The following is a 56606-nucleotide window of genomic DNA, read 5'->3' as shown; positions in this document are numbered from 1 at the left end:
GCGATTCATAAATTTCCTGTTCACTGCACCCTTGATCCAAGCAGCCTTTCACATGATAAAGGATGCAATATTCATCTTGTGAATAGACGCTAATGCCGAGAGCAATCAGCTGCTTTTCTTTTTGGCCGATTTCTCCCTCCTTAAAACACTCTGCCGTAAATGCATTAAAATGACCAGCGAGCCCAGGCATTTTTTTTGTAAATGTGCCAAGCCCCTCTTTATATTCTAATAACGCTGCTTCTGTTGATGTTAAAACTTCTCTGTCCATAGGATAGCCTCCTCTGTTTTTATCTTTTTTAATATGCAGCAAGTAAAAAAGCTTTATTCAAATAAAGAATAAGAAAAGATTTTTCAGCCAAACAGAGAACTGGCCTTTACGATGAAAGATAAAAACACCTGCAAGGGACTCCTTGCAGGTGTTTTTATCTTTATTTGTTAACCGGTACGACTGCTCCGCCCCACTCTTTCAAAATAAAATCCTGAATTTCTTTTGAATGAAGGACTTCTACCAGCGCTTTGATTTTTTCTTTGTCTTCATCGCCCTTGCGGACAGCAATAACGTTTACGTATGGTGAATCTTTGTCTTCAATAGCGATTGAATCCTTTAACGGATTTAAACCAGCATCGATTGCATAGTTAGAGTTAATGAGAACTGCATCGCCTTCTCCGTTGTTATAGGCCTGTGGAAGAAGAGCGGCTTCATAATTATAATCAAACTTCAAATCTTTTTTGTTCTCCGCGATATCTTCAACTGTCGCTTCCTCTTTCTTTACGCCGTCTTTTAATTTAATGAGTCCTTCTTTTTCAAGCATGGTTAAAATACGTCCGTGGTCTGCAACCGAGCTGCTCATTAAAATAGTTGCCCCTTTTGGAAGTTCCTCAAGGGTTTTATATTTCTTAGAATATACACCGATCGGTTCAATATGAATGCCGCCAGCATTTACAAAATCATAGCCATGCTCTTTCTTTTGAGACTCAAGATAAGGGATATGCTGGAAATAGTTAGCATCCAAATCTCCCTCTTCTAAAGACTTGTTCGGTAATACATAATCTTGGAATGTTTCAACCTTCAGATCATAACCTTTTTTCTCAAGCAACGGCTTAGCTTCTTCTAAGATCACCGCGTGTGGTACGTTCGAAGCACCAACAACGATTTCCTTATCTTCTTTGCCGCCTTCTTTTGCTTTCTCATCTTTCTTATCATCTGAGCCGCCACAGGCAGCCAACGCAAACACAACTACTGCAGTTAACAAAGTAAGCAACCACTTTTTCATCTTTCTTCCCCTCCTAAAATTTATCTTTTATCTAACTTATTAGTAATAAGATCACCAATCAATTGAATCACAAACACAATGATTAAAATAATAATCGTAGCAACCAAAGTGACATCATTCCGGCTGCGCTGGAATCCATCCAGATAAGCAAGATTCCCCAGACCGCCAGCTCCAATCACACCTGCCATGGCCGTGTAGCCAACCAGAGCGATCGCTGTAACAGTAATCCCAGAAACAAGCGCTGGCATTGATTCAGGAAGCAGTACTTTAAAGATAATCGTACTCGTTTTTGCTCCCATTGCTCGCGCTGCCTCAATGACTCCTTTGTCAATTTCACGCAGGCCGATTTCAACCATGCGCGCATAGAAAGGAGCTGCCCCGATGATAAGGGCTGGCAGTGCCGCATTTTCACCGATCATTGTACCGATAAGCGCTTTTGTAAATGGAATTAATAAAACAATCAATATAATGAAAGGAATGGAACGAAAAATATTAACAAAAGCAGAGACAATGCTGTAAATTACTTTATTGCTCCATATATTTCCTTTAGCTGTCAAAAATAACAGCAGACCAAGGAGTATGCCCAAAATAAAGGTAGCCACCACGGATATACCCGTCATATAAAGGGTTTCATTTGTCGCTTCCCACATTTTTTCCCAATCAACATTAGGGAACCATTGTTCAAGCATGATGGATCACCTCCGAGCTGACTTCTTGCTTGTCGAGATAGGCCACTGCTTGTGCCACTTCCTCTGGTTCACCCGTTAAATGAACGAATAGTGAACCATACGCACCGTTTTGCGTCTGCGACACTTTCCCTTGGACGATATTTACCGCTATGTTAAATTGACGGATTAAATTCGTAATGATTGGCTGCTCTGCACTTTCACCAATAAAAGTAAGCTTGACTACCTTGCCATTTGGAAACTGTTCAAGCAAGTGCTCTATGGTTTCTTTTGATTCTTCTGGCTCGGTCACTTGTTGAACGAACCGCTTTGTAATTGGCTGCTCGGGCGATTTGAAAACGTTGAGCACCGAACCAAGTTCTACGACACGGCCTGCTTCCATTACTGCCACCCGATGGCAAATTTTCCGAATGACATGCATTTCATGAGTGATGAGCACAATTGTTAATCCAAGACGTTTATTAATATCAACAAGCAGATCTAAAATAGCATCCGTTGTTTGCGGATCAAGTGCTGAGGTAGCCTCGTCACACAACAGAACTTTCGGGTCATTTGCGAGCGCCCGGGCAATACCGACGCGTTGCTTCTGTCCGCCGCTCAATTGTGAAGGATAAGCGTCTTCTCTTCCTTCCAAACCAACTAATTTAATCAACTCATCCACTTTCTTAAGGCGCTCTTCTTTCGACACACCCGCAATTTCTAGCGGAAAGGCAATGTTATCTCGCACCGTTCTTGACCAAAGAAGATTAAAGTGCTGGAAAATCATGCCGATCTCCTGGCGCGCCTGACGCAGCTCGCTTCCCCGGATTTTTGATATCTCCCGGTCCGCAACAACAACAGAGCCCGAAGACGGATTTTCAAGACCGTTCAGCATCCGGATAAGTGTGCTTTTCCCAGCTCCACTGTAACCAATTACACCAAAAATCTCGCCTTTATCTATCGTTAAGTCAATATTATCTACTGCTGTCACTTTTCCATTTTTTGTGGAAAAGACTTTTTTTACATTTTTTATTGAAATCATGCGGCGGTTTTCCTCCATTCCACCCGAAAAAATAAAAAACCTTTCTGCAAAATGAGCAGAAAGGTGTTCTTTAGTAGATTCCTTTCTCTCATCTCCCAAAGCAAAACGCTTTGTGTGAATTGGCACCTTTTCAACAAGCGCTCGCTGTTGACGGTTGCCGGGCTTCATCGGGCACATCCCTCCACCTCTCTTGATAAGAGCTGTATGCAATATGTTGTTCTTAATGGATTTGATTTTATCATTATTCTACGAAAATTGTCAATTATTCTTTAAAAAAATGTTTTTATGCTGTATCAAACTTTTCATAATAAGGGCGGCATAACCAAAGGAACGATTCAAACCAAAGCTTAACCCGGTAAAATCCTGACACCTCGACTGCCCCCATCGCTTCATACAAGCGCAGCTGACCCTGCCCCTCTAAGAGCGGTTCAAGCCCACCCCTCAACCGTAAATGCCAATGATCCGTGCTGCTATTTGAAAGCTGCATTCCCTGATGGCTGATCACGAGCAGCCAGCTCTCACTTTCTCCTACCAGCAGCACGTGTACAGGTTCGAGCGGGAGCAATGGCCAGATATGCGTTCTACCATGGCAAGCTGCCTGTACAGCTAACAATTTCTCTTTCATTTTATTTCCCCCTCTGTTCGCTTTAGCTTTACTTAATAACTTCCAAGCAGAGGAGGAAATCTCCTTTATTAATTACTCGACAAAGTGCGCACTCATTCGCATATTTCGTCAAACATGCCTATATAAAAAACTGCCTCCCTGTAGGAAGCAGCAATCATATATATTGACTTAACTTCTCATATATATGAGGAACCGACTGAAAGGCATAAATCTTTTCCTTTAATTCCCCTTCTTTAAATATAAGCAGACATGGGACACTTTCAATCGCATGATGAATCGCAAAGCTCTCATGATAATTCACATCCATGCGGGCCCATATAAAGCCGTTGTCTACCTTCTCGACAACGTCGACCATCTTTCCAGCTAATTGGCACGTTCCGCACAGCGGTGTATACGCATAGATGGCTACTAAGTGATTCGTCCTGATTAATTCGTTTATATTTTGTTCCTTTTGCATTTCATCCATCCTTTTGTAAAAACTCCCCATGTACATCAATGTTGGCACTTAATAATACAGAAGCCAGATGGCGGTAAGGAGCAGTAGCGACTTCTTTATAGACACGGTCAATGTATAAATGGTGAGCTTCGGGAAATTCACGGATAAATTGCTGACGCAGCTTTTCCCCGGCGCGGTCTGCATCAACAAGGATATATACATCTTGTCCTTCCAAGCTTTCAATTAACTCATCCAGCCGGCTCAGCCCGATTGTTCCATTCGTACAAATGATGTCCACCGGCTCATTTACAATTTCTTGTACTTTCTTCCGATCCGAAGCCCCTTCTACAACGATTGTTTTTTCTGTACGCATGAATATCCCTCCACCGTCTGAATATCTTGCCTCACAGTTTAATTGTCCTTTATTTAGTAAGAAATTGCAAAAGAACACTCCCTAAACCGGAAGTGTCCTTTTCTCATTTCATTAATCTTCTTGTGTCATTTCATCATACTGTTCAGCTGTCATTAAGTTATCCAGCTGCGCAGTATCAGATAATTCGACAACGATCATCCATGCTTTTTCATATGGTGATTCATTAACGAATTCAGGATTATCATCAAGCTCTTCATTTACTTCAACAACTTTTCCGCTGACAGGAGCATATAGCTCGGAAACTGTTTTTACAGATTCAACACTACCAAATGGTTCGTCAGCTGTGATTTCATCTCCTACAGATGGAAGCTCAACGAACACGATGTCGCCAAGTTCTGATTGCGCAAAATGCGTAATGCCGATACGGACGGTATCCCCTTCTGTTTTTACCCATTCATGCTCTTCTGAATAACGTAATTCTTTCGGTGTGCTCATATAAATCCCTCCATTACCTGATTTCAATTAAAACTTTACTTATTATAAAGGCATAAAGCAAGAAAAATAAGCTTTACGCACACTTTACAACCATTGTTTTTCAAATTCTTCCTCTTTAAACCCAACAGTCACTTTGTCACCATCAGTAGTAAGAGGGCGCTTAATAAGCATGCCATCGGAAGCGAGCAATTCCAGTAATTCCTCGTCGGAAGCGGTGCTTACTTTGTCCTTTAATCCAAGCTCGCGATACTTTTTGCCGCTCGTATTAAAAAACTTTTTCAATTCAAGTCCACTTTTTTTATATAAGTCTTTCAATTCTTCCTTGGAAGGCGGATGTTCCACAATATGTATTTCCCGAAAATCAACATTATGTTCTTCCAGCCATTTTTTTGCATTGCGGCATGTTCCGCACTTCGGATACCAGTAAAATGTTAATGTCACTCTTCAATCAGCCTCCTATTTACACAGTGCTCGGCTTTAAAATGTTTTCGCCACCGTTTTCAATTCTCCTGCTCTATTAATTAAAATATACCTGCTTTTTTAATAAAAGACAAAGTTTCAGCTATTCTTCCCCTCCATAACCAATATCCAAAATTACTCAAAAATGGTTTTTAAATTCCTTTATAGGGAATAGCGTTGATGACGGAGGTGTTGATCATGAAAAAAATACAAGACGATACACTGTTCGTTATCGAAAAGCTGAAAGCAGAAAAATATCAAGAGATCAATGACATGTTCACGAGCAAGAAACCTTATGACTTAGCCGCTATTTTTCAAAACCTTCCCGAAAAGCATCGAGCTTCCATGCTAGAACATCTTAATGAAGCTTCTATCGCCAGTATGATACAAAAGTTTAATCAGCTGAAACAACTTGAGTTGCTGGGAAAAATCGGTCCTGCCAAAGCAAATAAAGTTCTCTCCCTTCTGGACACCGATGTATTGTCTTCTCTTTTACTTCACTTCCCAAAAGCCGATCTTGATAGTTTCTTATCAGAGATAAATGATAGTGAAGCCAAATATTTAAAACGAATGATGAGCTATGAGCGAAACACGGCAGGCAGTATGATGACAAATCGGTACCTCGCTGTGCATCTAGAGGATACCGTTGCCGATGCAGTAGAAAAAGCACGTGTTCATGCTATGTACTCTGAAACGCTTTTCATTATTTACGTGCTTGATGAAAAAGAAAAGCTGGCTGGTACAGTCTCTTATCGGGATCTTGTCATTGCTCAGCCGGATGATTTGGTAAAAGACATTATGTTGAAGCAGATTATTTCCGTTCCCTACACAGCGAAGAGAGCAGAGATCAACAAGCTACTCAAGCGATATGATTTCAGCGCAATTCCTGTAGTGGACGAGAAAGAGAGACTGCTTGGGGTTATTACCTTTGATGATATGATGCAGATTGTTATTCAGGAAACGAACGAAGATATTGGTAAATTATCAGCTGTGGATAAAGAAATTGACTTTGACACAAAGCCGCTGACAGCTGCCAAACGCCGATTGCCCTGGCTGATTGCTCTTTTATTTATCGGTCTTGTCTCGGGAAGCATCATTTCGAAATTTGAAGGAACGCTTGAAAAAGTAGTAGCGCTTGCTTTTTTTATGCCGCTTATTGCTGGGATGACCGGCAATACTGGCACCCAGTCTCTAGCAGTAGTCGTACGCGGTCTGACAGAGCAGGAAATCAACGTGAAGGTAGTCACCCGTCTAATCCTTCGAGAATTTCGCGTCAGCTTAATCATCGGCATAACATGCGGTCTGCTCATTTCTCTTATTGCATTTATTTGGCAGGGAAATATATACTTAGGAATCGTCGTTGGAAGCTCGCTTCTACTCACCCTTATTCTCGGAACGCTTGCTGGAACGATCGTTCCACTCATACTCTACAAGTGCAACCTTGACCCTGCTGTTGCTTCAGGTCCGCTTATTACTACGGTCAATGACATCTTCTCGCTCGTGGTCTATTTCTCTATTGCTTCTTTTTTCTTAAGTCAATTAGTTTAGCTGTCTTTCAACAATCTTTATATTCAAACAAAAAGTGCCTGGAAAGTTATATTTCCGGGCACTTTCTCTTAATTAAACCGTATACTTTTCCACTTCAATCAAGCGATCAGCTGCTTCACGTTTCTTAGCGATTACATTAATGGGAGTGTATCTCGTTAACTTTCTTAAAATAGAGGTCATCATGCGCAGCGTGTCGCCCTCTTCTACAGCAACAAGTGTTTCTTTAGCATCAGCTTCAATTTGATTGAAGGCTTCTTGACAAAAGATTTGGGTATATAACAGTTTTTGCTTTGCTTTTTCCTCTCCAGCTTTGGCAATTGCTTTTTCTGTGCGAAGAACGACGGACTCCATCGCGTAAATATTGTTAACAATGTCAGCAATATTGGCGAGCACTTCCTGTTCTTTTTCAAGCACTTTTCCATACTTTTGAACAGCTAGACCGGCTGCAAGCAAGCCTATCTTTTTTGCATTCTTCACTAAATACTTTTCTTGTTCAAGCGCTTCTGTACCGACTTCTTCCGGCATCAGCATCATGACTTCATTTTGCAGCTCCTGTGCTTTTTCAAACAATGGCAATTCACCCTTGAACGCCTTGCGCACGTATGTCCCCGGTACAAGCAGACGATTGATTTCATTTGTTCCCTCGAAAATACGGTTAATTCGGGAGTCGCGGTACATCCTCGCAATTTCATACTCTTCCATAAAGCCGTAGCCACCGTGAATTTGTACGCCTTCATCTACTACATAATCAAGCATTTCCGAGCCAAAAAATTTACCGAGTGAGCATTCAATGGCATATTCAGCGATAGAAGCAGCGACTGACAAGCCATCTTTTTGCTCTTCTTCCGAAAGCTGGCTCATTCGGTCTTCAAAGTAACCGACTGTACGGTAAATGGCACTTTCACTTGCATAAATTTTAGACGCCATATTAGCAAACTTTTCCTTAATCAAATTGAAAGAGGAAATCGGTGTTTTAAACTGCTGGCGCCCATTCGCATACTTTAATGAGATGTCCAATGCCCGTTTAGCACTACCCACTGCTCCAACACCTAGTTTGTAGCGGCCAATATTTAAAATGTTAAAGGCAATGACATGACCTCTTCCCACTTCTCCAAGCAGATTCTCTTTTGGTACCTCTGCATCCTGGAGGATAAGTGTGCGTGTGGAGGAACTTTTAATCCCCATCTTATCTTCTTCCGCTCCTGTGGATACACCAGGAAACTCCTTTTCTACAATGAAGGCAGAGAATTTATCTCCATCAATTTTTGCATAGACAACGAATACATCAGCAAAAGCCGAGTTCGTAATCCATTGCTTCTCTCCATTTAATATATAATGGGTGCCGGCTTCGTTTAATTTTGCTGTTGTTTTTGCTCCAAGCGCATCGGAACCCGAACCCGGCTCTGTCAATGCGTAAGCAGCAATTTTCTCTCCAGTAGCTAAAGTCGGCAAGTACTTTTGCTTTTGCTCTTCGTTGCCGAACAGCACAATCGGCAACGAACCAATGCCAACATGGGCTCCATGAGTAATGGAAAAACCTCCGGCAGCCGCCATTTTTTCAGCAATTAAAGCTGAACTGACTTTATCAAGATTCAATCCGCCGTACTCTTCAGGAACGTCAGCACTCAACAGTCCCAGTTCTCCAGCTTCCCGGAGTAACTTTACAGAACGATCAAATTCATGCTTCTCCAAATAAGGAACTTGCGGCATAACACTGTTATTTACATATTCTTCGGTTGTTTTGGCGATCATTTTTTGCTCATCAGAAAAGTCTTCGGGTGTAAATACTTGATCATATGTTACATCTTCAATTAAGAATGCTCCACCTTTAACTGCCTGTCTTTCTGTTTGTTTTGCCATCTATAATTCCTCCCATTCCCTTTTATTCGTTTTATTCACAATAGCTCAAATACGCCAGCTGCTCCCATTCCTCCGCCAATGCACATAGACACCATACCGAATTGTTCGCTGCGGCGTTTCATTTCATGCAGCAGCGTCAGCGTCAGTTTTGCCCCTGAGCAACCGAGAGGATGTCCGAGAGCAATCGCTCCACCGTTGACATTTACCTTGTCTTCATCAAGGCCAAGTTCCCTTATGACTTGGATGGATTGTGAAGCAAACGCTTCATTCAATTCAATTAACCCAATGTCAGACAGACTAAGACCAGCAAGCTTCAATGCTTTCGGAATAGCTACCACCGGGCCAACTCCCATGATTTCCGGAGGAACGCCCCCTACAGCAAATGATCGGAACTTCGCCATCGGCTTTAATCCAAGCGCTTCCGCTTTTTCTCTTTCCATGACCATTACTGCTGCTGCTCCGTCGCTTGTTTGCGAAGAGTTTCCAGCTGTTACTGTGCCACCTGCTGCAAATGCCGGCCGCAATTTGGAAAGCACCTCCATGTTCGTTCCCGGACGCACCCCTTCATCCTTTGTAAAATGGACCTTCTTTTCGACCGGTTTGTGATTCGGTCCGATTTCTCGAATTGTGACTTCCACGGGCACCGTTTCATCTGCAAATTTCCCGCCTGCAATGGCTTGTGCGGCCCGCTGATGGCTCCGAATGGCAAACGCATCCTGCTCCTCGCGTGTAATACCATATTTTTTGGCAACCTCTTCTGCTGTATGCCCCATGCTCATATAGTATTCCGGCATTTCTTCTGCAATGCGGAGATTCGGACGGACAACATGCCCCATGACTGGCACGAGACTCATTGATTCTGCTCCTCCAGCAATAATCGTTTCTGCCTGGCCAATCATGATCCGTTCCGCAGCATAAGCAATTGCCTGCAATCCGGAGGAGCAATAACGGTTAATAGTTACGGCTGGTACGTTATACGAAAGACCAGCAAGTGCGCCAATATTTCGCGCCATATTCAGTCCCTGCTCTGCTTCTGGCATGGAACACCCTATGATTAAGTCATCGATTTCCCCTTCGTAGTTCCCTGCGCGCTTCACTGTCTCTCTCACCGCAAGCGCTCCCAAATCATCTGGGCGGACTGTGGCGAGCGTGCCTTTTTTCGCACGCCCGACCGGTGTTCTAGCACCGGCAACGATTACCGCTTCTTTCATCAGCTTTCTCCTCCTCGCTTTTTTATCTATTGGAATAAGAATCTAGTTAATTGCGCAGCGGTTTGCCTTTAACGAGCATATGCTGCATGCGCTGTTGTGATTTTGGCTCAGCAATTAAACTGAGGAACGCCTCCCGTTCGAGGTCAAGCAAATATTCTTCATCCACTTCCGTTCCAAACGGCAGCTTTCCTCCGGCAATAACATACGCTAATTTTGAAGCGATTTTAAAATCATGCTCTGAAATAAAGCCTGATTTTAGCATGGATCGTGCACCTAAAAGTAAGGCTGCATACCCCGTTTCCCCTACAACAGGAACTTTCTTTCTCTTTGGCGCCCGATAGCCAGCTTCATAAAGGTACAAAGCCGCCTGTTTTGCATCATATAGCAGGTGGTCACTGTTGATACTGATTCCGTCTGCTTCCGATAAGAAATTATTCTCTCTTGCTTCTGCTGCCGAAGTCGACGTTTTAGCCATGGCAATCGTTTCAAATACCTTGTTAGCCACTGCCTGCAGGTCAATCTGTACACCATTCGCCATCTGCTCTAAATGCTTTAAATAGAGCTCCTTGTTTCCGCCGCCACCCGGGATAAGCCCGACACCGACTTCCACAAGACCTATATAAGTCTCCGAACTTGCTTGAATATGCGCAGCCGGCAAACAAACTTCTGCACCGCCGCCAAGTGTCATCGAGAATGGAGCAGCAACGACCGGTTTGCTCGAATATTTCACTTTCATCATTGCTTGCTGGAAGCCTTTTACGACCATATCTACTTCCCAGAGGTTATCATCCTGTACCTCCAGCAAAATCATAGCTAAATTAGCGCCGACGCAGAAATTTTTCCCTTGGTTTCCAATGACAAGCCCTTTGTAATTTCTTTCTGTTTCATCAACCGCGTAATTAATCATTTGAACAATATCCGCGCCAATCGCATTGTTCGGTGAATGAAACTCAAGCAAAACAATGCCGTCCCCAATATCAATCAAACTCGCCCCGCTGTTCTTTTTAAGAACTTTTCCTTGTTTCTTCAGCCTTTTTAAATCAATTACTTTCTCGCTGACAGAAACTTTTTGATACCCGCCGTTATGATAAAAATACACCTCTCCATTTTCCTCTCTATAGAAAGAAGAATGGCCGGCTTCCATCATGTCTTTCACCCAAAGCGGAATTTCGAAGCCCTCTGCCTCCATTTTTTCCAAAGAAGATGGCAGGCCAATCGCATCCCATATTTCAAACGGTCCTTGCTCCCAGCCGAATCCCCATTTCATTGCCTGATCGATCGAGACAATGTCATCGGCAATTTCGCCAGTGAGGCGAGCCGAATAAATCAGCACCGGTGCGATGATCTTCCATAAAAAATTTCCAGCTTTGTCATCACTGTAGATGAGCGTCTTCCATTTTGCCGATAATCCTTTTTGCTGCTTCGCCAATTCGATTGAAGCCGCTTTCATTTTCTTACGTTCACTGTATTCCATTGTTGTCGGATTAAGCTCCAGAATGGTTTTACCTTCCTTTTTAAAGAAGCCTTGGCCGCTCTTTGCGCCAATCCAACCGTTATCGCGCATCTTCTCCATAAATTTCGGCACATCAAATACTTGTTTTTCTTCTCCTTCTACTTGCTCGTAAACATTGTTGGCCACATGAATAAACGTATCAAGCCCCACTACATCAAGCGTGCGAAACGTGGCACTTTTCGGCCGGCCAATTAATGGCCCGGTAATGGAATCTACTTCACCGGCAGAAAGTCCGGAATTTGTCATTTCCTGAACCGTTTTCAGCAATCCGTATGTTCCAATACGATTGGCAATAAAGTTTGGCGTATCCTTGGCGACTACTACTCCTTTACCGAGAGTATCCTCACCAAACGTCTTCATATATTGGAGTACTTCTTGATCGGTATCTTTCGTTGGAATGATTTCGAGCAGCTTTAAGTAACGTGGCGGATTAAAAAAGTGGGTACCGAGAAAGTGACGACGGAATTCTTCTGAACGCCCTTCCGCCATCGCCTCGATGGATATTCCTGACGTATTCGAGCTGACAATGCTGCCGGGCTTTCTATATTTTTCTATCGTTTCAAACACTTGTTTTTTTACATTTAAGTTTTCTACCACCACTTCAATGATCCAATCAACATCTTTTAGTTGTTCTAAATCATCCTCTAGATTTCCCGCTGTAATATATTGAATGTTGTTCTTCGATGTGAGCGGAGCAGGCTTTTGCTTTAGCAGCTTTTTCAAAGCATTGGCAGCGAATTTATTTCTGATTTCTTTATCGTTAATTGTAAAACCTTTCGCTTCCTCTTCTTTTGTGAGCTCGCGCGGAATAATATCTAATAATAAAGTCGGGATACCGATATTCGCCAAATGAGCAGCAATTCCTGAACCCATTACGCCTGAACCTAAAACGGCAGCCTTTTGAATGTGCTGAACCAACATAATTCCCCCTTCACATCTTTGAATGAATGCTCATTCATTATTTCTATTACTAATATAACCCAACCTTTCATTTGGTGCAACGAATAAAGAAGAAAAAATTGAAATTTTCAAACTTCATTTGATTTCTTTCGCAAAATGGATACCTCTCTTCCTCCTTTAAAAACTAGATTATATAAATATTGACCTAAATTCCTACTATTTTTATGTTGTAAAATTGTTAAAGAACTCATATAAAATATCCTATCAGCTTACTTACATCGCCTTAAGGACATATGCTATTTTTTCTGCATTTAGCTGTATGGTTTTTCTTCATTTTAGTAAAAGGACGTAAACCTTTAACTGTGCTCCAATTCAATTTACTCCTTTAATTGAAAGCTGTTAGACAGAGCACTTTCTCAGAATACAAATAAAAGACTGCCTTCAGTCCACTACCTTGAAGACAATCTTCACTTCACACACTTTATTCCAATGTTCATTTATATACATGCTCAACCATCATAATTAATTAGCGAAGTACCTGATTATTTGGAACCCTCTGTCTCATCCCAACTAGCAAAAAGCGAGTATCTTCATCGTCCTTCCTCCATAATCGTTACATTAAAAATAGCAGGGTCAAGGTAGCGGCTCAATAATCGATTAGCCAGTCAAAAGATTCAAGGTTAGTGAGAAAATATTGCAAGGGGTTAGACTTCTATGAGCAAGGTGATTGGTTTAATACTATAAGGAAACGTATCTGCTAACAAGAATGATCCTAATCGCGCGCTCTCCACATAACTCCTCGCCCAAGTTTTTTTAGTCTCTCTGTTTATCCTGTCCCTTGCTGCTCAGAAGGGTGGTCCATTCTCATTGATTTTGAAAATCATTATCAATTATAGTTGACATTCATTCTCAATTAAAATATGATAAATACATGAACAGTTTACTTGTCCCGTTGCTGTTCTCTCATCAGAAAGAATAATATGCACAGCGGCTGTGCGAATGCCCACCCGCACAGCCCCCCTTAATGCATTCTTTACCTCTCTTTTTTATAAAAACGGCCGCGAGAATCTTCTCGCGGCCGTTCAATTTAATAATATAAAACATTCACTTTTTTACATTTGGCACAAGTTTCATAATACTGATTACCTCTATAATGATGGTCACAATTTTGCTGAATGAGCCTTAAACGATTTTGTAGAAGGACCAGCTTTGCTTTTAATTGATCAATTTCCCGTTCAATTTTATGGACAGTCATCTGCATTTCTCCTCCCGCTCACTGGTATATACTGCTGCCGGCTTGCTTGAACTCCTTCGCCTTTTGCTCCATCCCCTTTTCAAATGCTTCATCTGTATTTATTTCATTTTCCTTAGCATAATTGCGAATATCTTGAGAAATCCTCATGCTGCAAAACTTCGGGCCGCACATTGAACAGAAATGAGCAGTTTTTGCGCCCTCCGCCGGCAAGGTTTCATCGTGATATTCCAGCGCACGTTCCGGATCTAAGGACAGGTTAAACTGATCTCTCCAGCGAAATTCAAATCGTGCTTTTGACAGCGCGTTATCCCTCTTATGAGCTCCGGGGTGCCCTTTCGCCAAATCGGCAGCATGAGCAGCAATTTTGTAAGTCACTACCCCAGTGCGTACATCATCCCGATTGGGCAACCCTAAATGCTCTTTCGGTGTGACATAGCAAAGCATCGCTGTGCCGTACCAGCCGATCATCGCGGCTCCAATTGCAGAGGTAATATGGTCATAGCCTGGGGCAATGTCCGTTGTTAGCGGACCCAGTGTGTAGAAAGGGGCTTCCTGGCAAACTTCAAGCTGCTTATCCATATTCTCTTTAATAAGGTGCATAGGCACATGGCCGGGTCCTTCTATCATTACTTGCACATCGTGTTCCCATGCAATTTTAGTCAACTCCCCGAGTGTTTCCAACTCAGCAAATTGTGCCTCATCATTGGCATCAGCAATGGAGCCGGGACGCAGTCCATCTCCTAGAGAGAAAGAAATATCATAGGCTTTCATAATTTCACAGATTTCTTCAAAGTGAGTATATAAAAAATTTTCCTGATGATGATAGAGACACCATTGAGCCATGATTGAACCACCGCGTGAGACAATCCCAGTCATGCGCTTAGCTGTTAATGGCACATAGCGGAGAAGCACTCCAGCATGAATAGTAAAGTAATCTACCCCTTGTTCCGCCTGTTCAATCAATGTATCACGATACACTTCCCAAGTAAGAGCTTCTGCTACACCGTTCACTTTCTCAAGCGCCTGATAAATAGGGACAGTCCCCACTGGAACGGGTGAGTTACGGATAATCCATTCACGGGTCGTATGAATATTCTTTCCTGTCGACAAATCCATAATAGTATCCGCTCCCCAGCGTGTTGCCCATGTCATTTTTTCTACTTCCTCTTCGATTGACGAGGAAACAGCTGAATTACCGATGTTTGCATTAATCTTTACATGAAAATTGCGCCCAATAATCATCGGTTCAATTTCCGGATGATTGACATTAGCTGGAATAATTGCTCTTCCTCTCGCTACTTCCTCGCGGACAAACTCAGGTGACATGTTTTCTCTGATTGCAATGAATTCCATTTCGGGTGTAATGATTCCCTTTTTTGCATAATGAAGCTGCGTAATGTTCTTTCCCTTTTTTGCACGCAGTGGCTGGCGCTTTAACCTAGGGAATAGATGATGATTGGTTCGGGGATCGTTTTTCTCTTTATAGCCATTGTCTTCAGGTTTTATCTCTCTTCCTTCATACGCCTCTACATCATTGCGTTCATTAATCCACGGACTGCGAATAGTCGGCAATCCTTTTGTAATATCAAGCGTGTAATGAGGGTCTGTATAAGGACCGCTCGTATCATATACACGCACGGGCGGATTTTCTTCCTCACCAAACGTACCAGTTGTTGGAGTGAGGTTGATTTCACGCATGGGAACTTTTAAATCAGGACGAGAACCTTCAATATAAACTTTCTTACTACCCGAAAAACTGGACATAATGGAAATGTTTTTTTCACTTAATGAGGATGTGGACATAAAAAAATCTCTCCTTTTCAACGGATTAATCGTTTAAGGACGAGATGCAGGGCATAGCATGTGGAAAAGCTCACTCATGTACATAAAAAAGCCGGTGTCCAATCAATGGATGGACCCGGCTAATATGTATGCAGAAGTAATCATAATAAATAACTGTTTTAACTTCCCCACGCTGGTATGAACCAGATCAGGTCCCAAGAGTCAAGAAACTTCATCGCGTTCCTTTCTCAGCCCAGCTCATTGGACTCCCCTAGTTATAACTATTTAATTTGACTCCATTATACATAGAGCTGCTATAAAAGTAAATATGTTTATTCAGAAAATTCCACCGTTTTATCAACTAATTACAGTCTTCCGTCCTTCCAGAAATTCTGGGTTACATGGGCAGAGGGATTGTAAGCTTTCAGTTCATATCCTTCCTTCTTTAAATAAACTAGAATTTGCGGAAGCACTTCTGCAGTGATCTTCTTCTCATGCAGTAAAATGACAACATTCTGATCGCCCTTCTTCTTTTGCAATTTAATTCCCGCTTGAATATTTTGCAAAATACGCGCTTTCGAAGATGTGTTATATTTCCAGTCCTCACTGTCTATATCCCAATCCCACAACCGATAGCCTTTTTTAACTAAAGCATCACGGAATGGCTGTTTTAGATAAGGGGAACTTCCAAATGGAGCCCTAACCAAAACAGAGGACTGGCCAGTCACTTTCTTTAATGTCTGATTTGTTTTTTCCATTTCGTTTATAAAGTTTTGTGGCGACTTATAAAGCGGGTTCACTTTATGGGTTACGCTGTGAAGGGCAAGGTAATGCCCTTCTGCTGCAGCTTTTTTCGCCGCAGCCCCATACCTTGAAATATTGGGTTCAATATAGAAAAATGTTGCTTTCACTTGCTGAGAAGCAAGGGTTTTTAAAATGCTGGCTGATTGAGCACTTGGACCATCATCAAATGTTACATAAGCGACTGGCTTTTTAGCTGGCGGCGGACTTTTCAATCGATCAAAAAACGGTTGATTAGCCACTAAAAACTCTTCGTTGGACAACTTTGATCCATCCTTCGTATAGAGGCGTACTGTTTTATGCTCACTCAAGTAATCTGCCTGGAAACCAAATTGCTCTGCAATCCAGCGAATTCCAATATAAAACTTGCCATTTTCAGTGTAAGTAACTGCAGGGGCCACAGCTTTCCCGTCGAGCAAGGCTTCCTTCGTTTTGATGTTTACTTTCAGCTGCTGGCCGTTTTTTTCAAAGATATAAACTCCTTCTTTTTCCTTGATGGTTTCTTTTATATATAAATAGCGTGATAGTTTTTCTGATGGAGCAACTGCCTGACCATTGATGATAAAGGCTTCTCCTGTTGTAAACGGCAGCATTTTATCATGGAGCCCTATGTAAATGTTCTTCTTCTCGGCCGCATGAGTCGGCATTCCCCCTGCACAAATAAACAGCAGTAGGAAGCTGCACATGATTATTAATCTTCTCTTCATCTCTCTTACCCCTTTTTTCCCTCTAAATTTTATCTATTTATCTATTTTTCACCATTATAATACATATTTTTCACTTATGTTACAAAAATATTAAAAATATTACTTATTAAATTTTATGCAGGAGGGTATCCTTTATCACTCTTTTTCTGTATGTAGGAAGTGAAAGGAGGTGATCAGCATGGCACAAGCAATATTGATGAAGTCCACGTTAAGTCTCGTCTTTGATCACGGGTTAAATGATGAAGGAAAACCAATTCACAAAACAAAAACTTTTGCCAATGTGAATGAAATGGCAACGGCAACTGAATTAGAAACAGCTGGCACAGCGATTGCTACTTTAACTGATAAACCAGTTGTCACAATTGCAAGGAATGATTATTTTGAAATCAATTAACAGGAGGAAATAAAAAATGGCTAAAGTTCTTCAGTTGCAATTTGCTACCCAGTTAGATAAAACTGCGACATTGTCGATTGAAAACCCTAAAGAACCGATTGACCCATTGGCCGTAAAACAAGCCATGACCGCGATCATTCAGTCAAACGTATTTAACTCGACTTCCGGAGCTTTGACAGGCATCAAAGGGGCTCATGTTATCGACCGCAGCGTGACACCTATTCCCATTAACTAGCAAGCAGAAGGAAAGCCGGTTTCTCGGCTTTCCTCCTCTTCATAGGAGGATAAAAAATGGAGACACTCATGCCTTTTATTCAGGAAGTTGGCTTTCCGATTGCCGTCACCTTTTATTTACTTTATAGAATCGAAATAAAACTGGACGGTGTAATCCAATCTATTCAGAACTTGCCTGAAAGAATGCGTAACTAAAAATAAGAGAGGATCACTTGTATACACGTGATCCTCTCTTATGTGAGCTGTTCGCTTTTTTGCTTTTCCTTTCTTTTCATCATCACTTTTTTCAATTCATTTTTCTGCTCTTTCTTCACTAACACGTAAAGCACATCTTCAGGAAAAAGCTTCGTTGACCCTTCCGGAGTAATAAGCTGGTCGCCCCGTATAACAGCGGTAATTAACGTTTTAGGCGGCAAATCAACTTCATGAATGCGCTTATTGGCTGCAGCTGATTCTTCCAAAATGCGCACTTCTACCATCTCGCTGTTCGTCTTGCCAATGGATATAAGTTCCAAACTGTGAGGCGATTCAGTTTTTTTCCCTGCCCGGGTCACACCGAACAATTCAGCGGCTTTAGAAATGCTCGCTCCCTGAATCACTGTGGACAAAAGAACAACGAAAAAGACCACATTAAACATAAGCTGTCCATGTTCAAGTCCCTCCACGAGCGGATATGTCCCTAAAATAATCGGGACCGCTCCTTTTAAACCTGCCCATGAAATAAAAAGCTTTTCCCTGACGTTCATTTTCGAAAACAATAAGCTGACAAATACTCCAACTGGACGCGCAACAATCATCAAGAAAACAGCTAATATAATGCCCTGCCAAGCTACATCAAGCAGCTCACTCGGGAAAACAAGGAGGCCCAAAATCATAAACATCACCATTTGCATCATCCACGCCAACCCTTCATTAAAACCAAGAATAGAGTGGCGATAAGTTAAGTCGGCGTTTCCTATAACGATGGCCATCACATAGACTGCTAGAAATCCGCTTGCATTCATGATCGTAACGACACTGAAGGCAAAAATAGATAAGGCAATAGATAAAACCGGATAAAGACCCGATGAATCGAGGTTGATCTTATTAATAATCCAAACGGAAGCTATACCGAACAAAATACCGAAGAAAAGTCCAAGCCCCATTTGCCAAAAAAAGCTCAAAACGAGGGTAAGAGGATCGAATGAAGGAGATTGAATTACTTGAATAAGACTGATCGTTAAAAAGATGGCCATTGGATCATTGGAGGCCGACTCTGCTTCGAGCACAGTTGCCATTTTCCGTTTAACATTCTTGTTTCCAAGCACACTAAAAACAGCTGCCGCATCAGTCGAGCCAACGATCGCACCAACAAGAATGCCTTCTGCCCAAGTTAGATCAAGTACAAGCTTAGCAGCAATGCCGACAGTGAGAGTGGTAACAATTACCCCAATAGTGGCAAGTGACAAAGACGGCTTGTAAACTGGCTTTACACTTTCCCACTTTGTCTGCAGGCCACCTTCAAATAAAATAATGACCAATGCAACGGTTGCTAGTAATTGGGCAAGCCAGGCATTGTTGAAGAAGACAAATTGATTTAATACCATACCCGCAGCGATAAACAGGACGAGCGACGGCAAGCCAAGCCTTGTAGAAAACTTAGCGCTTATAACACCAACTAACCATAATATAGAAAACAATAAAACAATGTTTTCAATTGTAAAATTCATCGCACTCTCCTTTCTAGAAAATAATGTCTCTTCTATTCTATAACACGCGGAGAGCTTTTCCAAAATAAATGGTTTCCTCCTATTTAAAGCGCGACAGATCATTTCCTTCTTCTCTCTAACATCTTCTCATACAGTTAAAGGAAATAAATACTTTTATCTAAGAAAAAAGTTGGGGTTTTTACTTTTTATATAATTATATGGTTTTAAATACTTTAAAGCGGATATATAACAAGCGTACACCAAATATTCCATTTAAGGAGAGGATACAAAATGGCAGAAAACAAAGATAAAAAAATGACTGTAGAAGAAGCTGGCCGTAAAGGCGGAGAAGCTACTGCCCGCAATCACGACAAAGAATTTTATCAGGAAATTGGCCGCAAGGGCGGAGAAGCCACTGCCGAAAATCATGGAAAAGAATTCTATGAAGAAATTGGTGAAAAAGGCGGAAATGCTCGCGCTGAGCAAAGAGAATCTAACGAATAAAAATATAAAAATAAATGTTTAATAATCTTATAAAAAGGTAATAAAAACCATATGATTCATTAAATTAAAAGGAGATGTATAAAATGGCAAAAAACAACAATGAAAACAACGACAAAAAAATGACTGTGGAAGAAGCTGGCCGCAAAGGCGGAGAAGCCACTTCTGAAAACCATGACAAGGACTTCTACCAAGAAATCGGCCGTAAAGGCGGAGAAGCTACTGCTGAAAATCATGACAAAGAATTCTATCAAGAAATTGGCCGCAAAGGCGGAGAAGCTACTGCTGAAAATCATGACAAGGACTTCTACCAAGAAATCGGCCGCAAAGGCGGAGAAGCCACTTCTGAAAATCATGACAAAGACTTCTACCAAGAAATTGGCCGCAAAGGCGGAGAAGCCACTTCTGAAAACCATGATAAAGATTTCTACGAAGAAATCGGTGAAAAAGGCGGAAATGCTCGCGCAAAACAACGTGACAATGATTAATTAATTTCACTCAACAAAAAGGCCCTTTGATAAGGGCCTTTTTGTTGAGTGAAAAGAATGTCTAGATCATCAATGAGAGTCTTATTTTTCGCAGTCTGACGAGAAACACAGAAAGTGAATGTTTGCCAAAAGTCTTAATCCCATCCCTCTAGAGTGATGACATCACACCGCCTTCTCCTTCTGTTGCTGTTCTTCCTTCTCTAGTTTATCTTTCGTAAGCAAACTTACAAAGATAAAGACAATAGTAGATAATGGCAGTGCATAAAACAATGGATCAACATGTGTCATTGGATAAGCAAACAATGTATCTTTTCCAAATAAAGCTTTTGATAACCCAAGGACAGCAGCCTCCTTTTCGTGCAGGAACATAAACCCTAAGATGCTAACTGTAAATCCAACAATCATGCTGGCCTTAGCTCCTGCTCTCGTCGACCGCTTCCAGAAAAACGCCCCAATCATAACCGGGAGAAATCCAGCCGCACAAATGCCGAACCAAAAAGCTGTCGCCTGTGCGATGACCCCTTCGGGCAATACATAAGACAAAGCAACTGCCGCCACAATACCGATAAGCACACCGATACGGGAAGCATCCATTCCTAAAAACGATTGAATACCAAAGCTTTTCAAAATATCTTGCCCAAAAGCAGATCCCTGCAAATGAATAAGAGAACTGATAGTTGAAATAGCAGCCGACAATAAGGTAAGCGTGAATAAATAGACGAACCATTCCGGCATTAAATGATTAATTAACGCGGGAATCACGAGATCTACATTTCCCTTAGCTACCTCTATGGAAAGCTTTCCTACATGCTCCTGAAAATACAAATTACTGATCGGACCGAGCATAAAAGCAGCACCTGTCATAAAGAAAATGAAGACTCCACCAACGATCACCGAACGATACAGTGCCTGATTGTTTTTGACTGTCATAAATCGCATAACAAGCTGCGGCTGAGCTAGTACACCGATCCCGACTCCCATAACGATCGTGCTGACTAACGTCCACCAAATAGGAGAACCTAATTCCGGCATGGAGGTCCATCCACGATGCCCTTGCTCTACTAAAGACTGAGGAACAAGATTCTTCATTGCCGTTAATCCAGCATGTCCGTCAATCACACCTCCCACTGCTTTATAGCCCATAAACAGAAAGATAGCCATACCGACAAACATGACAACCGCTGCAAAGGCATCGGTATACATAACAGCTTTAATTCCACCGCTTAGTACATAAAAGCCGACAATGACAGCTAATACTAACAGTGCAACATTATAGTTCATTGAAAGAGTTTCCTGAAGAAAGCGTCCTCCGCCTACAAGGACAATACTCGTATAAGCAGGCATTAATACAAAAATTATGACTCCAGAAAATACAGTAATAAACTTCGATTGATAGCGCTTTCCTAAAAGCTCAGCAAATGTGTATGCTTCCAGCTTTTCCGAAAGTTTTCGAATGCGTGTCCCAAAAAAGACAAAAGAAATAAAAACCCCAAAAACAATGTTTAGAAAACAAAGCCATAATAGTCCAAATCCATATAATGAGGCCACACCGCCAAAACCAATAAGAGAAGAGGTGCTGATAAAGGTAGCTCCATAAGAAAGCGCCATGACTGTAGGATTGATTCCTCGTCCACCCACTAAATAATCAGCTTCTGACTTTGTTGTTTTATAACCATAATAGGCAAGTGCCGACATAATACCCAAGTAAAGTAAAAGGATAGGAATTAATATAGTAAAATTCATTTATTTCATTCTCCTTCCCCGCGATTCCACATGACTGCTCCAAACACAACACAGCCAATCATCGATAAAATGGTGCCAATCCAGGCAAAAGCAATTATTGGATCTTCCATGCCAAACATGATGAATTCCTCCTTTTATTTTTCTGTTTAAACAAAGAAAAGACTCATAACTAAAGTTTGTTATGGGACAAGCTTTAGTTATAAGCTAAAGGATAACCGTGCTATTAACCCTCTCAATGCAACTTTCATTTTCGTATTCTATTTTTCTGAGGTTGTTTTCTTATAACGGGCGTGTATATTGTTCTGCTTGTACGTGCCAGCCTCGCTAAATTCCACTAGCTCCATTGAGAGAGCTAAGTAACGTTTAGCAAAAAGATCAGCAAAGTGATCCTTCATAATAGCAAACAATTCATCGCAAACCGCTTTTTTCACCGATTCTGGGCGGCCAGCGCCGATTTTCAGTGCAGCATGGACAAATGCATCGTCCTCTGTGCCATCGGCAATGAAATAATCATGCAATTCAATCGCCCGGGAGCGAATCCCCCCGACTGGGAATACATCGTCATGAGAAATAAGCGATTGATTGATTTTTTTTAGCAAGGCTGGAATATCTGCCTCTGCTTTTATATTATCTGTATACTCGATAATAAAGTGTGGCATAGAAGTTCCCCCCTTTTTTACATCGTCTGTTTGGATGTTACTTTCGCAGAAGCGGTGCGAATGCCAAATGTCTCATCTCCTACAATAGTATTAACAAGGCGGCCAATGCCTTCTATTTCTGTAATGACCTCGTCGCCGACTTTCGTATCCACCGATCCTTTCGGTGTGCCTGTTAAAATGATATCTCCCTCGTTGAGCGTCATAAAGCTACTTAAATATTCGATCAAATAAGGAATATCGAAGACCATATCTTTCGTGTTACCTTCTTGAGTGAGCTCTCCATTGACATATGTTCTTAATGTTAGGTTCATCGGATCTGGAACAGCTTCTTTTTCAACGAACCAGGGGCCGATTGGTGTGCATGTATCCCTGTTTTTCACACGCAGATTGGGACGATAGTAATTCTCCAGGTAATCACGAATGGCGTAGTCATTAGCAACGGTATAGCCTGATACATAATCATACGCCTCTTCTCGTTTCACATTGCGTGCTGGACGGCCAATCACAACAGCCAACTCACATTCATAGTGCATATACTCTACATCTCCTGGACGTCGTGTCTGTCCACAGTGGCCAATGAATGTGTTTGGACCCTTCAAAAAAACAAGAGGTTCTTCCGGTGCTTTAAAGGACAACTCTGCAGCATGATCAGCATAATTGAGGCCAAGAGCAAAAACGGTCCGCGGTTCAACTGGCGGCAGCCATACGACATCTTCCTCCTTAACCATTCGACCGTCATTCAGCTGCAAACGGCCCTCATCTTTCTCTACAGCTTCGTGAATCGCTCCTGCATAAGCAACTTTTGCCCTCTTCATTTTAATCCCCCCTCTGCTAATTCTTGTTCAGGCACAATCGTATTTTCGAGCGCGCCCACTCCCTCTACCTCAATGCGAACAACATCGCCAGCTTTGGCAAGTGGTGCCTTTTCAGGAATGCCTACAAGCAGGATATCTCCAGCATGCAACGTCATAAAATCGGTTACGTCTGCCAATAACCTGGCTATTGGACGAATTAAATTTGCTGTTGTGTTTTCTTGGCGCAATTCTCCATTAATATATACACGGGTATGTATCCGATCAGGATTTGGCACATCTTCACGCTTGATGATCCAGGGACCGATCGGGCAAAACCCGTCACGTGCTTTTTGTCTAATAGCTGGACGATAAACACTTTCGTGTGGAATACTGACATCATTGACTACCGTATAGCCAGCTACATAATCGAATGCTGCTTCTTCACTCACTCGTGTAGCTGTACGGCCAATGACTAATCCCATTGAGGCTCCGATTTCAAGTGCTTCGATGCCTTCTGGAAGTGGAACCGGCCGTTTATGGCTATTGATCGTATTTGCCGGTTTAATATAAAGAATCGGGGCTTTAGGAGCCGCTTTGTAAGGGGCCTCACTGACCGCCTCTCCCAGCGCTTCCAAGGCTCCTTTGTAGTTTAAGAGCGTGCCATATACAGTACCGGAAACCGGTGCATCTACAACAAGCTGATCAAAGTTAAAAGACTGGCCTTCCTTCTCCACCACACCTTCCATCAGCTTCACATTGATTTCATCTGATTGCAGCGTGCCATGAAATTTCACCTTTGCTGTTACCATCTCTTTTCCACTCCTTTGACAATAGGTATAACTACTTTTATGCTCTTGTTCTCAAAGAAATCCAGACAGGGTGAAAGGGGAGACATTTGGCTGCTCCCCTTCTTTCCTTTTTATTTGTTAACAAATCAGCAGTTAAATGACCATGTCCTCTCTTTGAATATAATCATTCACTTCGGCTGTTTCTTTTTGTTTGCCAAACATATATTTTAGCCATTTGATGTTTACTTTTTTTCCATAGGTGTCTGCAAAACATTCTTTTAGCTGGATAAGCAAGAATGATTGGCGGCCTATAACGGTCATTTGGTGGCAAATGCCTTCATACGACCGGCCCTCGATTTCTGCTTCTACACGATAAACACCGAGCTTCGGCAGGCGGTAATCTTGATTAATATCCACTTTTATAAATTGATGGTTCTTGTAAAATAGAGAGTTTTGCTTCACTTTTCCTCTCACCTCATAAGACTGACCTAGCAAGTCAGAAGCCTTCTCTACTTTTCCAGCAGCCAACAATTCACGGACGGCAGTAGAGCTGATTTTTTCAGCTTGCTGCTCAATCTTTTGGACGGTTGTTACCTCGAATTTTCCGTATCCTGCCTCAGTGAGTGTCTTCATGTTGCCTTTCCCTTTATGGCCATAATGGTAATCGAATCCAGCGACCACATGTTTACAGTGAAGATTCACAATATAATGCTCAATAAAGTCTTCAGGGGACAGCTTTGCAAATTCAGGAGTAAACTTCACAATGAATAATTGATCCACACCAATCTCCTGGAAACGCTCTTCTTTTACTGGCAGTGGCGTCAAGTATGTCATTGGCTCCCGCTCAGGAAAGAGGATATCTTTCGGATGGGGATAAAAGGTCATAACATTGAATTGATAGCCTTTTTTTCTTGCCGCCGATCTTGCCGCTTCAAGAATGCCGCGATGTCCAATATGGACTCCGTCGAAAAAACCGAGCGCCAGCACACAAGGAGTTGATCCGGCTGTTGTTGGGATTTGGTTTGGATGCTCAATGTTAGTCGTTTCCATTAGTTGCACGTCCCCTTTCGTTTTACTTAAGCGAGCTGTCCTTCTGCAAGCTGGCCGTATTTTCCTTCAAAGAAAGTAAGCGGTGTTCCTTCACGTAAAACAATATCCTGCACTTCACCGATGAATAATGTATGGTCTCCAGCTACTTGCTTTGAATACACCTTACAGACAACATTGGCAAGCGCACCTTTAATTACTGGCACATCCTGAATGCGGTCGAATTCCGCTTCACGTTTTTCCTTGATTTGGCCGGCAAACAACATCGATACTTCTTGTTGCTCTGCTGCTAAAATGTTAACAGCAAATTTGCCGGATTCATTAATTTTCTCAAGCATTTTTGCTTTTTCACCAATCGAAATTAAGACGAGCTTCGGATTGAGTGACACGGACATGAAGGCATTTGCCGTCATTCCATGTGCTTCCCCATCCAACTCAGTTGTAATAACTGTTACACCTGTCGCAAATTTCCCCATTGCATTGCGGAATAACCGATCATCCATCATTGATTCCCCCATTACTTTGCATTAGATAATAAATTCAGGTTTCTTTTGTTCCAGCTTGGCAGCTTCTGTTTCTACGAATTCCCCTGTTTCAATATCAAGGAATGGAGACGTTTCATTGAACCAGCTGTCCGGTGCTTTCGCTCCCCAGAACGTTTGGCGGCGTGGATCATTTAAATCCCAGCGGATCGGTTCAAAGTCCGAATCACTTGTTAAGTAATCACCGTTATACAATTCAATTCGATGACCATCCGGATCTCTTAAATATAAGAAGAAGGCGTTGGATAAACCATGACGGCCTGGTCCGCGTTCAATGCTGTCCGCATAGCCGAGTGAAGCGAGTACATCACAGCAATGAATAAGAGCTAATGGATCTGGCAGCCAGTAAGCAAAGTGGTGAAGGCGCGGGCCTTCTCCATTCATGAATGCCTGATCATGAACGCTCGGCTTGCGATGCAGCCATGCCGCCCAAATACTGTCATCTTCTGTTGCCGTGTATTCAGAACAAGCAAATCCTAATTCGTTAATGAAAAAGTCATAGGCTTTCTGAACATCAGGCACCGCACAGTTTACATGGTCAATGCGCTGAATTCTTGCGCCTCTATATAAGTCATAACGTTGCAACAGACGCTCGGCTTTATCCATTTTACAGAAGAATTCAAGCGGCATCCCCGATACATCATGGACATGAAGCGCACGACCGAGCGCATGCTGTGTTCCCTCCTCAAGCCACTTTGTTTTCAGGCCTTTTGATTGGAAAAAGACTGCAAGCTTATCAAGGTCTTCATCTTTTTCTACTTTGTAGCCGAGTGCGTGGACACCCACTTTCTCGGATTTTTTCAATACTAAGCTATGATGAACATGCTCCTCTAATCCTCTTAAATAAATGCAATCATCCTTGCTTTCTGTTTCTATAAACCCTAGCGCATCGACATAAAATTTTCTTGAACGCTCAAGATCCTTTACATTTAATACGGTTCTTGCAATACGGATAATGTTAAAATCCATTGCCCCTGCCTCCCTTTTTCTTATGAAAATATCAAACTGTGCGGATTATTTTTGAATGAGCTGCTCTGAACGATCTAAGAATTCTTTTACACGGTCTACGTACTCCTGTTTGTCATAGCCGTTGTATAGTGCGCTTGCCATTCTGACTGGATCACCAAAGAAGAAGCGCTCATACAATGTTTGTCTCGTTCCAAAGGCACTCATGCATACATCCCATGCCAAGCGATATAATTTCACACGGTCGTAAGCGCTTCCAGTGGCAGACTGCAAATACTTGTCGAGATCCGGACGGATTTCTGAATTAAAGTCTGCTTCGTTTGGAATGGCCATTAAACCGCTAGCACCAAGCAATTGCATAATTTCACTGAAGCGAGGATAGATTTTCGGGTAGTAGTTACGAGCAATATTCAATGGCGTAAAGTCCGGTGTCATGATGCCCCATTTATCAACTTTAGCATTTGCTTCTGATGCCGCGACATAAGCTTTCACCGTTTCTAGTGCCATAATGATTTCAGATGCTTTTTCCTGAACGTGCTGATATTGTCCGATATTGATTGTTTCGATCATTAGTTGAACAAGGCCAAGAATAAACTCTGTTTTGGCAACATTTTTAGAAACGACTTGGTGCGTCATATGAACCACTGCATTACTTTCGTTATATGCCTGGTTACAGACTCCTACATCACCAAGAGCAAATACGCGATCCCAAGGAACAACGACATCGTCGAAAACAACGATCGTATCCATTTCTTCAAAACGAGAACCTAGCGGATGATCAAAATTGGACTTTCCATAATCAAATGATTCACGGCAAATAAACTTTAATCCAGGTGTGTTATTTGGAATAGAGAAAGCGTAAGCATAAGGATTTTCTTCTTCCGCTTGTTTTAATAAAGTAGAAGGGAATACCATAATTTCATCTGTAATGCCGCCTTGGGTAGCCAGCAATCTAGCGCCTTTAATCACAACGCCTTCTGATGTCTTTTCTTTAATGCGGGCTGCGATATATGGATCCGGCAGCTGAGCCGCATTCACACCCCGGTTTACTTGCGGCTGAATCAGCGTGTGAGTTAAAGATAAGTCATTTTCTCGACAGTATTCATAATATTTCGACATATTTTGAGCATAGAAAGGGTCTTGCTTGCCGAACATTTCCGATGCAGATCCGTAAGCCATCATTCCAACATTGATGTAATCCGGTGAGCGTCCCATCATTCCGTTGTTATGTCTCGCCCATTCCTGCATCATTTTACGGCGCATTTCCAAGTCTTCTTTCGTTCTTGGCTGGATAAAAGAAGTACCGACACGATCACCCGTCGTTGGCGATTCATATGTCATAAAATCTTTTTTCTTTGGATCATGCTGCATATCATATAACTCAGCCTGTGTTTTCATGACTCCTTTAAATGCAGGGTGCTCAGAGATTTTTCCCTTTACCTGCTCTCCATTAATCCAGACGTTCGCTTGAGCCTGGTCGACTCTCTCGATGTATTCCTTACCTGTTTTAGCTGGCATATAACTCTCTCCTTTTTAATAAAAGTGAAAGGCGCTTGATCAGCGGCAACTGGCATAAGACGAGCCGGCTAGAAGGTTGTTCTTTAACCTTCTGGACGGATTGGCTTATGCCAGTCGCCGCTAGTGCCTGTAACTACACAATCTTGAAAGTAGAAGGCGCTGGCTTAGCGCCCTCTCTTTTAAATGTTCCGTTTACTTACCGAACTGTGGAATATGATGGTCGCCAATAGCTACGTGAATGATTTTTGGTTCTGTATAGAATTCAAAGAGTGCATAACGACCGCCTTCTCGACCGACCCCACTGTCTTTCATTCCGCCGAATGGGATTCTTAAATCACGCACGTTTTGTGCATTGATCCAGATCATGCCGGCTTCGACTGCCTGGGCAACACGATGGCCGCGTTTAATGTCGTTCGTCCACACGTATCCTGCAAGGCCATAACGCACATCATTCGCTGCTTTAACCACTTCTGCTTCATCTTCAAATTCGATGACCGCCATCACCGGTCCGAAGATTTCTTCCTGACACACTCTCATTTCGTTTTTAGCATTTAATAACAGTGTGGGCGGCACAAAGTTGCCGGCTTTCACTTCTTCGGGCACTACTCCCTGAATCACTTCACAGCCTTCTTCTTTTGCTAATTCAATGTAACTTTTAACTTTATTAAAATGCTCTTTTTCAATTAGAGGTCCAAGCTGTGTTTTGGCATCCATTGGATCGCCGATCTTAATATTCATGACGCGTTTCTTTAATTTCTCCACGAACTCCTCTTTAATGTTTTTATGAAGGAACAGACGAGAGTTCGCTGTGCAGCGTTCACCATTAAAGGAGAAGATGCCCCATACCGCTGCATCCAGGGCGCGGTCAAGGTCCGCATCTTCAAACACGATTAGCGGGGACTTACCGCCCAGTTCCATGGAGGTTTTCTTTAACGTATCGGCCGAATTCTTAATAATGATTGAGCCTGTCGTTGTTTCTCCAGTAAAGGAAATGGCTTTTACATCTGGATGTGCCACAAGCGTCGCGCCTGCTGTTTCCCCGAAGCCATGCACAATGTTGAACACCCCTTCTGGAAGGCCGGCTTGATCGATGACTTCCGCTAACTTGTTCGCTGTCAAAGGAGATAGCTCCGCCGGTTTCAGGATCACGGTATTCCCCGTTGCCAAAGCCGGAGCAACTTTCCATGTTTCCAGCATAAATGGCGCATTCCATGGTGTAATCAGTCCAATGGGTCCAAGCGGCTTATAGACAGTGTAATTGATGAATTCATCATCCATTGGGTATGATTCTCCGTGCAATACGGATTGCACCATGCGGGAATAAAAACGAAAGTTCTCTGCGGCACGAGCTGCCTGTTTCTTCGTCTGGCTGATCGGAAGACCTGTATCAAGGGATTCCAGATAAGAAATTTCTTCCGCGTTTTCCTCGATCAGGTCAGCGATACGCTCAATATACTTCATGCGTTCGGCCACTTTCATCTTGCCCCATGGCCCTTCTTCGAACGCTTTCTTTGCCGCAGCTACGGCTTTGTTGATATCTTCTGCACGACCCTCGGCCACCACGTTATTTACCTTATTCGTAAATGGGTTCACATTTTCAAAGGTAGCGCCTGCTTCGGCATCGGTAAACTGACCATCAATATAGAGTTTTACATCTTCTACTCGTTTATGGGTTAACTCTTGTTGTCCAGCTGCTTGTACTTGCATTATGGTCACTCCTTTTTCATTTCCTCAACCATTTTTATAGAGACTCATTCGTTCTTTCGCTCAGTTCATTAGTTCGCTGAAATACCTTCCGGTAAGATATTGTATGATTTCAGTACGTCACGGATTTCATCCTGCAGTTCCTGTGTTGGCAACGCCATTGGCTTGCGCAGAACCGGCTCGATTTTGCCCATCATGCCGAGAGCGGCTTTGACCGGTGCTGGATTTGTATCTTTAAAGAGCACATCGTTTAATGGCATCAATTCATAGTGAAGCTCAAGCGCTCTTTCCGTATTTCCTTCCATCCAGGCGTTGTGCATTTCTGCCACTTGTGCTGGCGCGACGTTCGCTGTCGCACTGATGGAACCAGCACCGCCGATCGTCAGCATCGGATAGCAAAGCAACTCAATGCCAGAGAACAGCTTAAAGTCTCTTCCGCAATTTAACAGGACGCGGTTTACATGTTCAAAGTCTTTATTAGACTCTTTCGCCCCGATAATGTTCGGGCAGTCTTCCACTAAACGAGCCAGTGTTTTCACTTCCAGGTTCACGCCTGTGCGTCCTGGAATGTTATAGACAACGATTGGAATATCTACCGCATCGGCGATCGTTTTGTAATGAGTATAAAGCGCGTGCTGAGAAGGTTTATTGTAATAAGGAACGATGACCATTGCGGCGTCGGCGCCCATTTCCTGTGCCGCTTTCGTTAAGCGCAGCGCTTCGTTGAAGTTGACGGAACCTGTGCCTGGTGCGAATGGGACGCGTCCATTGATCGTTTGGATCGCTGTTTCCATCACAAGCTCTCTTTCTTCTACGGTTAGGGAACTTGGCTCTCCCGATGTGCCCGTCACGGAAACTCCGTGGCTTCCGCTTTCAATTTGCCAGTTGATTAAGCTTTTGAATGTATCGAGATCTAAACTCTCATCCTGTTTAAAAGGAGTAATGACCGGTGCAATCGACCCTTTTAACTTTTCTTTTGCTTCCTGAACTTTTGACATGTTTCCTTCGCTCCTTTTTATCATCAAAATAATGTTATAAAGAAGTAACAAGCTTTACTCCTTCATTCGTTCTAATAGATTCTTCACCAAATAAATTTTAAAAAGATTTTGAAAAAGTGGTGGAATCGTTTACATTTATAACTTATCATAGGAATTAAAATATTAAAAATATTAAAAATATTGGTTAACCATATTAAAAAAATATACATATATGTAAGGGGGTTCCAAATTTGGATATTCGGCAAATTCGCTATTTTGCTACCATTGCGGAAGAAGGACAGATTACAAAAGCGGCTAAAAAACTGCATATGGCTCAACCTCCTCTTAGCCAGCAACTAAAAGCATTAGAGGAAGAACTCGGTGTCTTGCTGTTGGAACGTAAAGGCAGAAGTCTTGAGTTAACAGAAGCAGGAGAAGTGCTGTATAAAAAAGCAAAATACTTGCTGGAGCAAATGGAAGAAACCGTTACTGAAGTAAAGGAAGTGGGAGACGGCTTAAAAGGTGTTTTATCCATCGGGTCTGTAAAAACATGCTTTTCTTATATACCTGAACGATTTCTTTATTTCAGGGAGAAATATCCCCGTGTTAAATTCCGATTAAAAGAAGGCGATTCCTCTCTATTAGCCAACTATGTGAAACAGCGCGAAGTAGAGCTTGCTATTGTTCGGCTTCCTCTCGAAATGGAGGAATTTTCTTACTTGCCGCTGCCAACTGATCCATTTGTTGCCGTTATCCCTGAAAAAAGCGAAGCCTCTTCTACTATCCGAATGAAGGAACTTAGCGGCATGCCTCTCATGCTGTTGCATAGGGTTAGCGGTGTCGGTCTCTATGAACTTGTCGTTAATGAATGTACAAGGCATAGCTTCGAGCCAAATATCATTTGCGAATGCCCTGATGCGGCGATGTTGCTCTCACTTGTTCGGACAGGCTTAGGGACAGCACTTTTGCCAAAATCTACACTGCTCTCTTTTCCAACGAATGGTTTAAAGGTAGTTGAAATTGAAGATTGCACCATCCAATCAGAATCCGCTATTATCTGGCTAAAAGACCGCTACTTATCTAAAAAAGCAGAGCGTTTTCTTGACACATTTCATTCGTCCAAAATGATTATCAATTAATAAAAAATGAGACCGCTATGTACGGTCTCGTTTCTTATTCTACTTATATTGTTCATCTCATGTAGCCATTCTGCTTAACCCCTCTTCTTCCACCGCTGCTAGAAATTCTTCCGGCTGGTCAAGACGCAAATAGATTCTCTTTGCTTTTTTAGTAAACCCGTATATATAGTGAACCGTCGCCGGCTGCCTTAATTCAATTACTACTTGTGGCTCGCCTTTTTCCATATCGGTATATACACCATGAAAAGCATCTTGATCCTTTTCGTTGTATTCTCCCTCCTCTGTGCGCCGGATCGAGAAAATATTTTCTTTTGTAGCAGTAATTCTTTTAACTAAGCCAATAGGGACAGTAATTTTGTCCGCTTCTACAACTATCGGGTTAAGACGGATCGCTTGGATTTCTCCGATAAAAAAGAGCACGGTGTATATATTTAAGACAACCATTACCCAAGCAATAACCGGATTCATCGAGTGGATCAGCCAGTGCACGCCGACCGTTTCCAATACAACAGCATGGATGAGCATCACATTGAAAGCGAGAACACTGGTCTGGCGGTGAGCCTTAAAATGACGGTCAGATTCAGGTGGTTTTTGCTTCCAGCTAGCAAGCGCAAATTTCCATATCATCCATTCAGAAATAATAATTTTTGCAAATCTATTTTCTGAGAAAGCAGTTTCTGCCTGCTGCCAGACAGCAAGTGTTGAGGTAACAGCTCCTCTAGTGGCCTGTACTTTTCGACGGATAGTATGGACTGTTTTAATAAGCCGAAAAATAATCCAGATTTCAGCAGCAAAAAGGGCTGCCTCCCCTGCAAACAATACCCATCCGATCCACTCCATACCGGCCAGGCGGCCATCAGGGATAATTGCTTTCCCGACAAAATAACCAAGTAATGCCACGCCAATTACGGGAGCCATTTGCCGTTTTTGGCGAAAAACAAAGAGGTACGCAAGAAGCGGGATGACAAGAACAAAATCTAATAGCGAACCAATTGTCACCATCTGCATTTCATTGGGAGGAAGAGGAAGAAGATGATGCGCAGCAAAATTGGAGAGAATAATGACTCCAGCTAAGGCTAAGAACCAATTCCATTTTGTTGGTGATACACGAACAGCATTCATAAGAAAAGCCTCCTTTACAAAAACTGTAATCGTTTCACCTCTATTTTATAAAAAAAGAAACGTCCGCCCATTGAAAAAAGTTACAATTTTCCTACGCTTTCGTTTTTAACCAGAAGGTTCGGCAACGTGTGTTAAAATATTTGTAAAGTTTTTACCTAAGTGGAGGGTATCAAATGACGTTTCTTCCCTATTTGCTTTTAGGAATTGCTATCGTCTCGGAAGTATTCGGCTCTACTATGCTGAAACTTTCCAATGGGTTCACCCGCTTGCTTCCGGTAGCGGGAGTGATTGTCGGATTTGGAGTGGCCTTTTATTCCTTATCTATAGCTTTGAAAACCTTGCCTCTAGGAGTGGTTTATGCTACGTGGAGCGGCTGCGGTACCATTTTGACTGTTATCGCGGGTGTGTTATTTTTCAAAGAAAAAGTAAACAAGCAAGGCATCTTAGGAATAGGACTGCTCATCGTTGGACTTGTCTTACTAAATAGTTAAGGAGAAATAAATATGAGAGGCGTTCTTTTTTTAACACTTGCTATACTGCTAGAAATATTCGGGTCCACCATGCTGAAATTATCCGACGGGTTTACCAATATAGGACCTTCCATAGGAGTGGCCATCGGTTTTCTATCGGCATTCACTTTATTCAGCTTTGCATTGAAAAGTCTCCCCCTCTCCTTCGCTTACGCTGTCTGGTCTGGTGCTGGAACAGCACTAACAGCTATTATTGGTGCATGGTTGTTCGGAGAAAGCTTTAGCGCCTTGAAAATCGGTGGACTATTTCTTATCATCTTTGGCATTGCCCTTCTTAATACTTCTTCAGAAAAATCCGTACAAAGTGAGAGCTAGCCTATAATGATTTTGTATGTCTAAAGTCAATTTCTACATAATAAAAAGCGGACTTTGAAAAGTCCGCTTTTTAACATTTATTCTAAAGAGCCTTTTGTTCAGAAATATCCTTTTGTTCTTTCAACTCTTTATTTTTTTTTACAGATGACTGGATATATTCATCGTTCAGACCTTTATACGTTGAATAACACATCACGAGCATTAAAACAGCAAGAGGTACAGCTGTTGCCACAAGCGCTGATTGCAAACCTTGCAAACCGCCGGTCATAATAAGCACGACCGAAACTGCTGCAATAACAACTCCCCATATAATCTTTGTCCGGTGTGCAGGATCTGGATTGCCATTTTCACTGATCATTCCTAATACGAATACAGCTGAATTGGCTGATGTAATAAAAAACACAAGGACAAGCACCATTGCCAGTACACTTAAAAACGCACTCATTGGGAAGTACTCAAAGAACTGGAATAACGCAGAAGTAACATCGGTTGATACGGCAGTCGCGAGCGCCTTTTCTCCCATATTTTGAATAAGGTGAATTGCTGATCCTCCCATTACTGCAAACCAGAAGAATGAACCGAGTACAGGAATAAAGACGGCGCCCATCATGAACTCTTTAATCGTTCTGCCCTTGGAAATTCTGGCGACAAAACTACCAACAAGCGGCGCCCAAGCAATCCACCAGCCAAAATAAAATAGTGTCCAGCTAGCGATCCAGGAACCATCGTTATATGGCTCTGTTCGGAACGACATGCCGATGAAGTTTTGAGCATAATCGCCAACACCCTGGAAGAAAATTTTAAAGATAGACTGGGTTGGCCCCAGGAAAAGAACGAAGCCTAATAAAGCAAAGGCGAGGAACATATTCAGATTGGATAAATGCTTCATTGCTCCTTGCAGGCCAGAAACAGTAGAACCTACATAAATAAAGGTAACTACAATGATGATGAGTGCCTGTGTAAAGATATCCACCGGTATTCCCCAAAGGAAATTCATGCCGCTGTTTACTTGCAGCGTACCAAAACCGAGCGATGTAGCAATTCCAATAACAATCGAAAGGATAACCATGACATCAATCGCTTTGCCAAAAGGGCCTCTGATTTTATCTCCAATCAAAGGATAAAAGACAGAGCTCAATGAAGACGGAAGTTTTTTTCTAAACTGAAAGAAAGCTAAAGAAACTCCTACGAGTGCATAACAAGCCCAGGCCGAAACGCCCCAATGCAAATAAACAAACTGCATAGCAAGCTTGCCTGATTCCTCAGAAGATCCTTTGCCGAATGGAGGGTCAATATAATAGGAGACAGGCTCTGCCACGCCCCAAAACACGAGGCTGATACCGATAGAAGCACTGAAAAGCATGCCAATCCAGGTGGCCGTTTTATATTCAGGCCGATCGTCATCATCCCCTAAACGAATATGCCCGAATTTTGACAGTCCGATATACATACAAAAAGCAAAGAAAATAAAAACACTGGCAAGAATAAACCATCCCAAGTTATTGTAAATAAAATTAAGTGACGAATTCGAAAACTTCTCCAGTTGCTTTGGTGCGAATACACCTACACTAATTAATAATAAGCTGATTGCCAAAGAGGAATAAAATACAGCTTTCTTGCTATTCACCTAACCACTCCTTTAAAGTTTGCCAATCAAAAGATGCTACTGCATCCTCCCACTCCCTTAAAAACTCTCCTAACATGCAAACGGTTTCTAAATTTAACACACTATCCATGATCCCCTTGAGCAAACCGCTGAGCACCTTCTACGTTCCTATAAAGTCCTAGGCAAAATAAGAAATTTCAAAAAAATATAGCGATACCGCCCGAGGAAAGTTTCCCCAGGCGATACTGTTTTATTTATCTAAAAATCATTTTGCTGGAACTAATGAAGCGATAATTTCTGTTATCCGGTCCCCTACTTCGGACGTAGAGGCTGTTCCGTTCATGTCAGGCGTTAACGCTTTATCTTCTAAAAGTAATTGTTCAACGGCAGCTAATACTGCTTGGCCGTATTGCTCATAGCCGAAAAAGTCAAGCATTTGACTCGCAGACCAAATAGATGCCAGTGGATTTGCGACACCTTGTCCTGCAATATCCGGAGCCGATCCATGAATCGGCTCAAACATGGACGGGAAGTTACGCTCAGGATTAATGTTGGCCCCTGCAGCAAGCCCGATACCGCCGGCAAGAGCGGCTCCCAGATCGGTTAAAATATCCCCAAATAAATTGGATGTAACGACTACTTCAAAACGCTTCGGATCCTTGATCATCAGCATGGCGGCTGCATCAACCAGGTAGGACGCCGTCTCCACTTCCGGATATTCCGCGCTTACCTCATCGAATACCTGATCCCAGAAAGCCATGGAATAATTCAAGGCATTCGCTTTGGAAATGCTTGTAAGAGACCTTCCTTCTCTCTTTGCTGTTTCAAATGCATAGCGGATAATCCTTTCTGTTCCTTTACGGGAAAACACGCTGTTCTGCAATACCACTTCATGTTCTTGCCCCTTAAATAGCCAGTCACCGGCACCCGAGTATTCTCCTTCACTGTTCTCACGAATGAACAGCATATCAATGTCCTCGCGTTTCACGTCAACAAGCGGCAAGTGTGCCCCTTTCAGCAGTCTAACGGGACGAATATTCACATACTGATCAAAACTTTTGCGGATTTTCAATAGTAAATCCCAGAGTGAAATGTGATCGGGAACTCCAGGAAAACCAACGGCTCCTAAATAAATTGCATCAAATTCTTTTAGCTGCTCAATTCCGTCATCATCCATCATTTTGCCATTTTCTGCGTAAAACTCGCATCCCCATGGAAAGTAAGTAAAATCAAACTGAAAACTTGAATCAAGTTCAGCTACTTTATTTAATACTTTAACCCCTTCGTTAATAACTTCCGGTCCAATGCCATCCCCGGCAATCACCGCTATTTTAAATGTTTTCACGATAATCTCCCTCGTTCTTTCAGCTTTGGTTCCAAACGACTAATTTCATTTCAGTCATTTCTTCCACTGCATACTTAATGCCTTCACGGCCTGTGCCGCTTTCTTTCACACCGCCGTACGGCATCTGGTCTACACGGTATGTCGGCACATCATTGATGATGACACCGCCAACATGCAGCTCCTGTGAAGCGTACAAAGCATTCTTAATATTATTTGTGTAAATTCCTGCCTGCAGTCCATAGCGGGAATCATTTACTAATTCCACCGCTTCTTCGATACTGCTTACTTTATTAACAACGACAACCGGAGCAAACGCTTCCTGGCAAGATACCTTCAACTTATGCTCCGCCCCTGTAATGATGGTTGGCCCTAAAATGCCGTTTTGCAGTTTACCTCCTGCTGCTATCTGGGCACTGCTTTCTTTTGTTTCTTCTATCCACTCTAGCACGCGCTCTGCTTCCCCTTTGGCGATCAAAGCGGAAATGTACGTATCGGGATCAAGCGGATCACCGACTTTCAATTTCTTTGCCGCCTCTGTAAATTTCGCAATAAACTCATCGTACACTTCTTCGTGGGCATAGACACGCTGCAGGGAAATACATACCTGGCCTTGATTGGAAAAAGCTCCCATGATACAGCGGTCAATGATGTCATTGATCTGAATATCTTTATCGATGATCAATGCTGAATTAGAGCCCAACTCAAGCGTTGTCTTCTTCAATCCTGCTTTACTGCGAATGCTAATACCCACACTTGGACTTCCTGTGAAAGTCACCATGCTAACACGATCATCTTCAACAATGGCATCTCCCACTGTTCCTCCCGGTCCCGTTACCACATTTAGCACGCCGGCTGGAAGACCAGCTTCCGCGAAGAGCTCTGCGATGAAAAGAGCAGAAAGTGGAGTTTGTGAAGCTGGCTTTAATACGACTGTGTTACCGGCTGCGATGGCAGGACCGACCTTGTGTGCAACTAAATTGAGTGGAAAATTAAACGGTGTAATAGCACCGATCACTCCAATCGGTTCTCTTACCGTATAGCCGATCCGGCCAACACCGCCCGCAGCCGCATCAAAAGGAATCGTTTCACCATGAATTCTTTTGGCTTCTTCCGCAGAAAACTTATAGGTTTCAATCGTTCTTGCTACTTCTGCTTTAGCGAAGACAATGGGCTTGGCTGATTCACGAGAAATAATTTCAGCTGCTTCATCCGCTCTTTCTTTTAAAAGAGTAACTACTCTCTCCAAGATCTCCGCCCGTTGATAAGCAGGCATTTTTCCAATCGCTTCACGTGCGTGATAAGCAGCTGTAATGGCTTGCTTTGTCAGCTCTCTGTCGGCCATAGCAATCTGGGCAATCTCCTCCCCGGAATAAGGAGAGCAAAGCGGGGTGTATACCGGCGCTTCCACTTTTTCACCATTGATCAAAAGAAACTGTTTAACAGAATTTTCTTTACTCGTTAATTTACTCATTGAGGGCCTCCAATACCATTTCATGAAATTGAACGATCGCTTTTTCCGAAGAAGAATATTTGCCCTTATTAAACGCGCGAGACCGGAAACCAATTTGTTCCAGCTCTACTAAGTCCACATCTTCCTGACGAACCTGTTCCGCAAAAGCAACTAAGTCTTTTTCTTCCTGAGTCAAGTTTTCATCGCGGAAGTAATACGTGTAAACAGCCAATGTGTTTTCATGGTCAATTGGCAGCATTTGAATCGTTGCCATATTTCCCGGTCCCGGATAAATCGTAACCATTAAATTTGGCCATAACCAGTAAAAGGTCCCACCCCGCATTTCCGCCTTGTTCAAATCCACTTCACCATAATTTTTATCAGGCTTTACAATGGACCCTTGGATAGAGTAGTTCTCACATGTAATAATTTGATAATCATCCATGTCCAGTGTTGCAACGAAGCTTGGATGAGCTACATGGCAATGGTCACATTCTAAATAGTTGTCAATGAATGCCTTCCAGTTAGCTTTAATGACACGTGTTTTTTGACCGGTTCTTTTCAGTTCGCTCAAGAAAGGAAACTTGCTCAATCTTTCAAAGAAATCCCCATAAGATTCACTGAGCGGCTTTGCTTGATCATCCAAGTTAACGAAAATTAAAGATTCCAAAATTTCCATGCGCACAGAACGCAAGCAAGCCTCCTGCACACAAGCAGCGTCTTGCCCTCTAAAGTTCGGCGCTTTATTTAACTTTCCATCCAACTTGAACGTCCATCCATGATAGCCGCACTGAAGGATTTTCTTCTTCCCCGCTTCCTTCTGTTCAAGCTTCGTCGCACGGTGTGGACAAACATTGTAAAAGGCGCGAATTACTTCATCCTGGCCACGAACAACGATGATTGGTTCTTTAGCTACTTCCGTCGTAAAGAAAGATCCTGGTTTTTCTAGTTGGCTGACATGCCCGACAAGCTGCCATGATTTTGAGAAAATAAGATCCATTTCCTTATCCAATACTTTTGGATCTGTATACAGATCATAAGTCATTGTTCTCTCAAATGTCCGGTTCGTCGCGTTTTCTACTTTATTATAAGCCATTATTCATTCTCCCCCGTAAAATAAATTGTGTTAATTGAATCAGCCTGGACTGTTTTTAAAGCGCTTTCGTTTTGGAGAAAGACGTTTGCCCTTCAGCTGACTTCTGCCTTTTTACACGCAAAAGGTTGTTCAGCCACTTTAATAGAGTCTGTCGGGCAGCCATCAAGCGCATCCTCTAAATCTTCTTCAAGGTCTTCTGGTACTTCCATTGCTCCTTCATTGTTATCAAGAACAGCAAAGGCAAGTCCTTCATAATCGTAATCGAACAGCTCCGGAGCCGTTGCCCCGCAGGCGCCGCAGGCAATGCACGTCTCCTGGTCTACTATCGTGTATTTAGCCAACACTACTCGTCTCCTTCCTGCTACTTGATTTCGTTATTACACAGAGTGGGTACTTTTGTTTTTTTCGCCCATCACACTCGTACTGTGGAGCGGCTGTACTTTTGCGCTCGGATCAATATATACTTTGGCGTTGCTGACAGCTGTGGGTGCTTCTCCAAAACCGCTGGCAATCAACTTGACCTTTCCTTCGTAGGTGCAAATATCTCCAGCGGCATAAATGCCTTCCAGGTTTGTCTCCATCCGAGAATTTACTACAATAGAATTTCCTTTGATTTCAAGTCCCCACTCTTTAATTGGTCCAAGGGACGAGACAAAACCATAGTTAACGAGTACATCATCTACTTCAATTTCAAGTGGTTCACCGCTCTTGGTTTCCGTCACAATGACTTTTTCAATCCTTTCTTCGCCAATAAGTTCCATCGGCACATACGGTGTTACAATGTCGACCTTTGACTGTTTTAACAGCTCTACACTATGTTCATGAGCACGGAACTTATCTCTACGATGGATGAGCGTTACTTTTTCTGCGATTGGCTCAAGCATCATCGCCCAGTCAACGGCTGAATCCCCTCCGCCGAATACCACTACCTTCTTTCCGGCAAACTGATTTAAATTCTGAACGGAATAATGAAGGTTAGCGCTTTCAAATTTTTCTTCGCCTTCAAGTTTCAGCTTACGTGGCTGAAAAGCTCCATTTCCAGCTGTGATAATAATTGCTTTTGAGTAATGGGTTTCTTCATTCGTTGTGATAGCGAGCACTTCATCTGTTGTTCGTACGATGCTTTCCACTGACTGTTCCAGACATACTGCCGTTTCGAATTGATTCATTTGCTCGATTAATTGATCAACAAGCTCCTGAGCACGTACTTTTGGAAAGCCAGCAATATCATAAATATATTTTTCAGGATATAAAGCGGATAACTGGCCGCCAAGCTGTGGTAGACTTTCAATAACCTTGACTGAAGCCTGACGCATTCCCGCATAGAAAGCAGTGAACAACCCAACCGGGCCGCCGCCAATAATTGTAATATCAAATATTTCCGGCTGTTGCTTCATCGTCATTCCCCCTCTACTACAAAAATAGTTCTCCTTGAGTCTGCCTCTTTGGAATAAACGGATATTTCAAGACAGTGTTGACTGCCTGTTGGTTGTATATATGCAATTCCAATGCCAACTTCTAAAATTAGCGAAAACGATAAAAAAATAACGAAAATTCTTTCAATTTTGATTTAAATTGAGTTATATTTAACTCAAAGTTAAGAATAGTTAGTCAAATATAACTCACTTGATTTACAAAAGGGGGAATGCCTGTGAAACATGCAGAAGAAAAAAACAGCGTTGAGATGACACTGGAGACGTTATTAAAAATACTCGATCATTCTTCCGATGAGATTTTTGTACTTGATGGTGAAATGCGGATTCTTTATGTTAATCAGGCGTGTGAACGTCATTATGGATTAAAGCCCACCGATGTAATCGGTAAATATAACATTGAATTGTTCGAAAAAGGGTATTGGAAACCTTCTATTGTTCCTGAGGTGTATAAAAGAAAGAAACCATGCTATATGAAACAGCAAACATATATTGGTGCAGAACTGCTCACATCTGCTATTCCGCTCTTAAATGAAGCAGGAGAGATTGAACTTGTTGTCATAACGTCAACAGAATCACAAACGTATAAAATGTTCAAAGCGAAAGAGGCAGCAAGTGAGTCAAATATAACTCACTTTGAAGAGGAAGCAGAGCGGATCGTTACAAACAGCGAAAAGATTAAACAAATCATCTCCTTCTGTGAAAAAGTAGCACCTACAGATTCAACGATTTTGATTGAGGGAGAATCAGGCACAGGAAAAGGAGTGCTTGCCCATTTTATTCATCGAATTAGCCAGCGGAAAAACGGGCCATTTTTAACAATCAATTGTGCTGCTATTCCAGAAGAGTTACTTGAATCCGAACTATTTGGCTATGCAAAAGGGGCATTTACCGGCGCCAGCAAATCTGGAAAGCCCGGCTTGATCGAGGCGGCGGACAACGGCACTGTGTTTCTCGATGAAATTGGCGAAATGCCTCTTGCTCTTCAGGCTAAACTGCTTCAGGTTATTCAGGATAAGCAATTTATCCCTGTTGGCGGCAGTGAAACAAAAAAAGTCGATATCCGCATTATTGCTGCCACCAATCAGAATCTAGTCCAAATGGTCAAGGACAAACAGTTTCGCGAAGATTTGTTTTATCGTCTAAATGTGATTGATGTCCATCTGCCACCGCTCCGCGAGCGAAAAGAAGATGTGATTCCACTGACATATAATTTTTTAAATAAGTTTAACGAAAAATACCATACGAACAAAGTCATTTCAGAAGAATGTCTCAATACTTTGATTCATTATCCATGGCCAGGCAACGTGAGACAATTGGAAAATCTCATTGAACGGCTAGTTGTGATTAGCGACTCTGTCATTCAAGTGTCTGACCTTCCTGATATGATTACGGAAAACGCCGGGCCTCTTACCCAGCTTTCCCTTCCCCACACTCTCGACCAGGCATTGAATGAGACAAAACGGATTCTCATCAGAAGATCTTACCAGATGTATAAATCATCACGAAAAGTCGCCAATGACCTCGGCATCAGTCAGACGAAAGCGTCGAAGCTGATCCGCGAATATTGCAGCGATTTGATGAGCTAGGCGCATAAACACGGTCACCAGGTCCGTGCACAAGCAGTCAGTAAATACCCCAGGTGGTGAGTAATCCTGGAAACATAAAAAAACCTTTTCCTAACAGGAAAAGGTTTTTTCTCTAGGAAGGCCGGTGAAATGAGCCAACAACTTCAACCGTCTGGGTAACATTAACAAAGGCCCCAGGATCAGCATCATGAATCATTTTCTTTACATCAGTAAGCTGATAACGCGTAATAACCGTCACGAGTATGGACCGTCCTTCACCCGTGTAGGCTCCTTCTCCGTTCATTAGCGTAACACCGCGATACAAGTTTGCCAGAAGCTTTCCTTTCACTTCTTCCCCTTTGGCAGTAATGATCATTAATGTTAGCTTGACATGGTTAGTATGAATCATGTCAACCACTTTTCCTGTCGCATAAATGGCAATCAGCGTATTGAGCGCAGCATCCCAGCTGAAGATAAATCCAGAAGCCAGGACGACTACAGCATTCATAGCTGTTAAAATCGAGCCAAGCGGAAAGTCTTTCTTCCTTGTCAAAAGCATGGCGATAATATCAAATCCACCTGATGAACCAGAAGCCCGGAAGATCAGCCCAATGCCGGCTCCCGTAATCACTCCGCCGAACAGTGCGGACAAGATAGGCTCTGTGGACACTTCAACAATCGGTATCACATAGAGACTGAATGAAATCGTGACTACTGATAAAATCGTGTAGCTGATAAAGCGCCTTCCAAGCTTGATTAACCCAATAATTAGAAGCGGCAAATTCAAAATCAGGTTTACCACGCCTGTATTTAAAGGAGTGATCAGACCAAACATAATTGCTACCCCACTAAGCCCACTGCTTAATATCTCGTGCGGGATGAGAAAAAAATTGTAAGCGACTCCTACTAAAAATGAGCCAAACAGAATGATTACAACATTTTTCATCTAACCTCTCCCTTCTCCCATCTACTGTTTAATTGTTATTATTATAGGGGAGAAACTGGAGATTTTAGAGATAATAGTTTTTTCTGAAAAACCAGACGCGCACAAAAAGATGTAGAACAAAAACGCGAAGAGACACTTAACTCTTCGCGTTTTTATTTATAAAGCTTTTTTCTGCTTGAAAGGAATGGCTCCGATCAATACCTCTACACCTGTCGCAAAAATAAATACGATCCACGCGTACTTCCAACTAATAAGAAAACCAATGAGAAGAAAGGTAGCAAAGGCAAAAATCCATAAAGCACCCGAGATACTCCCTCGTATCATTTGATATTCCGGATTATAATACTTGGCTGTATACTTCATCCACTCTTGGTCGTGTTTGCTGCGGTCCTTTTCTGTCAGTCCAAGAAACACGTAAAGGCAGATGGAAGGAATAGCAAATGGAAGCAACGTAGCAACCCACTCACCATTTTCTACACTCCCTTGAAAATAAACAATACCAGCGGTAAATAAGCCAAACAGTAAAACTCCCGTCGCTGCTGTATAGCCTGCTGCCCGGATCGGTCTCATTCCAAAATGATGTGGAGTTTCTTGAGTCAACCCTAAATAAACAAGCGCACTGATCGATACAAGGGCAAATGGAAACAAGGTGGAAATAGTAATGTAGTATTCTTCCATCCGCAAATGGACAAGCAGTGCCGTAATCATCCCGAACAGTAAAATTCCAATGCTAATGACATAGCCAAACACATGGACTTTAGGGAGCGGTTTTTTATTATACATATGATCAATAACTTCATAATGAGCTTTTATGCCGATGTCTTCAGCTACCTTCGTCACATCGCCAAGCTGGCTGATTGCTTTCTGAAACGCCTCTTCTTCGTTCATCCCCTGATTAGTAAATTCCTGAATCCTCTCCTGCAGATTAACCTCTACTTCCTCCTTTAATTCATTAAGCTGATTGGAGGGAGGAAAATCAGCAAATACTTGTTCAATATATTCCTTGATCCTGCTCTTCATTTTTTCACAGCCTTTCTACAATAATTTCTCGATGACTTCTTTGGTAAACTCCCAATCATCACAGTTTCGTTTATAAAGCGTTTCACCGGAAGCAGTAATACTGTAATATTTTCTTCTGCCTCCCTGTGTCTCGCTTCCCCAATAAGAAGTGACACAGCCCTCTTGTTCAAGCCTTCTAAAACTGGAATAAAGAGTTGCCTCTTTTAATTCGTACTGCCCTTCGCTTTTCTCAATAATTTTTTTATAAATTTCATATCCATAACTGTCCCCTTCTTTTAAAATTCCAAGGACGATCGTATCTGTATGGCCTCTGATTAAATCAGATGATATTTTCGCACTCATTAGGCGTCCCTCCTACAATTACAATATACTTCATATTACTTTGTCTGTCAAAGTAATATTACAGACATTTTCTATTAAAAAAAGACAAGTTTAGCCATCTTGGCTGTTCAAGAAATAAATAGCTCTTCTTACTTTCCATACGTTATGATAGAGACACTATTTAAATCTGAGGTTTTTAAAGGAGAAAGTGATGTTGTTTGCAAAGAAGGAAAATTACAAGTGGCTTATTCTTTTCATTGCTACTCTTGCTCAAGCCTGTGCCACATTTGTCACTTACGGGATAGGTCCGCTGGCAACTTTCTATCAAAGAGAATATGAGCTTTCACAATTGGAAGTTGGCCTGTTAGTATCCGCAGTAAACGCTGGTCCGATCTTCTCTATGCTATTCTTTGGAGATTTAATGGAGAAACACGGAGAGAAGTGGGTCGTTGGTTTAGGCGCTGTGTTTCTGGGCTGCAGTATTTTAGCTGCTTCTTTAACAGATCAGTATGTTTTACTGCTTATCATTTTGGCCATTGTCGGCTTATGGTACGGCACCGCCCAGCCCGGCGGAAGCAGTGCTATTATGAAATGGTTCCCTAAGCAGCACCGCGGACTGGCGATGGGCATCAGGCAAACGGGAATCCCTATCGGCGGGGCCGCCGCTTCAATGATTCTTCCTTTCTTGTTTTATTACAATGGGGCCACCGCCGTCATAACAGCACAATCAGCCGTTGCTATAACAGGTGGTTTAGTCTTTCTTTTATTCTACAAAGATATTAAGCATGGAAAGAATGGCAGCAAAAAACACCGCTTCATGGAAAAAATCAATACAATTAAAAGTAACACTAGTCTTTATCCTGTATTTTTCATTGGCATGATTATGGTTTCTTTGCAGATTATCCTTGTTGCCCACTTAATGAGCTACTTTACGAACACTTTGCATGTGAAGCTTAGCACAGCAGGGTCTTTCTTAAGTTTTGCGTTGGCTGGCGGAATGTTTGGCCGGATTATTTTGGCCTGGATCAGCGACCATGTATTTAAAGGAAATCGAAGCAAGCCCCTGCAACTAACGATGTGGGCCTCTGCTATGGCTGTATTGGGTCTTATTCTTCTGCCATCTTATCTCCCTTTATGGGCAATTAACCTTTTATGCTTTTGGATAGGATTCTTGGGAATTGGCTGGTTCAGCCTGTTCATCGTGCTCGTCTCGGAAAAATCAACCACTGAATTCTCCACCTTAACAGTGAGTTTTGCTTTAACGTTAAATCAAGTGTTTATTGTTGTTTCTCCCTCATTATTCGGATGGCTTGTAGACTATTCTTCCGGGTATACTATTCCACTGCTTATGCTTACTTTTTTTATCATGGCAGGCGCTGTATGGCTTGGATCATCTGAGAGGCACTATAATAAAAAAGCTTAGGATGACCATGAAAAGACTGGTCATCCTAAGCTTCTTTCAAAGATTGACTATAGTTAAATTTGAGCTTTCACCACTTTACTTTTGGGCAGACGAAGTAACGTACCCCTTTTTCCCGACAGATAAGCCAGTGACAAAAATAAGCACTGAAGCCGCAATCAGCATGGTTAAAGGAATCGTCCAGCTATGGGTAAGATCATGCAATCCGCCGAACAAAACCGGTCCAACAGAAGCCAGAAGATACCCGAATGACTGAGCCATTCCCGATAACTCTGCCGCTTCCTGTGTACTTTTCGTACGCAGACTGAAAAACATCATAGCGAGGCTAAATGCAGATCCTGCTCCAATACCGGTAAAAATCACCCATAGCAGCAAAAGGGCACTATCGTCAAACAGTATGCCAATCAGTCCGGCCGTAAATAAGACGGCCGTGGCAGCTGCAATCCCACGCTGGTTTTCCTGCCGGCCTGCCAGCACCGGCACAATAAATGTAAACGGCAAAACAGAAAATTGCATCATTGACAGCATCCAGCCGGCTGATCCGGCATCCATTCCTTTTTGCTGTAAGATATCCGGCAGCCAGGTAATTACTACATAAAAGATTAACGATTGTAATCCCATAAATAAAGTAACCTGCCAGGCAAGACGAGAATGCCATAACCGGCTGCCTGAGCGATTGCCTCCTGGCACTGCTGTTTGTTTTTTACGACGCAGCTGCGGCAACCAAAAGAAAACAGCAATGAATGCTAATACTGCCCATACCCTGAGAGCGCCTGACCAGCCAAAACCAGCGCTGGCAGCAAGCGGTACACTAAGGCCCGAGGCGATAGCGCCACAGAGATTCATGGAAACGGAATAAATGCCTGTCATCACACCAAGACGCTCAGAAAAATGTTGTTTGATAAAGCCAGGCAGCAACACATTGCCAAGAGCAATCGCTAATCCGAGTAAAATTGTCCCTGCAAATAAGGCTGCTACTCCCCCGGAGGAACGGAGCAATATTCCTGTTGCCAAAGCAATTAAAGCGACAAATAATGTCAGTTCGACTCCGAACAGCCGAGAGATTTTTGGCGCAAACGGCGATAGAAAAGCAAAGGCAAGCAGAGGAAGCGTCGTAATCGTGCCAGCAACAGCATTTGATATTCCAAGATTCTCCCGAATAGCTGGTACGAGGGGTCCGACAGAAGTTAAAGGTGCTCTAAGGTTGGCACCGATCAAAATGATCCCCACGATTAAAAAAACGACTTTCCATCTTCTTGATGCATGATTTTGTTCAATAGATTGGATTGCTTGTGGTTCTCCCATTCTTATTCCTCCAAACCGGCAGACAGCAAATCTTTTAAGTAAACCATATATTCATTAACAGCTTCTGCTGCCGCCTCTTCATTTTGTGTCGCGATGCCCTCAACGAGCTTTTCATGAATATGCTGATGAGTAGCTGTGCAAAAGGAAAGTTCAACAAGATTGCGCACAGATGAATGCAAGGCATCGATCATATGCTCATATAATTCAATCAGCAGGCGGTTATGAGCAGCTGCAGCAACAGCTTGATGAAGCTGAATATCTGCTTCTGCATAACCTTCCTGATCCCCGTCATTAATCGCCTGACGGCAGTTATCTAAATAAGACCTCAGCTTTCTGACATCTTCATCGCTTCGCCGAACAGCCGCCAGCCGGGCTGCTTCCCGTTCAAGTGCATGTCTGACCTCCAAGGTTTCCTGCAAATCCGACTTGCTTACCCGCCGTTCAATAGCCACGCCGAGGGCGCTCGTCGAACAGACATGAGTGCCGCTTCCTTGTCTTGTCTGCAAAAGACCGCTATGCACAAGTGCGCGTATGGCTTCACGAAGTGTATTGCGGCTCACTTCAAATCGTTCCATCAATTCCATTTCCGGAGGCAGCCTCGTGCCGACCGGCCAAGCACCGGACTCAATTAATTCCTCTATTTGTGCTGCGACTTGATCCACAAGTGAGATACGGTTCGCTTTTTCAATGTTCATGTCTACACCTCAAATTTGTAGGATGATTGGTTCATTGGCAAACTTATCATATCTATGAAAATAAGTAAACATCAAACGAAAAATTCCTAAAACAATTTTAATGAAGCTCTCCTGCCGACAAAATGCCTATACATAATAACTAAAAAAACAGCCCAAAAATCAGGCTGTTCCAAAAGCCAGAAGGATCACGGGCTTTTTAACTTTTCTTCCATCGTTTCAATAAACTTCCGCACCGCAAATCCTAGATACTTATCCGCCCTGTAAATAATCCCAATATCTCGTACAGGAGGGTCATCGCTCACCCTAATTAAGCACAAACTGGGATCATTTAGCGATTGGGAGAGCGGCAGTGGCTGGAGAGTCGCCCCGATATTTTCTTTAACAAAACGGAAAAGCGAAGGTCCCGTCGTTGTTTCTACCACTGTGTTTAGTTGAATGCCATGCTTTTGACAGTGATCCTCTAATAGTCGCCTTCCTAAAAATTGCTTAGCATACATCACCATCGGCATGTCTCTTAACTCTGCTAAACGGATAGAGTGACGGTTAGCTAACCTATGGTTTTTTGAAACGACTAACACATACTCTTCGCGATAAAGGGGGAGGCTGACTAAACGGCTGTCCTGTGATAAAAGCAGTGTAATCCCAATATCCACTTCGTTATCAAGTACTTGCTTAGTAATTTCAACAGTGGACGCAGAGAGATTTAAGCGAATGTTAGGAAATCTCTTGTAAAAATCGATGAATAAAGGAGTAAATCGGTAATCGAGCTCTGCCGGCAAAACGCCGACCGCGACAGTGCCTCCCTGGTATTCACGAAGTTCCTCTATCTCGTGAAGGGCATTTTCAAGGTTTCGAAACATTCCCTTGCAATTCTTGAGAAGAATGGCTCCAGCTTCTGTTAGAGCAATTCTCTTTCCAATACGGTCAAATAACGGAGTTCCCAGCTCCTGTTCTATCGCTCGTATTTGCAAACTAAGTGTTGGTTGAGAAATCCCAATTTTCTCTGATGCTCTTGTAAAATGAAGCTCTTCACAAAGAGTCATGAAATATTCTAACTGTCTAAGTTCCATGCCGGCCTTTCTCCTCATATCATTGATTTTTTCAATGATTATAATAGTTTTTATTGAATTGTCCAATCATTTATCTTCAGGTAACCTTGAGCTTAAATGAGTAAGAAAAGGTGTGAAGAAAATGAAAAGATTTAGGGCCACTCTGATGGCGCTCGCTCTCTTTATGGCTTCTTTAAACTTGCGCCCTGCAATCAACTCCATTTCCCCTTTGTTGGAGTCATTGCGAAACCACTTAGGAATTAGCGCTTCAACAGCAAGTTTACTAACTTCCATTCCTGTCCTTTGCATGGGAATCTTTTCGCCAGCAGCAGCCAAACTGGGAAATCGTATCGGCATGGAACGGGTTTTAGGAGGTGCTCTCCTCCTAGTTGGTCTCGGCACATTTTTACGCTTCTTTACGAACTCGGTTTTCTTTTTACTTTTTACCGCATTCGTAATCGGCATTGGCGCCGCTATTATGGGCCCTTTGCTTTCCGGGTTTATTAAACGCCATTTCCCTCACCAGGTACCGAAAATGATTAGTGTTTATTCCGTTGCTATGACGATGGGAGCCGCTCTTGCATCCGGCTTAGCCGCGCCGCTTCAAAGCGGACTGCATTCCTGGCGAGCTGCGCTTGGTATTTGGACTGTTTTGGCTTTAATCGCCATTCCACTCTGGTGGCTTTTGGTTTTACGGCAGGTTAATCATTCAAAAAACAATTCCGCCTTTCAGCCGTCCCCTGCCCTTCCCTGGAGAAATCCAAGGGCCTGGCTGCTGATATGGTCGTTTGGCCTGTCAGGAATGATCTTTTTTTCGATCACTGCCTGGCTTCCTCCGATTGTACAAGGCATGGGTTACAGTGAAAGCTATGCCGGCAATGCGCTAACTATTTTTGCGGTTGTACAAATTCCCGCAAATTTGCTACTTCCTTTTATTATTAAAAAGTATCCTTCCCGTCTCTTCTTATTGCTGTTTTTTTCTGGCGTAGAGTTCATTGGCTTTCTCATGGTGTACCTTGCAATATTCCCTTGGGTAGCCGCTATTTTTCTTGGAATTGGAGCAGCTTCCTTATTTTCGCTCAACTTGCTGCTGCCAATTGATGCAACTACAAGCGGACAAGAGGCTGCTGCTTGGTCAGCGCTGATTCAGTCAGCAGGCTATATTATTAGTGCAACAGGACCGATCTTGATCGGGTGGATTCATGATGCAACCGGAGGTTTTTTATTCTCTGTCATCGGATTGATTGCCATCAATCTCGCATGCATGATCGTTCAATTTTTTGTTGCGTCCCGCACTAAGAAAGAAAAAGTTCCCACAGCTGCATAGAGCTTGTTAAATATCAAAAGGAGAGCCCTGCTTAAGCGTTTGGGCTCCCCTTTTGAAAACCATTCTCTCATTCTTTACGGTAGATCGATTAGCATAAATCGCGAGTCAGATTCTGCGATTATTTGTAAAGTGCCCGTTTCTGTTATGCGGGCAGAATCACGCTGGTGTAAGACGGCTTCAGCGTTTATCATAACTTTTCCCTCAATCACAAACAAGAAGATCCGACGTCCTTCTTTTTGCGTAAATGTGAGTTCTTGACCTTTCTCTAAATCTGATAAATAAACTGTTAAGTCCTGGTGGATATACGCGGTCTGTTCGGAAATAGGCTCTTGACTTACTATAGGAAGCAACTGATTTTTCAACTGATCCACATCAAAATTTGTTTGCTCATAGGAAGGCGTTAAACCATTTTCTTTCGTTTCAAACCATAGCTGCAGAAAGTTTACATCTTCATCAGAAGAAGGATTAACTTCCGAATGAATCACCCCTGTTCCTGCTGACATCCGTTGGACGCCTCCAAAAGTTGTTGTCGCCGTATGTCCCGCACTGTATTCATGCTTTAAATATCCACTTAAAACAATTGACACGATTTCCATTTCACGATGCGGATGAGCCCCAAATCCTCGATGGGGTTTGACAATATCATCATTTAGCACTCGCATCGGTCCAAAGTTCATATTTTCGGGGTTATAATATTCCGCAAAGGAAAAACTGAAATGGCTCTTCAGCCATCCGTGATCTGCTGTATGGCGTGAGCCTGCTGGATAAATTGTTATCATTTGATCCCCCTCCTCTTATTACGTGTTTAGTTTAATTTCCTTGAAAAATAATGGCATCTAATGCATATTGGCCTGAACCGATTAAGGCAACACCAATCACTACTGCTATAATCATCAGATTATACTCATAGCCATTTTCAGTAGCCCAGTAACCATTTGGTCCGTGCACTTTTAGAATAGCGACGACCATCGTTCCAGCAATAATAACAGCTGCTAACGGTGTAAGCAGTCCTAAAACAAATAGTGCTCCGCCAATCAATTCTGCCAATCCAGCTAAAACAGCCATCGTTACTCCCGGCTTCATTCCTATAGACTCAAAGAAACCTCCCGTTCCTTTAATTCCATGGCCTCCAAACCACCCAAACAATTTTTGTGCCCCGTGTCCGGCAAAGCTTAGACCGATAGCTAAACGTATTATTAATAACCCTGCATTCATCATTTTATTTCCTCCTCTTTTATTATCATTTCATATATTATGAATTCGAGATATATAGTTAAAAAAAATTATTTAAAGTTCTTGCGCGTAAAAACCTAGTTTTTTTAATTGGGTGATCATTATTTCTTTTTCTTTAGCATCTAATCCACCGAATATTTCCTGAATGGCCTCTTTATGTTTAGGAAAAATAGTACTCATTAATTCCTGGCCCTCAGGGGTAATAGAAGCATACGTGACACGTCGATCTGTTGGACATGGTTTCCGCACGAGCAGTTGTTTTTTCTCTAATTTATCAACAACGTAAGTGATGCTGCTGCTTGCAAGCAATATTTTCTCGCCGATTTTCTGTATGGGCTGATCCCCTTTGCTGAACAGCAGTTCAAGTACTGCAAACTCAGTTGTATTCAGTCCATAATTTTTTATATCTTCTTCTACTCGTTTCGTTACGGATTGTACAGCCCGAGATAATACAACGAATAGTTTCAAAGATAAGTCTTGTTGGTCAGCTGAAGCCATAATTATCAATTCCTTTACAAATTATCTCGATTTCGAGATTTATTATATAACCGTTTTTCTTTGATGTCAAACGGATCTTTTTTCAAAATAAACTGTCCGCTGCTAGTAAGCAACGGACAGGAAGTATTATTCAGTATAAAATTCTGCTGGGATTGGTCCAAAGCAGCGGCGATGATACAGCATTGGATCTTTTCCTTTATCGAGATGAATGTCGGTTACATTGCCAATCAGGACAGTATGGTCGCCTGCTTCGACTGCCTGAAATGTTTCACATTCAAATACACCGAATGCTCCTTCAATAATCGGCAGCCCATTTTCGGACATTTTCCATTTGCATTGACTGAAGCGGTCCACACCTTTAGTGGCAAACGTTTTGCAAAGCTCCTGCTGCTCACCGGCAAGCACATGCACGGCAAATTTGCCTCCTTCAGTAAATGCTTTAATTGTTGATACACCATGATCGATTGACCACAGCACCATCAATGGATCAAGTGAAACAGATGCAAATGAATTCACAGTCAACCCAACAGGTGTTCCATCTTCGGTTACCCCTGTTACAATCGTTACACCCGTTGGGTAATTCCCCATTACCTCTTTAAATAATGTTTGTTTCTCTGCTTTTTCCATTCCTCATCTCTCCCTTGTTATGTATTCACTTCTACTGTATCAAAAAATGGACAAAAACTGGGCAAAAAAGTTTCATTCTTTTTTGTTTATTTTAATATTTAATTTTTTGAAACTATTTCATGATAAAATAATGGAGGTAGGGATATAACAATTAAGGGGGAGGAACCATGAAAAATTTAACGATTCGTGAACTGAAAGCTCATTATCAAAACAAAGAATTCTCACCAGTTGAAGTCACTAATTATTACTTGAGGCGGATCGATCATAATCAAGACTTGAACACTTATATCACAGTTTGTGCTGAACAGGCTTTAAAACAAGCGGAAATTTCAGAGAAAAAATTTTTAGCCAATGAATTAACAGGAATATTAGAAGGCATTCCCCTTTCTTATAAAGATAACTTATACACGAAAGGGATTCGTACAACAAGCGGATCGAAAATCGAAGAAAATTTTATTCCGGATACCAATGCTGGCGCTTTCCAGATTCTCCAGCGGGAAGGAGCCGTCAATCTGGGCAAAACCAATATGCATGAGTATGCATTCGGCATTACATCGAATAATCCATTTTACGGACCGGTAAGGAACCCGTGGAATCGAGAATACACACCAGGCGGGTCCAGCGGTGGGTCTGGAGCAGCAGTTGCCGCCTCCTTATGTGCTGCCTCCATCGGCACGGATACGGGTGGATCTGTCCGTATTCCAGCGGCTTCTTGCGGTGTGATCGGTTTGAAGCCTACATACCATCTCGTTGATGCGACTGGCGTGAAGAATATTTCATGGTCAATCGATCATGTCGGGCCATTGACCAAAAACGTGGATGATTTAGCCATTATGATGGAAGCCTTAACAGGTCTTTCTTATTCAGAAAATCTACAGGAGGACATTCGTGGCCTCCGTGTCGGCGTGCCGTCCAATTACTTTAACGAGTATATAGATAAAGAAAGCCTGTCTCTCTACAAACAGGCCCTTAATAATTTAGCAAGCCTCGGAGCTGTGCTGATTGACATTGAGGTGCCATTTACAGCTGAAGATCTTGCTTTAGTGTTCACTCTTGCCATTTCCGAAGCAGGATTCGTACATGAAAATAGTTTGCATCATGCGATTGACCAATTCGGCCCTGATGTTCGTGCAGCTCTGGAGGCAAGCCGATCCTTCTCTGCGTTGGATTATATTAAAGCAATCAAACGAAAGGCAGATATTACAGAGCAATTTGAAAAGCTATTCGAACAAATTGATGTATTAGCGACACCAACACTGCCGGATACTGCCCAAAAAATTGGTGTAGAAGAATTTGAAATCGCCGGCAGAAGGGAACCGATCTTTGATGCGATGATCCGTTATGCGTCTGTCTTTAATTTAACCGGACAGCCTGCTCTATCTATTCCGAGCGGCTTGACAGAAAAAGGACTTCCCGTAGGATTACAGCTAGCAGCTGCAACGTTCAATGAACAGACGCTGATCCGTGCGGGCTATGCTTATGAGCAAAGCTTCCTCAAAGAGTTTTATAAAAAAAGAGAAGCGCTAGGAGAATCTCTGAAGAACTAATGGCAAAGAGCTTGGACCACTAATGGTCCAAGCTCTTTCTATTAATTAACGAAGCGGCCGGATGTGCCTGCAGAGCTCCAATACTCATTTCGCAAATGAACCTTTTGAATTTTCCCAGATGCTGTTTTGGGCAGCTCTTCTACGAATGACACCCCAGTGATTGCTTTAAAATGAGCGAGCCGGCTTCTCGAAAAATCAATTAACTCTTGTTCTGTTATATTCGAAGAAGGACGCTTTACCACAAAAGCGTGCGGTGTTTCTCCCCATTTCTCGTGGGGAACGGCTACAACAGCTGCTTCTAAAACATCACTATGCTCGTACAATACTCCCTCTACCTCAATAGAAGAAATATTTTCACCGCCGCTAATAATGACGTCTTTCTTTCTATCAACGATATCGACGTTCCCATACTCATCTACCGTCGCCATGTCTCCCGTGTATAACCAGCCATCGCGGATGGCTTCCATCGTAGCCTGTTCATTTTTCCAATATCCTTTCATCACGCCATTGCTGCGGACAATTAATTCACCGATCGCTTGTCCATCATGGGGCACCTCTTCTCCAAACTCATCTACAACGCGCACCTCATTGCCGATCATCGCGAAACCGGCTTTTGCTTTCATTCGGTATCTTTCCTTTAAAGGCAATCCGTCACACTGAGGCCGAATCGCTGAATAGGTGCTGAGCGGGGAGGATTCTGTCATTCCGTATACTTGCAGAAACTCCCAACCAAGCTCTTCTTCCACACGGGCAACAAAAGCTGGCGGCGGTGCAGATCCAGCGATGACAACACGTAATTTTTGCTTGATATGCGGTTTGTATTCTTCATTGTATTGCAGCAAACTGTTCAAGACTGTTGGAGCCATATGCATCACGGTTACATGATGATCGGCAACTGCTTCAAAAATGGTTTTCGGATCTGTTTTCTTCAAGCAAATATGGGTAGCGCCATTAGCTGTATAATAAAACGGCGCTCCCCATCCATTTACGTGGAACATTGGCAAAACATGCAGATAAATGTCTCTGTCTGACACGCGGATTGCATGCATGGAAGACATCGCATGCAGGTAATTGTTGCGATGGGTGAGCATCACTCCTTTAGGGTTGCCTGTTGTTCCGCTCGTATATAACAGACTGGCGAGGTCATCCTCCTCGACATCGGCTCTTTCGAAAGCAGTTTCGGAAAACCGTGCAAGCCATTCATTGTAGTCAGTCTCCTGACACCCCTTGCTCTTATCATGCACAATAATTTTTTCAACAGTTGTCAACTTTTCTTTTACCGGTTCAATGAGCGAATAAAGATCGTCATCTACAAAAAGCACTCTAGCTTCACTATGATTAAGGATAAATATATAATCTTCTGGTTTAAGACGAATATTGAGCGGTACCATGACTGCCCCCAGCTGGAATACTCCATAAAATCCCTCCAGCATTTCTAGCGAGTTGGGAGCAAGATAGGCTACTCTGTCCCCTTTTTTGACGCCCTCTGCTCTTAAACCACGTGATAAGCGCTGAACTCTTGCAAACAATTCTTTATAAGTGAGCGAATCTGTTGGAGTGATGACAGCTGTTTTTTCTCCATAATAAGTAACAGCCCGATCAAGAAATTGCGTAACTATAAGCGGTACATTCATTTCTCTCATCCCCTGGTCATGTATTTGTCCCTTCTTCTTTATCTTAATTGATTTTTCAGAAAATTAAAATCAATAACTGTTCACCTTGTTCCTATGAACTTACGCCTTTCATATAAAAGCAAAAAATAACGCGGGTTTTCCCCCGCGCTATAAATACATATCTTTATTAACTTAAAACCTTCTGAGTGTTTTTCTCTGTTTCGCCCATTATACTTGTGCTGTGTAACGGCTGTACTTTCGCTTTTGGATCAATGTATACTTTCGCGTTGCTGACAGCCGTCGGCGCTTCGCCGAAGCCGCTCGCAATCAGCTTCACCTTTCCTTCATACGTACAAATATCTCCCGCTGCGTAAATCCCCGGGATGTTCGTTTCCATCCGAGAATTGACAAC

58 protein-coding genes, 1 pseudogene and 2 riboswitches (1 of these 61 running past the window's edge) are annotated in these 56606 nt (G+C 42.5%); of the genes and pseudogenes, 13 read left to right on the top strand and 46 right to left on the bottom strand.

All coding sequences use genetic code 11. From position 1 onward, the window contains the following. The 9 genes from ACH0BF_RS20895 to ACH0BF_RS20855 all read right to left on the bottom strand — a co-directional run. A protein-coding gene (locus ACH0BF_RS20895; RefSeq protein WP_120034266.1) for a carboxymuconolactone decarboxylase family protein crosses the window boundary here: on the bottom strand, positions 1–268 show its 5' portion. It extends 95 nt beyond the left edge of the window; 268 of the gene's 363 nt are visible here — the first part of the coding sequence; the start codon lies at positions 266–268; its stop codon lies off the left edge, out of view. Positions 269–428: 160 nt separating this feature from the next. Continuing rightward, a complete protein-coding gene (locus ACH0BF_RS20890; protein ID WP_120034268.1) occupies positions 429–1274 on the bottom strand; it encodes a MetQ/NlpA family ABC transporter substrate-binding protein in 846 nt (281 codons plus the stop codon). 20 nt (positions 1275–1294) lie between these two features. Further along, the gene (locus ACH0BF_RS20885; protein ID WP_120034269.1) at positions 1295–1963 is read right to left on the bottom strand and encodes a methionine ABC transporter permease; all 669 of its coding nucleotides are present in this window, start codon (positions 1961–1963) and stop codon (positions 1295–1297) included. Further along, entirely contained in the window at positions 1956–2981 is a 1026-nt protein-coding gene (locus ACH0BF_RS20880; RefSeq protein ID WP_120037895.1) for a methionine ABC transporter ATP-binding protein, read from the bottom strand. Before ACH0BF_RS20880 ends, ACH0BF_RS20885 begins: the two co-directional genes overlap by 8 nt. A gap of 85 nt (positions 2982–3066) precedes the next feature. Continuing rightward, positions 3067–3181, bottom strand: a riboswitch (SAM riboswitch). Between the two features lie 83 nt (positions 3182–3264). Then, positions 3265–3606 carry a hypothetical protein gene (locus tag ACH0BF_RS20875; RefSeq protein ID WP_120034271.1) on the bottom strand — a complete coding sequence of 114 codons (342 nt, stop codon included), beginning with the start codon at positions 3604–3606 and terminating at the stop codon, positions 3265–3267. Between the two features lie 154 nt (positions 3607–3760). Continuing rightward, positions 3761–4063: a thioredoxin family protein gene (locus ACH0BF_RS20870; protein ID WP_340852661.1), complete on the bottom strand. Its 303-nt coding sequence runs from the start codon at positions 4061–4063 to the stop codon at positions 3761–3763. Between the two features lies 1 nt (position 4064). Then, complete coding sequence (locus ACH0BF_RS20865; RefSeq protein WP_120034275.1) at positions 4065–4415, bottom strand: toprim domain-containing protein; 351 nt, start codon at positions 4413–4415, stop codon at positions 4065–4067. Positions 4416–4526: 111 nt separating this feature from the next. Continuing rightward, positions 4527–4910 (bottom strand): glycine cleavage system protein GcvH, encoded by a 384-nt coding sequence (gene gcvH, locus ACH0BF_RS20860; protein WP_120034277.1) that lies wholly within the window; start codon positions 4908–4910, stop codon positions 4527–4529. Positions 4911–4994: 84 nt separating this feature from the next. After that, positions 4995–5351: an arsenate reductase family protein gene (locus ACH0BF_RS20855; RefSeq protein ID WP_120034280.1), complete on the bottom strand. Its 357-nt coding sequence runs from the start codon at positions 5349–5351 to the stop codon at positions 4995–4997. A 216-nt stretch (positions 5352–5567) separates the two neighbouring features. Between ACH0BF_RS20855 and mgtE the strand changes: the two genes are divergently transcribed. Further along, a complete protein-coding gene (mgtE, locus tag ACH0BF_RS20850; protein WP_120034282.1) occupies positions 5568–6917 on the top strand; it encodes a magnesium transporter in 1350 nt (449 codons plus the stop codon). A gap of 72 nt (positions 6918–6989) precedes the next feature. Here the strand turns inward: mgtE and ACH0BF_RS20845 are convergent, their stop codons facing one another. The 6 genes from ACH0BF_RS20845 to ACH0BF_RS20820 form a co-directional block, all read right to left on the bottom strand. Then, a complete protein-coding gene (locus ACH0BF_RS20845) occupies positions 6990–8777 on the bottom strand; it encodes an acyl-CoA dehydrogenase family protein (protein ID WP_406910228.1) in 1788 nt (595 codons plus the stop codon). Positions 8778–8812: 35 nt separating this feature from the next. Then, entirely contained in the window at positions 8813–9988 is a 1176-nt protein-coding gene (locus ACH0BF_RS20840) for an acetyl-CoA C-acetyltransferase (protein WP_406910227.1), read from the bottom strand. 46 nt (positions 9989–10034) lie between these two features. Beyond that, the gene (locus ACH0BF_RS20835) at positions 10035–12422 is read right to left on the bottom strand and encodes a 3-hydroxyacyl-CoA dehydrogenase/enoyl-CoA hydratase family protein (RefSeq protein ID WP_406910226.1); all 2388 of its coding nucleotides are present in this window, start codon (positions 12420–12422) and stop codon (positions 10035–10037) included. 1066 nt (positions 12423–13488) lie between these two features. Beyond that, positions 13489–13656, bottom strand: coding sequence for a serine protease (locus ACH0BF_RS20830; RefSeq protein ID WP_120034292.1), 168 nt, complete (start codon positions 13654–13656; stop codon positions 13489–13491). An 18-nt stretch (positions 13657–13674) separates the two neighbouring features. Further along, entirely contained in the window at positions 13675–15459 is a 1785-nt protein-coding gene (gene thiC / locus ACH0BF_RS20825) for a phosphomethylpyrimidine synthase ThiC (protein ID WP_340852646.1), read from the bottom strand. Positions 15460–15606: 147 nt separating this feature from the next. Next, positions 15607–15721: riboswitch (TPP riboswitch) on the bottom strand. An 82-nt stretch (positions 15722–15803) separates the two neighbouring features. Next, entirely contained in the window at positions 15804–16946 is a 1143-nt protein-coding gene (locus tag ACH0BF_RS20820) for a polysaccharide deacetylase family protein (RefSeq protein ID WP_406910225.1), read from the bottom strand. A 178-nt stretch (positions 16947–17124) separates the two neighbouring features. On the opposite strand from ACH0BF_RS20820, the gene ACH0BF_RS20815 reads away from it, so the two are divergent. The 3 genes from ACH0BF_RS20815 to ACH0BF_RS20805 are packed head-to-tail and all read left to right on the top strand — an operon-like array spanning position 17125 to position 17769. Continuing rightward, the gene (locus tag ACH0BF_RS20815) at positions 17125–17340 is read left to right on the top strand and encodes a DUF1659 domain-containing protein (protein WP_120034299.1); all 216 of its coding nucleotides are present in this window, start codon (positions 17125–17127) and stop codon (positions 17338–17340) included. A 16-nt stretch (positions 17341–17356) separates the two neighbouring features. Then, positions 17357–17575, top strand: a complete 219-nt coding sequence (locus ACH0BF_RS20810; protein WP_340852642.1) for a DUF2922 domain-containing protein — start codon at positions 17357–17359, stop codon at positions 17573–17575. Positions 17576–17631: 56 nt separating this feature from the next. Then, positions 17632–17769: a YvrJ family protein gene (locus tag ACH0BF_RS20805; RefSeq protein ID WP_120034303.1), complete on the top strand. Its 138-nt coding sequence runs from the start codon at positions 17632–17634 to the stop codon at positions 17767–17769. A gap of 38 nt (positions 17770–17807) precedes the next feature. Here ACH0BF_RS20805 and ACH0BF_RS20800 read toward each other — a convergent pair whose 3' ends face one another. After that, positions 17808–19283, bottom strand: a complete 1476-nt coding sequence (locus tag ACH0BF_RS20800) for a potassium/proton antiporter (protein WP_406910224.1) — start codon at positions 19281–19283, stop codon at positions 17808–17810. A gap of 270 nt (positions 19284–19553) precedes the next feature. On the opposite strand from ACH0BF_RS20800, the gene ACH0BF_RS20795 reads away from it, so the two are divergent. Beyond that, positions 19554–19766 (top strand): KGG domain-containing protein, encoded by a 213-nt coding sequence (locus ACH0BF_RS20795; protein ID WP_120034307.1) that lies wholly within the window; start codon positions 19554–19556, stop codon positions 19764–19766. A gap of 83 nt (positions 19767–19849) precedes the next feature. Continuing rightward, positions 19850–20251 carry a glucose starvation-inducible protein GsiB gene (gene gsiB / locus ACH0BF_RS20790; RefSeq protein ID WP_120034309.1) on the top strand — a complete coding sequence of 134 codons (402 nt, stop codon included), beginning with the start codon at positions 19850–19852 and terminating at the stop codon, positions 20249–20251. Positions 20252–20413: 162 nt separating this feature from the next. Here gsiB and ACH0BF_RS20785 read toward each other — a convergent pair whose 3' ends face one another. The 11 genes from ACH0BF_RS20785 to hpaI all read right to left on the bottom strand — a co-directional run bounded on the left by ACH0BF_RS20785 (position 20414) and on the right by hpaI (position 31010). Then, entirely contained in the window at positions 20414–21994 is a 1581-nt protein-coding gene (locus ACH0BF_RS20785) for a sodium:solute symporter family protein (RefSeq protein ID WP_340852636.1), read from the bottom strand. Between the two features lie 5 nt (positions 21995–21999). Next, complete coding sequence (locus ACH0BF_RS20780) at positions 22000–22113, bottom strand: symporter small accessory protein (protein ID WP_340852634.1); 114 nt, start codon at positions 22111–22113, stop codon at positions 22000–22002. 138 nt (positions 22114–22251) lie between these two features. Then, entirely contained in the window at positions 22252–22653 is a 402-nt protein-coding gene (locus tag ACH0BF_RS20775; protein WP_340852631.1) for a 5-carboxymethyl-2-hydroxymuconate Delta-isomerase, read from the bottom strand. Positions 22654–22670: 17 nt separating this feature from the next. Beyond that, complete coding sequence (locus tag ACH0BF_RS20770) at positions 22671–23468, bottom strand: fumarylacetoacetate hydrolase family protein (protein WP_340852628.1); 798 nt, start codon at positions 23466–23468, stop codon at positions 22671–22673. Then, positions 23465–24256 (bottom strand): fumarylacetoacetate hydrolase family protein, encoded by a 792-nt coding sequence (locus ACH0BF_RS20765; RefSeq protein WP_340852627.1) that lies wholly within the window; start codon positions 24254–24256, stop codon positions 23465–23467. Before ACH0BF_RS20765 ends, ACH0BF_RS20770 begins: the two co-directional genes overlap by 4 nt. Positions 24257–24388: 132 nt before the next feature. After that, a complete protein-coding gene (gene ribF, locus ACH0BF_RS20760) occupies positions 24389–25285 on the bottom strand; it encodes a riboflavin biosynthesis protein RibF (protein WP_406910223.1) in 897 nt (298 codons plus the stop codon). Between the two features lie 26 nt (positions 25286–25311). Then, on the bottom strand, positions 25312–25785 hold the full coding sequence (locus ACH0BF_RS20755) for a flavin reductase family protein (RefSeq protein ID WP_340852623.1): 474 nt from the start codon (positions 25783–25785) through the stop codon (positions 25312–25314). Positions 25786–25809: 24 nt separating this feature from the next. Continuing rightward, on the bottom strand, positions 25810–26793 hold the full coding sequence (hpaD, locus tag ACH0BF_RS20750; protein ID WP_340852620.1) for a 3,4-dihydroxyphenylacetate 2,3-dioxygenase: 984 nt from the start codon (positions 26791–26793) through the stop codon (positions 25810–25812). 45 nt (positions 26794–26838) lie between these two features. Continuing rightward, a complete protein-coding gene (gene hpaB / locus ACH0BF_RS20745) occupies positions 26839–28308 on the bottom strand; it encodes a 4-hydroxyphenylacetate 3-monooxygenase, oxygenase component (protein ID WP_340852617.1) in 1470 nt (489 codons plus the stop codon). Positions 28309–28500: 192 nt separating this feature from the next. Continuing rightward, positions 28501–30015: a 5-carboxymethyl-2-hydroxymuconate semialdehyde dehydrogenase gene (gene hpaE / locus ACH0BF_RS20740; RefSeq protein ID WP_406910222.1), complete on the bottom strand. Its 1515-nt coding sequence runs from the start codon at positions 30013–30015 to the stop codon at positions 28501–28503. 68 nt (positions 30016–30083) lie between these two features. Next, entirely contained in the window at positions 30084–31010 is a 927-nt protein-coding gene (gene hpaI / locus ACH0BF_RS20735; RefSeq protein ID WP_406910221.1) for a 2,4-dihydroxyhept-2-ene-1,7-dioic acid aldolase, read from the bottom strand. Between the two features lie 230 nt (positions 31011–31240). Here hpaI and ACH0BF_RS20730 point away from each other — a divergent pair, with 230 nt between their 5' ends. Continuing rightward, on the top strand, positions 31241–32128 hold the full coding sequence (locus ACH0BF_RS20730; RefSeq protein WP_120034329.1) for a LysR family transcriptional regulator: 888 nt from the start codon (positions 31241–31243) through the stop codon (positions 32126–32128). A gap of 57 nt (positions 32129–32185) precedes the next feature. Here the strand turns inward: ACH0BF_RS20730 and ACH0BF_RS20725 are convergent, their stop codons facing one another. Further along, positions 32186–33250: a hypothetical protein gene (locus ACH0BF_RS20725; RefSeq protein ID WP_406910220.1), complete on the bottom strand. Its 1065-nt coding sequence runs from the start codon at positions 33248–33250 to the stop codon at positions 32186–32188. A gap of 173 nt (positions 33251–33423) precedes the next feature. Between ACH0BF_RS20725 and ACH0BF_RS20720 the strand changes: the two genes are divergently transcribed. Both ACH0BF_RS20720 and ACH0BF_RS20715 read left to right on the top strand, forming a co-directional pair. Beyond that, positions 33424–33741 carry a DMT family transporter gene (locus ACH0BF_RS20720; protein WP_120034333.1) on the top strand — a complete coding sequence of 106 codons (318 nt, stop codon included), beginning with the start codon at positions 33424–33426 and terminating at the stop codon, positions 33739–33741. Between the two features lie 12 nt (positions 33742–33753). Next, positions 33754–34095 carry a DMT family transporter gene (locus ACH0BF_RS20715; RefSeq protein WP_340852609.1) on the top strand — a complete coding sequence of 114 codons (342 nt, stop codon included), beginning with the start codon at positions 33754–33756 and terminating at the stop codon, positions 34093–34095. Positions 34096–34177: 82 nt separating this feature from the next. On the opposite strand, the gene ACH0BF_RS20710 is transcribed toward ACH0BF_RS20715, so the two are convergent. From ACH0BF_RS20710 to ACH0BF_RS20685, 6 genes are all read right to left on the bottom strand, one after another. Continuing rightward, positions 34178–35722, bottom strand: a complete 1545-nt coding sequence (locus tag ACH0BF_RS20710) for a BCCT family transporter (RefSeq protein ID WP_340852608.1) — start codon at positions 35720–35722, stop codon at positions 34178–34180. 244 nt (positions 35723–35966) lie between these two features. Next, positions 35967–37046 (bottom strand): tartrate dehydrogenase, encoded by a 1080-nt coding sequence (locus tag ACH0BF_RS20705; RefSeq protein WP_406910219.1) that lies wholly within the window; start codon positions 37044–37046, stop codon positions 35967–35969. A gap of 19 nt (positions 37047–37065) precedes the next feature. Then, the gene (locus ACH0BF_RS20700) at positions 37066–38517 is read right to left on the bottom strand and encodes an aldehyde dehydrogenase family protein (protein WP_340852603.1); all 1452 of its coding nucleotides are present in this window, start codon (positions 38515–38517) and stop codon (positions 37066–37068) included. Further along, positions 38510–39592 (bottom strand): aromatic ring-hydroxylating oxygenase subunit alpha, encoded by a 1083-nt coding sequence (locus ACH0BF_RS20695; protein WP_340852602.1) that lies wholly within the window; start codon positions 39590–39592, stop codon positions 38510–38512. The genes ACH0BF_RS20700 and ACH0BF_RS20695 overlap by 8 nt, the downstream gene beginning before the upstream one ends. Positions 39593–39684: 92 nt before the next feature. Then, positions 39685–39933, bottom strand: a complete 249-nt coding sequence (locus ACH0BF_RS20690; protein WP_120037897.1) for a ferredoxin — start codon at positions 39931–39933, stop codon at positions 39685–39687. A gap of 36 nt (positions 39934–39969) precedes the next feature. Continuing rightward, positions 39970–40989 carry an NAD(P)/FAD-dependent oxidoreductase gene (locus ACH0BF_RS20685; RefSeq protein ID WP_120034344.1) on the bottom strand — a complete coding sequence of 340 codons (1020 nt, stop codon included), beginning with the start codon at positions 40987–40989 and terminating at the stop codon, positions 39970–39972. A gap of 254 nt (positions 40990–41243) precedes the next feature. Here ACH0BF_RS20685 and ACH0BF_RS20680 point away from each other — a divergent pair, with 254 nt between their 5' ends. After that, positions 41244–42614, top strand: a complete 1371-nt coding sequence (locus ACH0BF_RS20680) for a sigma-54 interaction domain-containing protein (protein ID WP_406910218.1) — start codon at positions 41244–41246, stop codon at positions 42612–42614. 112 nt (positions 42615–42726) lie between these two features. Here ACH0BF_RS20680 and ACH0BF_RS20675 read toward each other — a convergent pair whose 3' ends face one another. The 3 genes from ACH0BF_RS20675 to ACH0BF_RS20665 form a co-directional block, all read right to left on the bottom strand. Further along, positions 42727–43539 carry a YitT family protein gene (locus tag ACH0BF_RS20675; RefSeq protein WP_120034348.1) on the bottom strand — a complete coding sequence of 271 codons (813 nt, stop codon included), beginning with the start codon at positions 43537–43539 and terminating at the stop codon, positions 42727–42729. A gap of 156 nt (positions 43540–43695) precedes the next feature. Continuing rightward, positions 43696–44559: a permease prefix domain 1-containing protein gene (locus tag ACH0BF_RS20670; RefSeq protein ID WP_406910217.1), complete on the bottom strand. Its 864-nt coding sequence runs from the start codon at positions 44557–44559 to the stop codon at positions 43696–43698. Positions 44560–44574: 15 nt separating this feature from the next. Next, positions 44575–44901: a PadR family transcriptional regulator gene (locus tag ACH0BF_RS20665; protein WP_406910216.1), complete on the bottom strand. Its 327-nt coding sequence runs from the start codon at positions 44899–44901 to the stop codon at positions 44575–44577. A 190-nt stretch (positions 44902–45091) separates the two neighbouring features. On the opposite strand from ACH0BF_RS20665, the gene ACH0BF_RS20660 reads away from it, so the two are divergent. Further along, on the top strand, positions 45092–46303 hold the full coding sequence (locus ACH0BF_RS20660; protein WP_406910215.1) for an MFS transporter: 1212 nt from the start codon (positions 45092–45094) through the stop codon (positions 46301–46303). Between the two features lie 75 nt (positions 46304–46378). On the opposite strand, the gene ACH0BF_RS20655 is transcribed toward ACH0BF_RS20660, so the two are convergent. The 3 genes from ACH0BF_RS20655 to ACH0BF_RS20645 all read right to left on the bottom strand — a co-directional run bounded on the left by ACH0BF_RS20655 (position 46379) and on the right by ACH0BF_RS20645 (position 49370). Next, a complete protein-coding gene (locus tag ACH0BF_RS20655) occupies positions 46379–47605 on the bottom strand; it encodes a CynX/NimT family MFS transporter (RefSeq protein ID WP_406910214.1) in 1227 nt (408 codons plus the stop codon). A 2-nt stretch (positions 47606–47607) separates the two neighbouring features. Beyond that, positions 47608–48300 carry a FadR/GntR family transcriptional regulator gene (locus ACH0BF_RS20650; RefSeq protein ID WP_406910213.1) on the bottom strand — a complete coding sequence of 231 codons (693 nt, stop codon included), beginning with the start codon at positions 48298–48300 and terminating at the stop codon, positions 47608–47610. 185 nt (positions 48301–48485) lie between these two features. Continuing rightward, positions 48486–49370 carry a LysR family transcriptional regulator gene (locus tag ACH0BF_RS20645; RefSeq protein ID WP_340852593.1) on the bottom strand — a complete coding sequence of 295 codons (885 nt, stop codon included), beginning with the start codon at positions 49368–49370 and terminating at the stop codon, positions 48486–48488. A 121-nt stretch (positions 49371–49491) separates the two neighbouring features. Between ACH0BF_RS20645 and ACH0BF_RS20640 the strand changes: the two genes are divergently transcribed. Further along, a complete protein-coding gene (locus tag ACH0BF_RS20640) occupies positions 49492–50676 on the top strand; it encodes an MFS transporter (RefSeq protein ID WP_406910212.1) in 1185 nt (394 codons plus the stop codon). Positions 50677–50750: 74 nt separating this feature from the next. Here the strand turns inward: ACH0BF_RS20640 and ACH0BF_RS20635 are convergent, their stop codons facing one another. The 4 genes from ACH0BF_RS20635 to ACH0BF_RS20620 all read right to left on the bottom strand — a co-directional run bounded on the left by ACH0BF_RS20635 (position 50751) and on the right by ACH0BF_RS20620 (position 53034). Continuing rightward, positions 50751–51455 carry a pirin family protein gene (locus ACH0BF_RS20635; protein ID WP_406910211.1) on the bottom strand — a complete coding sequence of 235 codons (705 nt, stop codon included), beginning with the start codon at positions 51453–51455 and terminating at the stop codon, positions 50751–50753. Positions 51456–51486: 31 nt separating this feature from the next. Then, the gene (locus ACH0BF_RS20630) at positions 51487–51894 is read right to left on the bottom strand and encodes a DoxX family protein (protein ID WP_406910210.1); all 408 of its coding nucleotides are present in this window, start codon (positions 51892–51894) and stop codon (positions 51487–51489) included. 69 nt (positions 51895–51963) lie between these two features. Then, positions 51964–52407, bottom strand: coding sequence for a MarR family winged helix-turn-helix transcriptional regulator (locus ACH0BF_RS20625; protein WP_120034367.1), 444 nt, complete (start codon positions 52405–52407; stop codon positions 51964–51966). Positions 52408–52533: 126 nt separating this feature from the next. Beyond that, complete coding sequence (locus ACH0BF_RS20620; RefSeq protein WP_120034369.1) at positions 52534–53034, bottom strand: flavin reductase family protein; 501 nt, start codon at positions 53032–53034, stop codon at positions 52534–52536. Between the two features lie 167 nt (positions 53035–53201). On the opposite strand from ACH0BF_RS20620, the gene ACH0BF_RS20615 reads away from it, so the two are divergent. After that, positions 53202–54581 carry an amidase gene (locus tag ACH0BF_RS20615; RefSeq protein WP_340852588.1) on the top strand — a complete coding sequence of 460 codons (1380 nt, stop codon included), beginning with the start codon at positions 53202–53204 and terminating at the stop codon, positions 54579–54581. Positions 54582–54622: 41 nt separating this feature from the next. Here ACH0BF_RS20615 and ACH0BF_RS20610 read toward each other — a convergent pair whose 3' ends face one another. Next, the gene (locus ACH0BF_RS20610) at positions 54623–56215 is read right to left on the bottom strand and encodes a long-chain-fatty-acid--CoA ligase (RefSeq protein WP_340852586.1); all 1593 of its coding nucleotides are present in this window, start codon (positions 56213–56215) and stop codon (positions 54623–54625) included. 166 nt (positions 56216–56381) lie between these two features. Beyond that, a pseudogene (locus ACH0BF_RS20605) lies at positions 56382–56606 on the bottom strand (ferredoxin--NADP(+) reductase); the annotation flags it as partial.

Source organism: Pseudobacillus sp. 179-B 2D1 NHS (assembly GCF_045370945.1).
GTDB lineage: Bacteria > Bacillota > Bacilli > Bacillales > Domibacillaceae > Pseudobacillus.
Note: the sequence above shows the minus strand (reverse complement) of the source record. Positions and strands in the feature narration are given on the sequence as shown.

Coding starts and splice junctions, on each gene's coding strand:
- ACH0BF_RS20890 (WP_120034268.1), bottom strand. CDS start 1,274: ATGAAAAAGTGGTTGCTTACTTTGTTAACTGCAGTAGTTGTGTTTGCG.
- ACH0BF_RS20885 (WP_120034269.1), bottom strand. CDS start 1,963: ATGCTTGAACAATGGTTCCCTAATGTTGATTGGGAAAAAATGTGGGAA.
- ACH0BF_RS20880 (WP_120037895.1), bottom strand. CDS start 2,981: ATGATTTCAATAAAAAATGTAAAAAAAGTCTTTTCCACAAAAAATGGA.
- ACH0BF_RS20875 (WP_120034271.1), bottom strand. CDS start 3,606: ATGAAAGAGAAATTGTTAGCTGTACAGGCAGCTTGCCATGGTAGAACG.
- ACH0BF_RS20870 (WP_340852661.1), bottom strand. CDS start 4,063: ATGCAAAAGGAACAAAATATAAACGAATTAATCAGGACGAATCACTTA.
- ACH0BF_RS20865 (WP_120034275.1), bottom strand. CDS start 4,415: ATGCGTACAGAAAAAACAATCGTTGTAGAAGGGGCTTCGGATCGGAAG.
- gcvH (WP_120034277.1), bottom strand. CDS start 4,910: ATGAGCACACCGAAAGAATTACGTTATTCAGAAGAGCATGAATGGGTA.
- mgtE (WP_120034282.1), top strand. CDS start 5,568: ATGAAAAAAATACAAGACGATACACTGTTCGTTATCGAAAAGCTGAAA.
- ACH0BF_RS20845 (WP_406910228.1), bottom strand. CDS start 8,777: ATGGCAAAACAAACAGAAAGACAGGCAGTTAAAGGTGGAGCATTCTTA.
- ACH0BF_RS20840 (WP_406910227.1), bottom strand. CDS start 9,988: ATGAAAGAAGCGGTAATCGTTGCCGGTGCTAGAACACCGGTCGGGCGT.
- ACH0BF_RS20835 (WP_406910226.1), bottom strand. CDS start 12,422: ATGTTGGTTCAGCACATTCAAAAGGCTGCCGTTTTAGGTTCAGGCGTA.
- ACH0BF_RS20830 (WP_120034292.1), bottom strand. CDS start 13,656: ATGACTGTCCATAAAATTGAACGGGAAATTGATCAATTAAAAGCAAAG.
- thiC (WP_340852646.1), bottom strand. CDS start 15,459: ATGTCCACATCCTCATTAAGTGAAAAAAACATTTCCATTATGTCCAGT.
- ACH0BF_RS20820 (WP_406910225.1), bottom strand. CDS start 16,946: ATGAAGAGAAGATTAATAATCATGTGCAGCTTCCTACTGCTGTTTATT.
- ACH0BF_RS20815 (WP_120034299.1), top strand. CDS start 17,125: ATGGCACAAGCAATATTGATGAAGTCCACGTTAAGTCTCGTCTTTGAT.
- ACH0BF_RS20810 (WP_340852642.1), top strand. CDS start 17,357: ATGGCTAAAGTTCTTCAGTTGCAATTTGCTACCCAGTTAGATAAAACT.
- ACH0BF_RS20805 (WP_120034303.1), top strand. CDS start 17,632: ATGGAGACACTCATGCCTTTTATTCAGGAAGTTGGCTTTCCGATTGCC.
- ACH0BF_RS20800 (WP_406910224.1), bottom strand. CDS start 19,283: ATGAATTTTACAATTGAAAACATTGTTTTATTGTTTTCTATATTATGG.
- ACH0BF_RS20795 (WP_120034307.1), top strand. CDS start 19,554: ATGGCAGAAAACAAAGATAAAAAAATGACTGTAGAAGAAGCTGGCCGT.
- gsiB (WP_120034309.1), top strand. CDS start 19,850: ATGGCAAAAAACAACAATGAAAACAACGACAAAAAAATGACTGTGGAA.
- ACH0BF_RS20785 (WP_340852636.1), bottom strand. CDS start 21,994: ATGAATTTTACTATATTAATTCCTATCCTTTTACTTTACTTGGGTATT.
- ACH0BF_RS20780 (WP_340852634.1), bottom strand. CDS start 22,113: ATGTTTGGCATGGAAGATCCAATAATTGCTTTTGCCTGGATTGGCACC.
- ACH0BF_RS20775 (WP_340852631.1), bottom strand. CDS start 22,653: ATGCCACACTTTATTATCGAGTATACAGATAATATAAAAGCAGAGGCA.
- ACH0BF_RS20770 (WP_340852628.1), bottom strand. CDS start 23,468: ATGAAGAGGGCAAAAGTTGCTTATGCAGGAGCGATTCACGAAGCTGTA.
- ACH0BF_RS20765 (WP_340852627.1), bottom strand. CDS start 24,256: ATGGTAACAGCAAAGGTGAAATTTCATGGCACGCTGCAATCAGATGAA.
- ribF (WP_406910223.1), bottom strand. CDS start 25,285: ATGGAAACGACTAACATTGAGCATCCAAACCAAATCCCAACAACAGCC.
- ACH0BF_RS20755 (WP_340852623.1), bottom strand. CDS start 25,785: ATGGATGATCGGTTATTCCGCAATGCAATGGGGAAATTTGCGACAGGT.
- hpaD (WP_340852620.1), bottom strand. CDS start 26,793: ATGGATTTTAACATTATCCGTATTGCAAGAACCGTATTAAATGTAAAG.
- hpaB (WP_340852617.1), bottom strand. CDS start 28,308: ATGCCAGCTAAAACAGGTAAGGAATACATCGAGAGAGTCGACCAGGCT.
- hpaE (WP_406910222.1), bottom strand. CDS start 30,015: ATGCAAGTACAAGCAGCTGGACAACAAGAGTTAACCCATAAACGAGTA.
- hpaI (WP_406910221.1), bottom strand. CDS start 31,010: ATGTCAAAAGTTCAGGAAGCAAAAGAAAAGTTAAAAGGGTCGATTGCA.
- ACH0BF_RS20725 (WP_406910220.1), bottom strand. CDS start 33,250: ATGAATGCTGTTCGTGTATCACCAACAAAATGGAATTGGTTCTTAGCC.
- ACH0BF_RS20720 (WP_120034333.1), top strand. CDS start 33,424: ATGACGTTTCTTCCCTATTTGCTTTTAGGAATTGCTATCGTCTCGGAA.
- ACH0BF_RS20715 (WP_340852609.1), top strand. CDS start 33,754: ATGAGAGGCGTTCTTTTTTTAACACTTGCTATACTGCTAGAAATATTC.
- ACH0BF_RS20700 (WP_340852603.1), bottom strand. CDS start 38,517: ATGAGTAAATTAACGAGTAAAGAAAATTCTGTTAAACAGTTTCTTTTG.
- ACH0BF_RS20695 (WP_340852602.1), bottom strand. CDS start 39,592: ATGGCTTATAATAAAGTAGAAAACGCGACGAACCGGACATTTGAGAGA.
- ACH0BF_RS20685 (WP_120034344.1), bottom strand. CDS start 40,989: ATGAAGCAACAGCCGGAAATATTTGATATTACAATTATTGGCGGCGGC.
- ACH0BF_RS20675 (WP_120034348.1), bottom strand. CDS start 43,539: ATGAAAAATGTTGTAATCATTCTGTTTGGCTCATTTTTAGTAGGAGTC.
- ACH0BF_RS20670 (WP_406910217.1), bottom strand. CDS start 44,559: ATGAAGAGCAGGATCAAGGAATATATTGAACAAGTATTTGCTGATTTT.
- ACH0BF_RS20665 (WP_406910216.1), bottom strand. CDS start 44,901: ATGAGTGCGAAAATATCATCTGATTTAATCAGAGGCCATACAGATACG.
- ACH0BF_RS20660 (WP_406910215.1), top strand. CDS start 45,092: ATGTTGTTTGCAAAGAAGGAAAATTACAAGTGGCTTATTCTTTTCATT.
- ACH0BF_RS20655 (WP_406910214.1), bottom strand. CDS start 47,605: ATGGGAGAACCACAAGCAATCCAATCTATTGAACAAAATCATGCATCA.
- ACH0BF_RS20650 (WP_406910213.1), bottom strand. CDS start 48,300: ATGAACATTGAAAAAGCGAACCGTATCTCACTTGTGGATCAAGTCGCA.
- ACH0BF_RS20645 (WP_340852593.1), bottom strand. CDS start 49,370: ATGGAACTTAGACAGTTAGAATATTTCATGACTCTTTGTGAAGAGCTT.
- ACH0BF_RS20640 (WP_406910212.1), top strand. CDS start 49,492: ATGAAAAGATTTAGGGCCACTCTGATGGCGCTCGCTCTCTTTATGGCT.
- ACH0BF_RS20635 (WP_406910211.1), bottom strand. CDS start 51,455: ATGATAACAATTTATCCAGCAGGCTCACGCCATACAGCAGATCACGGA.
- ACH0BF_RS20630 (WP_406910210.1), bottom strand. CDS start 51,894: ATGATGAATGCAGGGTTATTAATAATACGTTTAGCTATCGGTCTAAGC.
- ACH0BF_RS20625 (WP_120034367.1), bottom strand. CDS start 52,407: ATGGCTTCAGCTGACCAACAAGACTTATCTTTGAAACTATTCGTTGTA.
- ACH0BF_RS20620 (WP_120034369.1), bottom strand. CDS start 53,034: ATGGAAAAAGCAGAGAAACAAACATTATTTAAAGAGGTAATGGGGAAT.
- ACH0BF_RS20615 (WP_340852588.1), top strand. CDS start 53,202: ATGAAAAATTTAACGATTCGTGAACTGAAAGCTCATTATCAAAACAAA.
- ACH0BF_RS20610 (WP_340852586.1), bottom strand. CDS start 56,215: ATGAATGTACCGCTTATAGTTACGCAATTTCTTGATCGGGCTGTTACT.